This window comes from Dermacoccus sp. BD5, from assembly GCF_044878485.1.
Taxonomy (GTDB): Bacteria; Actinomycetota; Actinomycetes; order Actinomycetales; family Dermatophilaceae; genus Dermacoccus; species Dermacoccus nishinomiyaensis.
Genome location: NZ_JANJER010000011.1, coordinates 1 through 56,158, shown reverse-complemented (window position 1 = coordinate 56,158; position 56,158 = coordinate 1). Strand labels below are relative to the sequence as shown.

Here is a 56,158-nt window from a genome sequence, read left to right as displayed (position 1 = left end):
CCCGGGGCGCCGGTGACGGCGACCCCGGCGGTCACGCCCGCGCCCGGCCCGTCGCCGTGTTCGCCCGCGCCGGCTGCCTGCCCGCGGTTCTGCAGGCGCTTCTCGACGAGGACGGCGATCTTCGAGATCGTGTAGTTGAGCGCGATGTAGATGAGCGCCACGACGAAGATCATCGGCACGATGTTCGCCGACGAGACCGCGGCGTTCTTGGCCTTGTAGAGCATCTCGCCGTAGAGCACGTTGTACCCCAGCGCGGTGTCCTTGAGCACGACGACGAGCTGGCTGATGAGCGTCGGCATCATCGCGGTGATCGCCTGCGGCAGCAGGATCGAGCGCAGGGTCTGCGTCTGTGTCAGACCGACGGACAGACCCCCCTCACGCTGCCCGTTCGGCAGCTGGTCGACGCCGGAGCGGATGACCTCGGCGACGACCGCACCGTTGTAGATGACGAGGGCGACGACCGTCGCGATGAACGGGTTGTTGTCGTTGTCACCGCGGGTCGAGAGCCAGCCGTAGACGAACAGCATCATGAGCAACACGGGCACGGCGCGGCCCAGCTCGACGATGACGCCGGCGACCCACCGCAGGGGCCGCACATGCGACATGCGGGCCATCGCGAAGACGATGCCGAAGACGGCGGCGCCGATCATGGCGGTGCCGGCGGCCTTCAACGTGCCGAGCAGGCCCGGCAGGATGTAGTCCTGCCACGTCGAGGCCTCGAGGAACGGCTTCCACATGGCCGAGGTGAGCTGGCCCTTGTCGTCGAGACGGCGGTAGACGAGCCACAGCAGGCCGAGAAGGACGAGGGCGCCGAGCACCGTCAGGACGGCGTGTCGCCGGCGGGCCTTCGGGCCCGGGGCGTCGAAGAGAACTCCGCTACTCATCGCTTCACCGCCAGTTTCTTGCCGAGGTAGCCGACGAGCAGACCCGTCGGCAGGGTCAGTGCCACGAAGGCGAGGGCCGAGGCGGAGAACGCCTGGTTGAGCAGGCCCGGGTCGTCCTCGGTCACCTTCGCCAGCATCGCGGCCATCTCCATGACGCCGATGACGACGGCGACCGTGGTGTTCTTCGTCAGCGCGATGAGCGCGTTGCCGAGGGGGACGATCGCGCCGCGGAACGCCTGCGGCAGGATGACCTCACGCAGTGACTGGCTGAACGTGAGCCCGATCGAACGCGCGGCCTCGGCCTGCCCGAGCGGGATCGTGTTGACGCCGGAACGCAGCGCCTCGCAGACGTAGGCGGCGTGGTACACCGTCAGGCCGAGCACCGCCAGGCGGAAGTTGTTCGTCGTGAAGAAGTCGGGGCTCTTGCTGTCCGCGAGCTCGACGCCGAGCTTGGCCCACAGCACGAGGTTGCACGACAGGATGATGAGCGTCAGAGGAGTGTTGCGGAAGATGTTGATGTAGGACGTGCCGAGGAAGCGCAGCATCGGCACCGGCGACATGCGCAGGACGGCGACGAGCGTGCCGAGGACGAGGGAGCCCACGGCGGCCACGAGGGTCAGCTTGATCGTCATCCACAACGCGTCGAGCAGATGATAATCGCTGAAAAGCGTTGACATGCAAGGCCTTTCAATGGGTGACGGTGACGGGCGCGGCGGGTGCCGCGCCCGTCACCGCGCATGGATCAGGAGCAGGCTGCCGGCTTCGGCGGGTTGAGCTTCGTGTCGTAGCGGAAGTCGGCGCCGAGGTTCGACTCGACGGCCTTCTTCCACTCACCGGAGTCGACCATCTTCGTGATGGCCTTGTTGACCTTCTCGCAGGTGTCCTTGTCGCCCTTCTTAAGGCCGACGCCGTACTTCTCCTCGGTGAAGGCATCGCCGACGAGCTTGAACTTGCCCTTGTAGGCATCCTGGTTGGCGTAGCCGGCGAGGATCGTGTTGTCCGTCGTCATCGCGTCGATGGCGCCGGAGGCGAGCGCGTCCGCGCACTCGGAGTACTTGTCGTACTGCTGGGGGACGATGTTCGGCTGCTGCTTCTTCAGGTTGTCGACCGACGTCGAGCCGGTGACGGAGCAGACCTTCTTGCCCGCGAGGTCCTTGACGCTCTTGATGTCGGTGTCCGCCTTCGTCAGGACCGACTGGCCGGCGACGAAGTAGGGGCCGCCGAAGGAGACCTGCTGCTTGCGCTTGTCGGTGATCGAGTACGTGGCGAAGATCATCTTGACGGTGCCCGCCTCGAGCATCTTCTCACGCTGCTTGGAGGGCGACTCGACGAAGTCGATCTTGTCCTCGCCGTAGCCCATCTCCTTCGCGACGTACTTGGCGACGTCGACGTCGAGGCCCTTGTAGTCCGAGCCGGCCTTGAGTCCGAGGCCGGGCTGGTCGTACTTGATGCCGATCTTGATCTTGTCGCCCGAGCCGGACGAGCTCTTGTCGTCGCTGCCGCCACAGGCCGTCAGGCCGAGGGCGAGGGCGGCGACACCTGCGGTGGCGATGGCACGCTTCATGTCTGTTTCCTCCTGGGTTTGCTGACGGCCTGCGTCAGTGGGTGAGAATCTTGCCGAGGAAGTCCCGGGCACGATCGGTCGTCGGGTTGCTGAAGAACTGTTCGGGGGCCGCCTGCTCGAGGATGGCGCCGTCCGCCATGAAGATCACGCGGTCGGCGGCGCGGCGGGCGAAGCCCATCTCGTGGGTGACGCAGATCATCGTCATGCCGTCGGCGGCGAGCTGCGCCATGACGTCGAGGACCTCGTTGATCATCTCGGGGTCGAGCGCTGACGTCGGCTCGTCGAAGAGCATCACCTTCGGTTCCATCGCGAGGGAGCGGGCGATGGCGACGCGTTGCTGCTGGCCGCCGGAGAGCTGGGCCGGGAACTTCTTCGCCTGGTGGGCGACACCGACGCGTTCGAGCAGCTCCATCGCCTTCGCCTCCGCGTCGGCCTTGCTCTGCTTGCGGACCTTGATGGGGCCGAGGGTGACATTGTCGAGAATCGTCTTGTGGGCGAACAGGTTGAACGACTGGAACACCATGCCGACGTCGGCGCGCAGCTTCGCCAGCGCCGCGCCCTCCTCGGGCAGCGCCTTGCCGTCGATCGTGATCGTTCCGGACTCGATCGTCTCGAGCCGGTTGATCGTGCGGCACAGCGTCGACTTGCCGGATCCCGAGGGGCCGAGCACGACGACGACCTCACCGCGATTGACGCTCAGGTCGATGTCCTTGAGGACGTGCAGGTCGCCGAAGTGCTTGTTCACTCCGTCGAGCACGACGAGGGGTTCGCCTCGCTGGGCGGTGATGTCACTGTGCGCTGGGGCAGTGGTGGCTCCGGTCATGGCAGTGATCGTAGTCACGCCCACAGGCCGCTACGGCGCCGCCGCGCTCATTCGTGACCTAATTGCTACACATGAGCGTGGATAGGTTGTCGATATCTACTGACCCGTCAGATCCCGCAGCACCCGCGCTCGTCTCACGCTGTTGACGACTCACGACCCCGGCTCCACCTGGTGGCCGGGGTCGCAAGCGAATCTGTGGGTGTCTCAGGCGGCGAGGACGCGTTGTGACGCTGCCGCGCGCTGCGCCGACTGGATCAGGGCGCGCGACGAACCCGACGCGAGCGTACCGGTGAGCGACATCGTCAGCACCGGGGAACCGTCGACGCTCGTGAGCTGGAGGCCGACGCGCACACCGTCAGCGTCGAGGTGGGCGCGCAGCTGCCCGACCGTCTCGGTCGGGGTGCCGTCGATGACGAGCCGCCCCTGGACGTGCCTGCCGTCGGCGCCGGTGACGAACATGCCGAGGCGCTCGCCGTCGTGGACGATCTCGGCGATGTGCGCGACGGGGGTGTCGTCCTCGTCGAGGACCCAGTAGATACGGGGCGCGACGGCGTCGCGGGCCGGCTGCGCGAGCATGAGGACGCGACCGTCCGTGCGGCCACAGGCGGTGAGAACGTCACGCTTACGCGCGGCGAACTCATCCGCGGTGAACGCGCCGAGGTCGTACGAGCGGAAGCCATGCGCCCACCGGGAGAGGCGTACGGGCAGGTCGAGGTCGGCGAGCCACAGTTCAGCTGCCTGGGTAGAGCTGACAGGCAGCGGCGCCGTCCAGGTCTGGTGCAGCCGGAGGCGGGCCAGTGCGGGCAGGCTCAGGCCAAGGTCACTGAAAGATGTGTCGGTCTCGAGTGCCATGCTCATGGTCGGCCCCTTCTGGTCGGCAGCTGCGGCGGGCGCCGACGAATGGGAACTCGCTGTGTGCGGCGTTCCTTTGAACGTAAGGCGGGGTGACAGGCGACGACAAACCTTTGTCTAACGTTCTCAAGGTCGCTAATCTCTGCGTATGTCAACGCATGTCGAGGGGCTGCAGATCGGCGAACTTGCCGAACGCGTCGGGGTGTCGACTCACACCCTTCGCGCGTGGGAGCGCCGTTACGGCATCCTCAAACCGTCGCGCACGACGGGCGGCTACCGCGTCTACAGCGAACTCGACGTCCGTCGCGTCTCTGCGGTGCTGGGCCTACGCGAGCAAGGTGTGTCCATCGCGGAGGCCGCGCGCCGCGTCAACGCGAACGTCGTCGCCCAGATCCCGGCCGGCCGACGTATCGACGCCGCAGCCATCGTCTACGAGATGCACCGCGCTGTCGACCGGTTCGACGAGTTCGCCCTGAGTGCCGCGCTGGATCGGCTGCTGTCATCGCATCGGCTCGAGGAAGCCTTGCGTGACGGCCTCATGCCGTTCCTCGTGCAGTTGGGCGGGCGTTGGGAACGGGGTGAGGTGTCCGTCGCGCACGAGCACTTCGCGACGCAACTCATCCGCCGTCGCCTCGACAGCTACAGCCTCATGTGGGCCGACGGTGACGGGCCCCTCGTCGTCCTCGCCTGCCCGCCGGGGGAGCAGCACGACATTCCACTGCTCGTGCTCGGGGTGCTTCTCGCGCGCTCGGGGTGGCGCATTCGCTACATCGGCCAGGAGACGCCTGTCGCTGATCTTGCGCAGGCGTGCTCCATCCTGCAGCCCGATCTCGTCGTCATGGCTGCGACGCGTGACACGACGTTCCGTCGCTCGCTCGACGAGCTGCGTGACCTCGCGCGCTCCTACCGCCTCCTCATCGGCGGGCGCGGCGCCACCGACACCATCTGCGCCGACCTCGGCGTCGAGGCGATGTCGCAGGACGTCGTCGCCGCAGCTTCCGCACTCATCGACGAATCGGGGCGCACCGGACGATCCGACTCGGACGCCGCCGCACAGTTGGTCGGCTGACGCCACGTGGGTAACCCCACGTCACGGGGGTTAAACTCTCTTGCGGCCCGCGACGAGCGGGCGAGGGGCGGTAGCTCAGCTGGTCAGAGCAGGGGACTCATAATCCCTGGGTCGCGGGTTCAAGCCCCGCCCGCCCTACTCGGACGTCGTCACGCCGTCACGCCGAGGACGTCGTCATCTCGAGGCGAGCCGCCTTCTCGCAGGGCGTATGTCGGCGGCCGTCGGTGCGCGAGGGCGCGCCTCGCTACGATGGGCGCATGAGCAACGCGCCGTGGGTGAGCACCGGCCCGGCATCATCCGGTGAAGGCGCGCGGGAGAAGTGGCAGGAGACGACGCGCGTCCCTCTCGGCATCCTGGCGCTCGTCTTCATCGCCTCGTATGCCGCACCCATTCTCCGGCCGAGCCTGCCGACCGATGTCATCCTGACGTTCCATGCACTCAACGTCATCACCTACCTCGCGTTCGTCGGTGACTACTTCGCGCGCCTCCACCTCTCCCGCGACCGTCGCGGCTTCCTGCGCCACTCCGGGCTTGACGTGCTCGTCCTCGTCCTGCCCGCGCTGCAACCGCTGCGCACGATGCAGCTCATCGCCCTGCTGCGGCTGCTCGACAAGCGCCTCGGACGCACCCTGCGCGGCCGCATCGTCGCCTACCTCGGGTTCGCGACGCTGACGGTGCTGTTGCTCGGCGCACTCGCCGTCCTCGACGCCGAACGCAAGGCGCCGGGCGCCAACATCCACACCTTCGGCGACGCCCTGTGGTGGGCGACGACGACGATCACGACGGTCGGCTACGGCGAGCACCACCCCGTGACACCGAGCGGACGTGTCGTCGCCGCCTGCCTCATGTTCAGCGGCATCGCGCTGTTCAGTGTCGTCACGGGTTCGGTGGCGTCATGGATCCTCGATCGCGTCCGCGAGGAGGACGGCGAGGTCGCCGCCGACGACCGCATGCGCGACGAGGTCGAAGCACTCACCCATGAGATCCGAGCCCTGCGCGCCGACGTCGCGGAACTACGGGGCCGGACGGCGTCGCACCGGGCCGCAGCGCCCGAGAGCGACGACATCCTCTGAGCGGGCACTGCGAGACAGCTCGCCAGGACACGCGGGCGTGTCGCTCCCACGGGGTGAGCACCGCATGCGCCAGAGTGACAGGTTGATTCTTCGCCACGCCGCACGGGTGCTGGCCTGCAGCGTCGCCATCGTGCAGAATGGCGGCACACATCATCGGATTCCTGGGTGTGGCTGAGGTCGTTGGGGAAGACGTCCCTCGCGAACACCAGGAGGTTCGGATGTCGATGACTCGCGTCATGACGCGCGGGGTGGTTTTCGTGCACTCCACCCCCGCTGCGCTGTGCCCTCACATCGAGTGGGCGCTCGAGAGCGTCCTCGGCGCCGACGTCAACCTCGAGTGGACGCAGCAGCCCGTCGCGCCGGGCCTCGTGCGCAGCGAGTTCAGCTGGAGCGGCGAACCAGGCAGCGGCGCAAAGCTCGCGAGCGCGCTGCGCGGCTGGGATCACGTGCGCTACGAAGTCACCGAAGAACCCTCACCCGGCAACGACGGCTCACGCTGGTCGCACACCCCGAACCTCGGCATCCACCACACGTGGACGTCGGCGAGCGGCGACGCCGTCGTCAGCGAGGACCGCCTGCGCAGCGCCCTCGTCGCGAGCCAGGGCGACCCTGAGGAGTTCCGGGCCGAGATGGCCGAGCTGCTCGGCACCGCCTGGGACCAGGAGCTCGAGCCCTTCCGCTACGCCGGCGACGGCGCTCCCGTGCGCTGGCTGCACCGCGTCGGCTGACGCACCACACACGTCGAAGGCCGCTTGCTCTCTGGGGGAGCAAGCGGCCTTCGTCATGCCGGGTGGGCGTCAGATCACAGTGGGATGTTGCCGTGCTGCCCGCGACGCGCGGGTGCGGCGGCCAGTGCCGAAGCGAGCGCTCCGCGCGTCTCGGCCGGCTCGACGACCTCGTCGACGACACCGATCTCCTGGGCGCGTTCCAGTCCACCCGCGAGCACGGCATGCTCGGCGGCTAGTTCCTCCTCGACCCGGGGACGCGCGGCCTCGTCGACCTCCGCGAGCCGGCGACGGTGCAGGATGCGCACGGCAGCGACGTGACCCATGACGGCGACCTCCGCGCTCGGCCACGCGAACACGCGCGTCGCGCCGAGGGAGCGGCTGTTCATCGCGATGTACGCGCCGCCGTACGTCTTGCGCGTCACGAGCGTCACGCGCGGCACGACCGCCTCGGCGAACGCGTGCAGCAGCTTCGCGCCGCGGCGCACCACGCCGTCCCACTCCTGACCGACGCCAGGCAGGTAGCCGGGGACGTCGACGAGCACGACGAGGGGGATGCCGAACGCGTCGCACATGCGCACGAAACGGGACGTCTTCTCCGCGGCGGGGGAGTCGAGGCACCCGCCGAGACGCATCGGGTTGTTCGCGATGACGCCGACGGTGCGCCCGCCGAGGCGCCCGAGCGAGGTGACGATGTTGGGCGCCCACTTCGCGTGCAGCTCGACCTGCTCACCCGCATCGTCGAACAGGTCGTCGACGAGGGGGTGCACGTCGTAGGCGCGCTTCGGGTTCTCGGGGAACGTGGCGCCGAGGTCGCGCTCTTCGAGCGATCCGAGGTCGAACTCGCCCTGATTCGCCATGAGCGAGGCGAGCAGACGGCCTCGCTCGAAGGCCTCATCCTCTGTGGCCGTGACGACGTGGACCACGCCCGAGCGTCGACCGTGCGGTTCGGGCCCGCCGAGGCGTGCGGCGTCGACGTTCTCGCCCGTCACCGAGCGCACGACGTCGGGGCCCGTCACGAAGATGCGGCCCTGATCGGCCATGATGACCACGTCCGTCAGCGCCGGCCCGTAGGCGGCACCACCGGCGGCGGCGCCGATGACCACGGAGATCTGCGGGATCTTGCCCGACGCCCGCGTCATGATGGCGAACACCTCGCCGACGGCATGCAGGCTGACGACGCCCTCGGCCAGTCGCGCACCGCCGGAGTGCCACAGCCCGATGACGGGCAGGTTCTCGGCGAGGGCGATCTCGTAGGCCTCGACGATCGCCTTGCACCCCTCGACACCCATCGCGCCGCCCTGCACCCGCGCGTCGGAGCAGAACACGACGACGGGCGTGCCGTCGGCGGTGCCGCGAGCGGAGACGAAGCCGGAGCGCTCGACCTCGGCGATGACGTCGACGCTGCCGGCGTCGAGGAAGTTCTCGAGGCGGCGATACGGGTCGCGCGGGTCGACGTCGGCCTCGGCCGGCGCGGTGGCGGTGAGGGCGTTCATGAGGCGCTCCGAATCGTGAGGGCGACGTTGTGGCCGCCGAAGCCGAACGAGTTGTTGAGGGCCGCGATGTCGCCCTCGGGCAGCGTGCGGGCCTCGCTGCGCACGACGTCGAGGTCGATGGCGGGGTCGAGGTCGTCGATGTTGATGGCCGCCGGAACGAGGCGGTGGTGCACCGACAGCACCGTGATGACGGCCTCCAGCGCGCCCGCAGCGCCGAGCAGGTGACCCGTCATCGACTTCGTCGCGGCCACCGCCATGTGGTCGGCGTCGGCGCCGAACGCGGCGCGGATCGCGTTCGCCTCGGCGACGTCACCGACGGGCGTCGAGGTTGCGTGGGCGTTGATGTGGCAGATGTCGGCGGGCGTCAGACCGGCGGCATCGACGGCCTGACGCATCGCCCGCTTGGCACCGGCACCCTCGGGTTCGGGCGCGGTGATGTGGTGGGCGTCGGCGGACATGCCGATGCTCGCGAGCTCGGCGTAGATCCGCGTGCCGCGCGCCTTCGCGTGCTCCTCGGACTCGAGCACGACGACCGCAGCACCCTCGCCCATGACGAAGCCGTCACGGCCAGTGTCGTACGGGCGGGAGGCGGCCTGCGGGTCGTCGTTGCGCGTCGAGAGGGCCTTCATCGCCGCGAACCCGGCGAACGGCAGCGGGTGCATCGGCGCCTCGGTGCCGCCGGCGATGACGACGTCGGCGCGGCCCGAGCGGATGATGTCGATCGCGAGACCCATCGCCTCGGCGCCGGAGGCGCACGCGGAGACGGTCGTGTGGGCGCCTGCGCGCGCACCGAACTCGAGCGACAGGTTGCCCGCAGAGGTGTTGGGCATGAGCATCGGCACCGTCAGCGGGTACACGCGACGCGGGCCCTTCTCGCGCATGACATCCCACTGGTCGAGCAGCGTCGTCACCCCGCCGATGCCGGTGCCGAACGCGACTGCGAGTCGCTCCGGCTCCACCTCGGGGCTGCCCGCGTCTGCCCACGCCTCGCGCCCTGCGATGAGCGCGTACTGGGCGCTGCGGTCCATGCGGCGCGTCTCGACCTTCGTCAGCACCTCGGCCGGGTCCTGGGCGATGGACGCGGCGAACGTCACGGGCAGCTCGAACTGCTCCAGCCATTCGGCGGGCAGCGCGCGAGCACCGGAACGACCGGCGAGCAGGGCGTCCCACGTCTCGGGTGCGGTGCCGCCGAGCGGGGTCGTCGCACCGATGCCGGTGACGACGATGCGGGCGTCGCGGTTCGGGGTCATGCTGGCTCCTTGGTGGGGCACGAAAGAATGGGGTGCGACGCGCCGCCCGCGCGGGCGAGGTGCCGGGGCGGCGCGTCGACGGGGGCCGTTCAGGCCTGGGCGTTCTTGATGTAGCTGACGGCGTCGCCGACGGTGACGAGGTTCTTGACCTCTTCGTCGGGGATGCGGACGCCGAACTTCTCCTCGGCGTTGACGACGATCGTCATCATCGACAGCGAGTCGATGTCGAGGTCGTCGGTGAACGACTTGTCGCTCTGCACGGAGGCGGCGTCGATGCCGGTCTCCTCGTTGACGATCTCGGCGAGGCCGGCGAGGATCTCCTGCTCGGAAGCAGCCATGGTGTTTCTCCTTGTCGTGACGTCGACCGTTCGTCGATCGACTCCGTCTGCGGTTCTTTCCTTGCCCCGGATGGCCCGCCGAGGCGCGGGAGCTGAATGCTGAGTCGCGGTGCGGCTCAGGGGATCTCGACGACCTGCGCCGCGTAGGCGAGGCCCGCGCCGAAACCGATCTGCAGCGCGAGATCGCCGCTCTTGGCCTGCCCCTCGCGCACGAGTCGTTCGGCGGCCAGCGGCACCGACGCGGCGGACGTGTTGGCCGTGTCGACGATGTCGCGCGCGATGACGACGCGTTCGGGCAGCTTCATCTGCTTGGCCATGGCGTCGATGATGCGGACGTTCGCCTGATGCGGAATGAACACGTCGATGTCGTCGACGCTCAGGCCCGCGGCGTCGATGGCGCGCAGCGCGACGGGAGCCATGCTCCACACCGCCCAGCGGAAGACGCTCTGACCTTGCATCGTGATGGTCGGGCCGGGCGAGCCGTCCTCGAGCACGTTGGGGCGGATTGCCTCCCACGCCGCGCCGTCACTGCCCCAGATCGTCGGGCCGATGCCGACGTGGTCGCTCGCGCCGACGATCGCCGCGCCCGCGCCGTCACCGAAGATGAAGGCGGTGCCGCGGTCGCTCGGATCGAGCACGGACGTCAGGCGCTCGGCGCCGAGGACGAGGACAGTGCTCGCGCTACCGGCCCGCACGAGCTCGGAGGCGACACCGATGCCGTGACAGTACCCGGCGCAGGCGGCGGACAGGTCGAACGCGACGGGGGAGTCCAGCCCCAGTCGATCCGCGAGCATCGGCGCGGCGGCGGGCGTGAACATGTCGTGCGTGACCGAGCCGAGGATGACGCCGTCGATCGTCGCCGGGTCGACACCGGAGCGTGCGATCGCGTCGCGCGCCGCCGACTCGGCCATGTCGAGCATCGTCTCGTCGTCGCGCGCGAAATGACGCGTGCGGACACCGGAGCGCTCCTGGATCCACTCGTCGGAGGAGTCGATGGCCTCGACGATCTCGCTGTTCGGCACGAGCCGCTGCGGGCGGTAACCGCCGAAACCGAGGATGCGGGTGTACTGCGCGCCGGTGCGCTGCGCGAGGGCCTTCACTGCGCCTCCTTCGGGTGAAGACGCACGAGGGGCTGGCCGGGAGAGACAGGGTCGCCCTCACTGACCAGCCACTCGATGATGCGCCCGCCGTGCGGCGCGACGACGTTGTACGCGTCGCGCGCCGTGACGACCTGTCCGATCGTCTCGCCGGGGGTGATGGTGTCGCCCTCGTCGAGGGGCGCGCGCTCGATCGTCCCCTTGGCCGGCGCGATGACGAGTCGCCACGCGGGTTCGAGATCGGTGTCGACCTGGCCGTGCTCGCGCACCATGCGGTGCGCCGCGTCGAGGTCGTCGGGGGTCTTGAGCGCCAGGGTCTCGACACCAGGCAGGGCACGCTTGGCGAGGCCCGTCAGGGTGCCGGCCGGCGGCACCTCGATGAGGCCCGTCACGCCCATCGCCTTGAACGTCTCCATCGTCAGATCCCAGCGCACCGGGTTGCTCACCTGGCTGACGAGGCGGCGCAGCACCCGCGTGCCGTCGTGGACGACGAGCCCGTCCTTGTTCGACACGAGGGGGATGCGAGGGTCGTGCGTCGAGATGGCCCGCGCGAAGACACTGAGCCGCTCCACGGCCGGCGTCATGTGCTCGGTGTGGAAGGCACCCGCGACCTGGAGCGGGATCACGCGTGCCTTCGCCGGCGGCTCGGCCTTGAGCCGCTCGATCTGCTCGAGGGTGCCGGCCGCGACGATCTGACCGGAACCGTTCATGTTGGCCGGCGTGAGGCCGAGGGCTTCGAGGTGGCTGACGACGTCCTTCGCCTCGCCGCCGACGACGGCGGCCATGCCGGTCGGCGTGACGGCCGAGGCCTGCGCCATGCCCGCACCGCGCTCGCGGACGAAGACCATGGCCTGCTCGGCGCTCAGGACGCCGGCCGAGGCCGCGGCAGTGATCTCACCGACGCTGTGGCCGGCGCCGACACCGACGGAACGGAATCCCTCGACGGGGTGGGCGAACAGCGCGAGCATCGAGACGAGGCCGCTCCCGACGATGAGGGGCTGTGCGACGGCGGTGTCCTTGATGGTCTCCGCGTCACCCTCGGTGCCGAGGTGGACGAGATCCATCCCGGCGCAGGCCGACAGCCACGCCATGCGGGAGTGAAACTCTGGCAGCTCGAGCCAAGGGCGGAGGAAACCGGGGGTCTGAGAGCCCTGTCCGGGGCACACGATCGCTAGCACCCCTCAACCTTGCCCTGGAGGTGGTGGGCGAGGCGACGAGCGGGCCGACGAACTTCGCCGGTGTGATTTGTAGGAAACCTCCAATCACACCTGGCTGGGTTGCTCCCGTGCGGCGCGGGAGGCGTCCGGCCGGGTGCGCGGGCGGGACCGGGCTGCGTCGAGGTCGGCGTACATGAGGCCCAGTCGGATGGCGAAGGCGTCCTCGGGGCAGGTGAGGTCGTAACCGGTGAGGTCGTGGGTGCGCCCCAGGCGGTAGCGCACGGTGTTCGCATGGACGAACAACTCGCGCGCCGTGGCCTCCAGCGAGCCGAGACGGATGTAGGCGCGCGCCGTCTCGCGCATGACGGAATCGGGCTGGAGCGCGGCCGTCACCCGTGCGGCGAGCGCGCGGCGTGCCTTGTCGTCACCGGAGACGGCGCGTGCGGCGAGCAGGTCGTCGCTGTGCACCGGGCGGGGGCAGGAGGTGGCCGCCGGCGCGGCGTCGTAGCCGCGCAGCGCGTCCCGTGCTGAGCGGCCCGCCGCATAGAGGTGCGGCACGCGGGGCCCGCACACGAGGGGGCCGTCGCCGAAGTGGTCGGCGAGCAGTCGCGCCGCGGCGAGCGGGTCGGCGTGCGGGGCGGCCTGAGACGACGTGCTTGCTGCATTGCCTGACGATGTGCCGCTGCGTGGCGTCGCGAGGGTGGCCGCGTCGAGCCCGCCAACGACGGCGATCATCCGCCGTCCTTCGACGGAGACGAGGATCTCGAGCCCGGCATGACGCGCGGCGCGTCGTAGTGGGTCGACGACGCTCGTCTGGCTGCCGAGGGGGCTCCCGCCGACGACGACGGTGACGCCGCGCACCTCGGCCCAGCCGAGGGCATTGACGCGGGAGCCGAGCGTCTCGTCGGGTTCGCCGCGCACGACGGCGTCGACGACGAGCGACTCGAGGCGTGCATCCCACGCGCCGCGCGATTCTGCGGCGCGCGCGTAGACGTGGGCGGCGCCGAACGCGACCTCACGGGAGTAGCGCAGGACGGCTTCGCGCACGGCCGCGCGTTCGTCGGCCCGCGCGAGGGCGGGTGCTTCGTCCTCGACGATCTCGATGACGGTGCGCAGCAGGTCGAGGGTCTGTTCGAGGCTGATGCTGCGCGTCAGTTCGCGTGGTGCGTCGGCGAACACGTCGATGGCGCCGGCGCCTTCGACGTGCGGGTTCTCGAGCCACGACAGGAACGACGTGATGCCGCCGTGCGCGATGACGCCGATCCAGCTGCGATCCTCGGCGCTGAGCGCGGCGAACCAGGCGTGGTCGGCTTCGACGCGCGCCGCCGCCGACGTCGACATCGCCCCGACGCCGCGCCGCATCGCCGTCAGAGATTCACGCGAGGGCACCCTGGGTTCCGCCATGCCCGTCACCGTAACCGAGCCTTGTGGGAACCCACGAGTAGCAACGACACCGGCCGGCCGACCGACCCCGGAAAGCACGAAGCCGTGCGCACTCACGGACGGTGAGTGCGCACGGCTTCCGTGCGTGCAGGGGACGTGGACGCGCCCCCGTGGCGCTGTGGCACCTCGGGCCGGGGAGCTTGCGACTCCGGACCGATGGAAGACGCCGCGAGGGAATCGTCAGGCTTCTCCGCGCACCTTTTGGCGCAGAAGCCCGACGGGCAGAACCGTCGCCCAGTTCTGCCCGTCGCTGTTCGCATTGCCCGTCAGGCTTCTCCGCCGGCGTTGCCGGAGGTGCCGGCCTTGACGTTGAGCAGCTCGTACTTCTCGGCTGCCTGACGCGGGATCGACGGGTCGAGTTCGCCGCGGTCGGCGAGCGACTGCAGGGCGCGCACCGCCATCGACGGGCCGTCGATGTGGAGGAAGCGTCGTGCTGCAGCTCGCGTGTCGGAGAAGCCGAATCCGTCTGCGCCCAGCGAGTGGAATTCGCCGGGCACGTACTGGCGGATCTGGTCGTGCACCTGACGCATCGAGTCGCTCGTCGCGATGACGGGACCGGGTGCGTCCTTGAGGCGCAACGTGATGAACGGCTCGCGGCGCTCTTCCTCGGGGTGGAGGAAGTTGTGCTCGTCGGCCTCGAGGCCGTCGCGGCGCAATTCGTTCCACGACGTCACGGACCAGACATCGGCGACGACGCCCCAGTCCTCCTTGAGCAGTTCCTGTGCCTCGAGGGCCCAGGCGACTCCGACGCCGGAGGCGAGCAGCTGCACGCGGCGCGCGTCGTCGCCGAGGCCGTCGAACGAGCCGTCCTTGAGCTTGTAGATGCCGCGCTTGATGCCTTCGACGTCGACGTTCTCGGGCTCGGCCGGCTGCACGATCGGCTCGTTGTAGACGGTCAGGTAGTAGATGACGTTCTCGGCGTTCTCGCCGTACATCTTCTCCAGGCCGTCCTGCACGATGTGCGCGATCTCGTAGCCGTAGGCCGGGTCGTAGGAGCGGATGGCGGGGTTCGTCGCGGCGAGCACGTGGCTGTGACCGTCGGCGTGCTGCAGACCCTCACCCGTCAGCGTCGTACGGCCCGCGGTGGCGCCGATGAGGAAACCCTTGGCCATCTGGTCGGCGGCCGCCCAGATCGAGTCACCGGTGCGCTGGAAGCCGAACATCGAGTAGAAGACGTAGACCGGCACCATCGGGATGTCGTTCGTCTCGTACGCGGCGCCGACGGCGGTGAACGCCGCGACGGAGCCGGCCTCGTTGATGCCGAGGTGCAACAGCTGGCCCTGCGGGCTCTCCTTGTACGCGAGCATGAGCTCTGCGTCGACGGAGCGGTAGTGCTGCCCGTGCGGGTTGTAGATCTTCGCCGTCGGGAAGAACGCGTCCATGCCGAACGTGCGCGCCTCGTCGGGGATGATCGGCACGATGTGCTTGCCGAACTCCTTGTCGCGCATCAGCTCCTTGAGGATGCGGACGAACGCCATCGTCGTCGCGACCTCCTGCTTGCCGGAGCCCTTCTTCGCGATCTTGTACGCCTCGTCACCGGGCAACGGCAGCTGCGAGCTGCGGCCCTTGCGCGACGGCAGCCCACCGCCGAGCTTCGCGCGACGCTCGAGCAGGTACTTGATCGCCGGGTCGTCGTTGCCGGGGTGGTAGTACGGCGGACGGTACGGGTCCTTCTCGAGCTGCTCGTCGCTGATCGGGATGTCGAGCGAGTCGCGGAACTGCTTGAGGTCCTCGAGCGTCATCTTCTTCATCTGGTGCGTCGCGTTGCGGCCCGCGAAGTGCGTGCCGAGGCTGTAGCCCTTGATGGTGTGCGCGAGGATGACCGTCGGCTGGCCCGTGTGCTCCATCGCAGCCTTGTAGGCGGCGTACACCTTGCGGTAGTCGTGGCCACCTCGCTTGAGCTTCCACCACAGGTCGTCGTCGGACCAGTTCTCGACCATCTTCGCCGTGCGCGGGTCCTGGCCGAAGAAGTACTCGCGGACGTAGGCACCGTCATTGGCGCGGATCGTCTGGTAGTCGCCGTCACGCGTCTTGTTCATGATGTTGACGAGCGCACCGTCACGATCCTGGGCGAGCAGCGGATCCCAGCCGCGGCCCCACAGCACCTTGATGACGTTCCAGCCGGCGCCGCGGAAGAACGCCTCGAGCTCCTGCACGATCTTGCCGTTGCCGCGCACGGGGCCGTCGAGACGCTGCAGGTTGCAGTTGACGACGAACGTCAGGTTGTCGAGGCCCTCGTTGGCGGCCCACTGCAGGGCGCCACGCGACTCGACCTCGTCCATCTCGCCGTCACCGAGGAAGGCCCAGACGTGCTGGTCGGATGTGTCCTTGAGGCCGCGGTCGTTGAGGTAGCGGTTGACCATCGCCTGGTAGATGGCGTTCATCGGGCCGATGCCCATGGAGACGGTCGGGAACTCCCAGAACTCCGGCATGTTGCGCGGGTGCGGGTAGCTCGGCAGGCCGGCGGCCTCACCGTCGATGAAGTGGCTCTTCTCCTGACGGAAGCCGTCGAGCTGCTCCTCGGTCAGGCGGCCCTCGAGGTAGGCGCGCGAGTAGATGCCGGGGGAGGCGTGGCCCTGGATGAAGACCTGGTCACCGCCGCCCGGGTGGTCCTTGCCGCGGAAGAAGTGGTTGAAGCCGACCTCGTAGAGCGTCGCGGCGGAGGCGTACGTCGAGATGTGGCCGCCGACGCCGATGTCGGGGCGCTGCGCGCGGTGCACCATGACGGCGGCGTTCCAGCGGATCCAGGCGCGGTACTTGCGCTCCATCTCCTCATCGCCGGGGAACCACGGCTCGGCCTCGGGGCCGATCGTGTTGATGTAGTCGGTCGCCGTCAGCGACGGCACGCCGATCTGCTGCTCGCGGGCGCGCTCCAGCAGCTTGAGCATGACGTAGCGGGCACGGTTGCGTCCGGCTTCGTCGACGAGGCCGTCGAGCGAGTCGAGCCACTCCTGCGTCTCGTCGGGATCGATGTCCGGCAACTGACTGGGAATGCCATTCAGGATCGGGCCGGCTTCCTCAAGCGACACTTAGGTCACGTCCTCTCGTCCACTGCGTCGGCGCTACCTGGCACGCGCCACATGCTCCCATCCTGCCCCCCGTGAGCACCCGGAGCGAAACCGGGACGGGGTTACTCGTGGGTACTCAGGTCGGCAGGTGGGACGCGGGGTTTCGACGCTCATCCGGCCGGGGCGATCGGGCCCACGAGACGGTCGTCATGAGGGCGCCTTCTTGCAATGCGCGAGACAACCTTGTGGACTACCCTTCGAACAAGGCTGCATCCACCCGGCGTGGGCGCAGCGTCCAGAACAGAAAGTGAGCACAGCACGTGAACCAGACCGCAGGGGCACATCCGGCGGCCAAGATCGGCTTCTCCGCGGACGACATCGTCATGGAGATCGGTTGGGACGATGACGTCGACGAGTCGTGGCGCGAAGCCATCGAGGAGATCGTCGGCTCCGAGATCGAGGACGAGACGTACGACGGCGTCGTCGACTCCGTCCTCGTGTGGTTCCGTGACGGCGACGGCGACCTCACCGACGACGTCGTCGACGCGCTCGCGACGCTGGAGGACAAGGGGTTCGTCCTCCTCATGACGCCGAAGGCCGGCTCGGATCTTGCGATCGACGCCGCGGACGTGCAGGAAGCTGCGACGACCGCCGGTCTCAAGGCCAGCTCGACCTTCAAGGTCGGCGACGACTGGATCGGCACGAAGCTCGTCCAGGGTGGCGCGGCGAAGCAGCGCTGAGCGCGGCCGCCGCACGAGACGAAGAGGGAGTGACATGAGCGGTCTCGAGGTGGGTGCTGCGGCGCCCGATTTCACGCTCAGGAACCAGTTCGGTGAGGACGTGACACTGTCCGGCCTCGTCGCCGAGCGCCCGACGCTGCTCGTCTTCTACCCCTTCGCGTTCTCCGGCATCTGCACGGGGGAGCTGTGCCACATCCGCGACAACCTGCCCCGCTACGACGGTGACGCGATGCAGGTCGTCGGCATCAGCTGCGATGCGATGTTCACGCAGCGCGCGTGGGCGGACGCCGAGGGCTTCGACTTCCCACTGCTCAGCGACTTCTGGCCGCACGGCGCGATCGCGCGCGCCTACGGCGTCTTCGACGACGAGCGCGGGTTCGCCGTGCGCGGCACCTTCCTCATCGACGCGTCGATGACGGTGCTCTGGTCGCTCATCAACGGCCCCGGCGAGGCGCGCGACTTCTCGCCCGCCCTCGAGGTGGCCGAGAACCTGTGACGCGGCGCGGCGTCGTGGCGCCGCCCCTCGATGACGCCGAACTCGACGTGGCCACGCGGCGGGTAGGATTCAGCTGCATCCGCGCCGTCTCGGCGCGCGCTCAGGGCCTCTAGCTCAGCTGGTAGAGCAACGCGTTTACACCGCGTCGGTCGTCGGTTCGATCCCGGCGGGGCCCACATGAACAACTCCACCACGACCCTCGCGGACGTCACGCGAATCCTCGACGGCTTCTACCCGCCGTCGACGGCTCAGTCGTGGGATGCCGTCGGCCTCGTCACCGGCGACCCGGAGCAGCCGATCGAACGTGTCCTGTTCGCCGTCGACCCGGCGATGAGCGTCATCGACGAAGCCGTCACCGGCGGTTACGACCTGCTCGTCACGCATCACCCGCTGCTCATGCGTGGGGTCAAGTCGGTCGCGACGACGTCAGGCAAGGGGCGCGCGGTGACAGCGCTCGTCGTCGGCGACGTCGCCCTGTACGCGGCGCACACGAACGCCGACGTGGCCACACCCGGCGTCAACGACGCGCTCGCGGCCGCATGCGGCCTGCAGGACGTCGAACCCCTGGTCGAGAGCGAGGGGCAGCCGCTGGGCCGCGTCGGTGAGCTGCCTCAGAGCATGACGCTGCGCGCCTTCTGCGAACGCCTCGCCGCGGCGCTACCACCCGCCCCCGTCGGCCTGCGCGTCAGCGGAGAGGCCGAGGCGAGCGTCCAGCGCGTCGCGGTGCTCGGCGGCGCCGGTGACGGCGAGTTCGGCGCGGCACGACGCGCGGGGGCGGACGTCTACGTCACCGCCGACCTGCGTCATCATCCCGCCATCGAGGCGCGCGAGGAGGACGACCCGGCGGCGCCGATGTTCCTCGTCGACGCCGGACACTGGGCTACCGAATGGTTGTGGCTGCAGCACGCCTGCGAGCGTCTCGTGAAGGCCGTGCGCGAGAGCGGCGGCGACATCGAGGTGCACGTCTCGACGACGTGCACCGACCCCTGGAATTTCCTCGTGCCCACCAATGAAGGAGAGATGCAGTGAAGGCAGAACTTCAGCAGCAGTGGAGGCTGCTCGACCTGCAGAAGCTCGACACCCGCCTCGACCAGATCGATCACCGTCTCGCGAACCTGCCGCAGGCGAAGGAGCTCGCGGAGCTGACGAAGAAGGCTGACACCGCGACGGAGGAGATGATTCTCGCGCAGACGGCCGTCATGGACGTCGAGCGTGAGATCGCGCGCAGCGAGGCCGACGTGCAGCAGGTGCGCGACCGCATGGCCCGCAACGAGAAGCGCCTCGCCTCGGGTGAGGGCAGCGCGAAGGATCTGCAGGCGCTGCAGCACGAGACGGACACGCTCGCTCGCCGTCAAGTCGTCCTCGAGGACGCCGAGCTCGAGATCATGGAGCGCGCCGAGGGCCTGCGCGAGCGGCTGACGGCGTTCACGACGGTCGCTGACGAGGCCGAGGCCAAGGTCAAGCAGCTCAAGGCGGAGATGGGCGAGGCAGCCAAGGAGCTCGAGACCGAGCGCGCCGAGGTGCAGCGCAAGCGCGACGACATGGCCCCGTCGTTCGCCGCCGACCTGCTCGCGGAATACGACGGCATCCGGGCCCGCAGCGGTGTCGCCGCGGCGGCGCTGCACGGTCGTCGCTGCCTCGGTTGCGGCCTCGAACTCAACCACTCGGATCTGCAGCGCATTCGCTCGAGCGCCGCCGACCAGGTCGTCTACTGCGACGAGTGCGGACGCATCCTCGTGCGCACGGCCGAATCCGACCTCTGACCGGGCAGAGAGTACAGCGCTCGGCGCGTCGCCTCGCGGTGACGGCGCCGGGCGCTGTTCGTCGTCCGAAATGCCTGTGGGCGAAGGAGATTCATCATGACGCGACGTCTCATCGTCGAAGCTGACGGCGGTTCGCGCGGCAACCCCGGCGTCGCCGGGTACGGCAGCCTCGTGCGCGACGCGGACACCGGTGCGCTGCTCGCCGAACGCGCCGCGCCGCTCGGCAAGGAGTCGAACAACGTCGCCGAGTACACCGGCCTCATCGAGGGGCTGCGGGCCGTCGTCGATCATGCCCCGGGCGCTGCCGTGACGGTGCGGATGGACTCGAAGCTCGTCGTCGAGCAGATGTCGGGCCGCTGGAAGATCAAGCATGAGGACATGAAACGCCTCGCCGCCGAGGCCCAGGCGCTCGCGGCGGAGATCTCGAGCGCGGGCGGCGCCGTCACGTACGAGTGGATCCCGCGTGCCAAGAACAAGGACGCCGACAAGCTGTCCAACGACGGCATGGACGGCGTCACCGTGCGACGCGACACATGGGGTGACGACGTCGAGCGCGCGTCGCAGGGTGGTGGTGTCCAGCGCACTGACGGTGCTGGTGCTGACGTGGACGGCGCCAGTAGCGCGGGCGTGGGTGCGGGCGACCCGAACGGTGGGGGCGAAGTGGGCGGCGAGGCCGTCGTTGAGCCCGACGAGAAGCCGAGGGGGCCGGCGGATCTCGGGCGGCCGACGCGCATCGTCCTCGTGCGCCACGGCGTCACCGACTTCACGACGAGGGGGCTGCTCGACGGTCGCGGTGGCGCGGACCCGTCGCTCAGCGCCGAGGGTCGCGATCAGGCACGCCGCGTCGCGGGCGCGCTCGACGGGCTCGTCGGTGACAGCGACGTGCACGTCGTGACGTCGTCGCTCGCCCGTGGGGTCGAGACGGGCACGCTGATCGCCGAACGTCTCGGGGTGACGCCGCGGGTCGACGCCGACTGGGACGAGCAGGCCTTCGGCGAGTGGGACGGGTTGTCGTTCAAGGAGATCCGCGCCAAGGACGCGGCGGGACTGTCGAAGCTGCGTCACGAACCGACTCACCGCGCGCCGGGCGGCGAGACGCGCGACGAGCTCGACGAGCGCGTCGCTGCAGCCCTCGGGCGGGCGGTGGAACGCGGCGGTGTCGTCATCATCGTGACGCACCGCATCGTCATCATGTCGGTGCTCGCCAAGGTGCTCGATCTGAGCATGGACGGCGCGTGGCGCGTTGCGGCGGCCCCGGCGTCGCTGACCGGCATCGAGGTGTGGCGCGACGGCAACGCGCAGGTCGCGTTCACGAACGACACGCATCACCTGCGGGGCTGACAGAGCCTCAGAGCCTCCGATGCAGGCGTCAAGGGGCGTGGGCCGGCGTCCAAGGCGGGTCGTCCGGTGCGCGGACGATCATCCATCCTGTGTGGCGAGCGGCGCCGAAGATCCATAAGTTGCAGTTATGGATATTCAGCGCGGGCAAGAAGACTGGCGACCCGACACCCTCGCGGTGCGCAGCGGCCTCGCGCGCAGCGGTTTCGAGGAGACGGCGGAGGCGCTGTACCTGACGTCGGGGTTCGTCTACGACTCCGCCGAGGCCGCCGAGGCCGCGTTCTCGGGTGAGAGCGACCGGTTCGTCTACAGCCGATACGGCAACCCGACAACGGCGATGCTGCAGGAGCGGCTCGCCGCTCTCGAGGGAGCCGAGGCGTGCACGGCGACGGCGTCCGGCATGTCGGCGGTGTTCACGGCCCTGGCCGCGCTGCTGGGGGCGGGCGACCGCGTCGTCGCCTCACGCGGGTTGTTCGGCTCGTGCTTCGTCATCCTCGACGAGATCCTGCCGCGCTGGGGCGTCGAGACGGTCTTCGTCGACGGGCCTGACCTCGAGCAGTGGCGCCAGGCGCTGTCGCAGCCGACGACGGCGGTGTTCTTCGAGTCGCCGAGCAACCCGATGCAGGAACTCGTCGACATGCGCGCCGTCAGCGACCTCGCCCATGCGGCCGGGGCGCAGGTCGTCGTCGACAACGTCTTCGGCACGCCCGTGTTCAGCCGGCCGTTCGACCACGGCGCCGACGTCGTCGTCTACTCCGCGACCAAGCACATCGACGGGCAGGGTCGCGTGCTCGGTGGCGCCATCCTCGGCAGGCGCGAGTTCATCGACGGGCCGGTGCAGAACCTCGTGCGCCACACCGGCCCGACGATGTCGGCGTTCAACGCGTGGGTGCTGCTCAAGGGCCTGGAGACGCTGCGGCTACGCGTCGAGGCGCAGGCGGCGACAGCGCTGAAGCTGGCCGAGGTGCTCGAGGCGCATCCGAAGGTGTCACGTGTCGTGCATCCGTTCCTCGTCTCGCACCCGCAGCACGAGCTCGCGAAACGGCAGATGAGCGGTGGCGGCTCGGTCGTGACGTTCCAGATCGACGGTGACAAGGCGGAGGCATTTGCCCTGATGAACGCGCTGCGCATCGTCGACATCTCCAACAATCTCGGCGATTCCAAGTCGATGATCACCCACCCCGCGACGACGACGCATCGTCGGATGGGCGCCGACGCGCGGGCCGCGATCGGCATCACGGACGGCACACTGCGCCTGTCGGTCGGGCTCGAGGATGCGGGTGATCTGGTCGACGACGTCCGTCAGGCGCTGCAGGTCGCTCTCGGCTGACGGGGGTCGCCGGCGCCATGCGTCATGCTTTTGGGGCCAGCAGGTCAAGCAGCTACGGGCCAGTAGCTCATCGCGTCAGGGCGAGGACGGCAAGAGCCGCGGCGGTCGTGATGAACGTCGTCGATCCGGTGAGCAGCAGGTGACGGCGCCAGGACACGGTGACGCCCTCGCGGCGCAGGCGCTCGCGCCACAGCAGCGTCGCCACCGACCCCCACCACGTCAGCCCACTTGCGACATTGACGCCGATGAGCAGGGCGAGCACACGCGTCGCGTCGTGGGCGGCGGGTTCGAGGGCGAGGTAGGCGGGCAGGTTGTTCGTCGCGTTGGCGAGGCCCGCGCCACTGAGCGTGAGGGCCCAGGCGGGCGCGTCGTCGAGCGTCCGGACGAGCGGGTCGAGCGCGCCGGACCCATGCAGCACCGCGACGGCGACGAACAGGGCCGTCGTGATGAGCAGGCTGCGCCACGGCAGGGTGATCACGCGGAGACGCTCAGGGGTGAGCAGTGCGAGAGCGAGGAAGCAGCACAGCGCGGCGACGCCGGCCGTCATCCACGGTTCGACGACGAGGATCGCCGCGCACATGAGCAGGGTGATGACGGCGACGCTTCGACGCGCGGATCTTTGCTGCGGCAGTGGTGCTGACGCCGATGTGTCATCGGGCGCCGTGGTGCACGGTGACCGCCGCCCAGGGCGATCGTGCCCGTCGAATGACCGGAATGCGGGGCGCCAGATGACGGCGGCGCACAGGAGCGGCACGAGCGTCGTCGTCAGTGCGACGGGCCACGCCAGCGCGAGGAAGCCGAGGCTGCTCGTGGTGTCCAGGTGCCCGCGCGCCAGCAGGTTGGTGAGATTGGAGACGGGCAGCCACAGCGAGGCCATGTTCGCGAGCCACAGCGTCGGGAAGGCGAACATCGCGACCGGCGCCCGCAGTCGACGCGCGACGACGACGGCCGCGCTCGTCATGAGCACGGCAGTCGTGTCGAGGCCGAGCAGGGCGGTGACGACGCCGGTGGTGAGCAGGAACAGCAGCCACGTCGCGGGCACGTGACCGCGCCCCACAGTGACGAGACGCCGGGCCAGGTCGTCGAAGACGCCTGCGGCGGAGCAGCATTCGGCGACGATCGTCAGCGCCAGAAGAAACGCGAGAACGCCCGGCACCCGGGCGAGCAAGTCGAGCGCTTCATGCATGAGAACACCGCGTCGTGCACCTGGTGTGGGCAGTCGTCATCGGGCCGTGGCGTCGAGGATCCACGGTTTCGTCGCGCTCTTGGGCGCGGTGAGGGCGACGTCGAACGTCTCGGCGAGCTGCTCGGCGAGGGCTGCCGGCGTGCGCGGGTCACGCGGGTCGGTGACGAGGGCGCGCGTGACGAGGCCACGCGTGTGCTTCGCCATGTGAGTCGCCCCGGGCACCCGGATGTGCACCCAGCGTTTCGCAAGGTCGCCGGATGGCGCCCACGACGCGGCGTACGTCGATGATCGACAGTCGATGACGAGGCCGCGCCCGGCGGCCTCGGTCAAGGGCGCGTCGAGCAGTGGCTTCCAGAAGCTCGCGAGCGGGCCGATGCCCGGCAGGTTGACGGCCATCGACAGCCGGTAGGGAGCGACCGCGTCGCGCAGACGCACGGCTCCGTAGAGGGCGGAGGAGATGACGACGCGCCGCCCGGCACGTGTCTTGTCCGCCCCGGTGAGCGAGGCGAGATCGAGCGCGTCGTAGAGCACGCCGGTGTAGAGCGACGACGCGGGCAGGGCGGGTGCCGTCGTCAGGCGCGTGTTGCGGGCGATGTCGTCGGTGAGGTTGGGGGAGACGTTGAGGGCGGACGCAGCGTCGGGGCGAGCGCTCACCGCCGTCAGGGCGTTGATGACATTGCGGCGCGCGTCGTTCAGTTCGGGGTTGCTCAGCGAGTCGAGGTTCATGGCGCGACCGCGGGCACGCGTCGCTTTGGTCTCCGACGGCGGCAGAAGGATGATCACCGGCACAGGGTAGTGGGCGAGGCGCTCGGTCACCCGCCGGCGCTGAGTCGCTCGCCTTCGCGCGCGGTGGGGGCAGCCGCGTCGCGTGCCGGTGTGGAACGGGCCATGCCGAGGCGCTCGCCGCGTAGGCTCGGGCCATGCCGAGCACACGCATCCTGCTGCAGAACACCGACGCCTCCGGCGAGCTCGCGCGCTCGTTCGAGGCCCTGCGCGCCGAGAACGAGCTGGCCACCGACTACCCGGCCGACGCCGTGGCCGACGCTCTCGACGCGCTCGCGCACGTCGAGAAACCGGAGCGCGACGAGACGTCCGTGCCGTTCTTCACGATCGACCCGGCCGGTTCGATGGACCTAGATCAGGCCATGCACCTGGAGCGTGACGGCGAGGGTTTCCACGTGCGCTACGCCATCGCCGATGTGCCGCTGTACGTGCGTCCCGGCGGCGCTCTCGACGCCGAGACGCGCCGTCGCGGGCAGACGATCTACATGCCCGACATGCGGATTCCGTTGCACCCCGAGGAACTCAGTGAAGGTGCGGCGAGCCTGCTCGAGGGGCAGATCTGCTCGGCGTTCGTGTGGGACATGCATCTCGACGCGCGCGGCGAGGTGACGTCGGCGAGTTTGTACCGCGCGCAGGTCCGCAGCGTCGAACGGCTCGACTACACGCAGGTGCAGGGGAATGTCGACGGCGGGGGCGCGATGGGCGGCGCCGTCGACGAGCGCTTCGCGCTGCTGCGTCAGATCGGTGAGTTACGCGCGCAGCTGGAGATCGAGCGTGGTGGCGCGTCGCTGCCGATGCCCGAGCAGGAGGTGAGCGAGCCGAGCCCCGGCGACTACGAGGTGCACTTCCGCCCACCCGTACCGAGCGAGGACTGGAACGCGCAGATTTCCCTCATGACCGGCATGGTGGCGGCGCGGATGATGCTCGACGCCGGCATCGGCATCCTGCGCACGATGCCGAAGGCCGACGAGCGCGACGTCGCGCGGTTCCGCCTGCAGGCGAAAGCGCTCGGCGTGGCATGGGCCGAGGACCAGACGTACGGCGCGTTCCTGCGCTCCCTCGATCGTGATGACCCGCACCATCTCGCGCTCGTCCACGAGGCCGTCGGGCTGTTCCGCGGTGCCGCGTACACGCCGTTCGACCGCGACAACCCGGCCATCGCGACGCCCGAGATCACCGAGCAGGCCGCCGTCGCGGCGCCGTACGCGCACGTCACCGCGCCGCTGCGGCGGCTCGTCGACCGCTTCGGGCTCGTCGTCTGCGAGGCCGTCTCCAACGGGCGCGAGGTACCGGCTTGGGCGCGCGAGGCGCTCGTCGAGCTGCCCGAGATCATGAAGCGCACCGACTCGCTGGCGCGCAAGATCGACCGCGCGTGCGTCGACCGCGTCGAGGCGGCCGCGCTGTCGTCCGACGTCGGGGAGACGTTCGCGGCGTTCGTCGTCGAGGACGGAGACCACGGCCACGGCAAGGGCGAGCCGACGATCCAGCTCGTCGACCACGCCGTTGTCGCGACGGTGAAGGTCGGTGACGCTGCGGCCCCTGCGCTCGGTGAGGCGTGTGAGGTGACGTTGACGGGCGCCGACATCGCGACGGGGAAGCTGACGTTCGCCCTCGCGTGAGGTACTGACGCCTCGCTGCGTCACATCGTGCTGGGTGCGTCAGGCGTGACCGACTCGGGCGGCATCATGTGACGCAGCTGGGTCGTCGCCCGTCATGGGCCGGTCGGATGCGTCGGCACCCGCAGGCAAAGGTAAGCTTGCGCGCGGATGAGTCGGCCGGGCGGTCGCGTCGAGAGTTCGCTCTCGCCGAGGAAAGTCCGGGCTCCACAGGGCAGGGTGATGGCTAACAGCCACCCGGGGCGACCCGCGGGAAAGTGCCACAGAGAACAGACCGCCACGCTCATGAGCGCGGCAAGGGTGAAACGGTGGTGCAAGAGACCACCAGCGCCCCAGGCGACTGGGGCGGCTCGGTAAACCCCACCCGGAGCAAGATCAGACAGCATGCGTCGAAGCGGCCCGCTGAGCATGTGGGTAGATCGCTCGAGCCCTGCAGCAATGCAGGGCCTAGATGGATGATCGCCGAAGCGATGCCAGCAATGGCGCGCGGAACACAACCCGGCTTATAGGCCGACTCATCCCCCGAACATCGCGGGCGCCAGCCCGCAACAGCAGGCGGGAAGGCGCCATCCGGCAGGAGTGGCGCCTTCCTGCCTGTCGCGATCGTGGGGCCGTCAGTGCGTCGCCGCGCTGCTGCACATGTTGAGCAGCAGCGTGAGCACGATCGAGGCGATGACCGAGAACAGGATCATGCCGAGACACCCGGGCAGGCCCCCGACGGGACGGATCTGGACGCGAGGACGTTCGTTCATGGCCTGAAAAGTACACGGTGAGCGCACGGGGCGCTCCCACCCCCAGGGGTGCCCCGTTTGCTTCACCGCCCGTCCCACATCGACGATACTGGCGCGATGACGACACGCATGACGGCCGTGCTCACCGGGCAGGTGCTCAGCTGGCTGGGTGATGCCTTCCAGGTGGTGGCATTGCCCGTGGCGATCGTCGTGGCGGGCGGTAGCGCCGGGCAGATGGCCGCGGCCATCACCGCGACGACGGTGGCACGCCTCGTGTTCACGTTGTTCGGTGGGGTCTGGGCGGATCGGGTGCAGCCACGCATCGTCATGGCCGCCTCGGACGCGGTGCGCGCAGCGTGCGGGCTCGTCCTCGCCTGCTGCTTCTGGGCCGGCGCATGGTCGACGCCGGTCATCGTCGGATGCGCCTTCGTCACCGCGGCTGCCGGTGCGTTCTACGGGCCTGCGTTCATGACGTGGCGGCGCGCCGTGGTGCCGGCGGGGGCGCGTCGGCGCACGAACGGGACCATCACGAGCCTGCGTCAGCTCATGCTCATGTTGGGCCCGGTGCTCGGGGGAGCCGTCGTCGGGTTCGCCGGCGCGGGAGTCGGCTTCGCCGTCAACGCGGCGACGTTCGTCGTCTCCCTGGGGGCGGTGCTCGTCTGGGCGGGTCAGGTCGACACGACGGCGAGCGAGCTCACGGAAGCGGGCGAGGGCACCGAAGTGGATGAGAGCTTCGGCGAGCAACTCGTCGCCGGGTGGCGCGCGGTGCGCTCGCGCTCGTGGCTGCTCTTCGGCTTGCTCGCGGCCGGTTTCTACCACATCGGCAACGGCGCGATCCTCGTGCTGGCACCCTTGCTCGTCGCCAGAGAGGCGGGTGGCGCCCACGCCGTCGGCATCGTCGCCGCCGCCGAGGGGCTCGGTGGGTTTGTCGGCGCAGCTCTCGGGTCGCGCATCCACCTGCGACGTCCGCTCTTCAGCGGGTGGGCGCCGCTGCTGCTCATGCCGTTGTGGGCCTTCAGCTTCGCGGTCTTTCACTCGGTGTGGCCGATCGCGGTGCTCGCCGCCGTCGGATACGCGGGTCTGCTCTTCTACGACGTGCATTGGGAGACGGCCATTCAGCAGGCTGTGCCCGGCGAGCTGCAGGGCCGCGTGCATTCCTGGGACATCCTCATGTCCTTCGTCGCGCTACCGCTCGGTTCGGTGCTCGCCGCACCCCTTGCCCAGACGTTCGGCGCCCGCCAGGTCATTGCCGTCGCCGCGTGCTTCCTTCTCATCGCGAGTGTCGTGCCCTTGTTCATCCGCAGCATGCGCGAGTTCACCCTCGAACCGTCGCAGACGGACCAGCCCGCCCCATCCCGGTGACGCATCGTGTGCTCGATGCGGCCCGGGTGAGGCCGGCCTGCGCAGGCTCCGCCGTCACCAACTCGTGTGGCGCGGGCGCCCTTCGTCGTAGCCCGAGGCGCTCTGCACACCCACGCGGGCACGTTCGTGGAACTCGTCGATCGTCTTTGCGCCCGCGTAGGTGAACGAGCTGCGCACGCCGGCGATGATCGAGTCCATGAGGTCTTCGACACCCGGCCGCTGCGGGTCGAGGTACATGCGCGAGGACGAGATGCCCTCCTCGAACAGCGCCGAACGTGCACGCTCGAACGCACCCTGCGATGACGTGCGGCCACGCACGGCACGAGCCGACGCCATGCCGAACGACTCCTTGTAGAGGCGCCCGTCGGCGTCGCGGTTGAGGTCGCCGGGCGACTCCCAGGTGCCAGCGAACCACGACCCGATCATGACGCTCGCGCCCCCGGCCGCGAGGGCGAGCGCGACGTCACGCGGATACTTGACGCCGCCGTCAGCCCAGACGTGAGCGCCGAGTTCGCGCGCCGCGGCTGCGCATTCGAGCACCGCGCTGAACTGCGGGCGCCCGACACCCGTCATCATGCGGGTCGTGCACATCGCTCCCGGCCCGACGCCGACCTTCACGATATCGGCGCCCGCTTCGACGAGGTCACGGGCACCGTCGGCAGTGACGACGTTGCCCGCCGCGATGGGGATGCGGCGCCCCGAGGACGTCTCGTGAGCGTCACGGGCTGCCCGCACGACGCCGAGCGCGTCGATCATCTTCTCCTGATGCCCGTGGGCGGTGTCGACGACGAGGACGTCGGCACCCGATTCGAGCATCGTCGTCGCCTTGCCCTCGACGTCACCGTTGATGCCGATGGCGACGCCGATCGACAGCTTGCCGTCGGGGTCGAGCGCGGGGGAGTAGATCGTGGAGCGCAGGATGCCGCGTTTCGTCAGGACACCGACGAGGGCGCCGCCCGCCTCGACGACGACGGCGATGTCGCGGTGCGTACGCTCGAGCAGGTCGAACGTGTCGTGCAGGTCGGCTCCGGATTCCACGGTCGTGATGTCGCGCGTCATGACGTCGGCGATGACGCTGAAGCGGTCGACCTCGAGGCAGTGCGCCTCGCTCACGAGGCCGAGGGGGCGGCGGTCGTCGCCGATGACGACGGCGACGCGGTGTGCGCGTTTGCCGAGCAGCGCGAGCACGTCGCTGACGGGGGCGTCCGGCGCGATCGTCACCGGCGTCTCGTAGGTCGGGTGGCTCGCCTTCACTTGCCGGATGGTCTCCTGAACGGCTGCGATCGGAATGTCCTGCGGCAGGACGGCGACCGCGCCGCGCCGGGCGACCGTCTCGGCCATGCGGCGACCCGAGATCGCCGTCATGTTTGCGACGACGAGCGGGATCGTCGTGCCGACCCCGTCGTTCGTCGTGAGGTCGACATCGAGACGGCTCGTGACGCGCGAGCGCGACGGCACCATGAAGACGTCGTTGTACGTGAGGTCGTAGGCCGTTTTTCCGGTGATGAGTTCCACGTCACTCACCCTAGGCTGACGCGCCGACAACCGCGGAATTGCGGGGTCTTTCTTGTTCGAGGCGGCCTTCGCCCGAATGCCCGAACGGATGCCTGCCCGGCGTCGTGTGGGGCCGGCAGCTGGCCACACGGCCCGCCGCGACCGTCCCGAGCAGACGCGGGGGCGGCGGCGGGCCTACGGTTGAGGCATGAAGCTCACGCATCACGGTCACTCCTGTATCGAACTCGACGCCGGCGGCGTTCGCGTGCTGTTCGACCCCGGCACGTTCAGCTCGTTCGACGACGTCAAGGGCGTCGACGCGATCGTCGTCACGCACCAGCACGCCGACCATCTCGACCCCGACGCCATCGACAGCCTGCGGGCCGAGAACCCTGATGCGGTGTGGTTCGCCGAGCCGCAGACGGCACAGTTGCTCGCGGACAAGGGCGTCGAGGCCACCGCGACGAAGGCCGGCGAGACGTACGACGTCGCGGGCGTCACGCTCGAGGGCGTCGGTTCGACGCACGCCGAGATCCACCCCTACATCCCGCGCGTCGGCAACGTAGGCATCGTCGTGAGCGCGCCGGGTGAGCCGCGCGTCTTCCATCCCGGTGACTCGCTCGAGGGGCGCCCCGAGAACATCGATCTTCTGTGCGTGCCGCTCGCCGCGCCGTGGTCGGCCGTCAAGGAGACCATTGCCTTCGTCCGCGCCGTCGCGCCGCAGCACGTCGTGCCGATCCACGACCAGATCATCGCCCCCGCCGCGCGCGGCATCTTCCTCAACCACGTCGCCGACTTCGGCCGCGACGGCGGCGTCGACGTCATCGACGTGCCCGTCGGCGACAGCGTCGAATTGTCCGCTTGACCCGCCCGGGATGACGCGGGTGGTGCGATCGGCGGCAGGCCGCTTCAGTGCTGCCAATGACGCCGTGTGCGGACACGTGCTGAATGAATGGGAGCGGCTAGCTGGTCTCCCGGCAGCGCTGGGCGGGGGGATCAGGCTGTCGTCGCACAAGAGTGCAGCCGACGGCGCCCGCTCGGTGGGATAGTCCCCGGCGAGTGCCCGACAGGCGTGGCCGCCGACGCGACGTGTCGCGGCCGGGGCGTCGGGCTTTGTGGGGTGTTGGCGCCTGCCGATAACCTGGGCGCATGACGCTCTCGGTGACTTCGTGCCACGACCGCGACGAGTGGAATGCCCTCGTCAACTCCTCCGGCGGCCACCCGCTGCAGTTGTGGGGTTGGGGCGAGCTGAAGTCGCAGTACGAGTGGTCGGCCGACCGCGTCGTCGTGCGTGACGGTGACGACGTCGTCGGCTCGGCGCAGGTGTTGCTGCGCCGCCTGCCGGCCCCGTTCAAGTCGCTCGCCTACGTGCCGCGTGGCCCGCAGGCCGCCGAGGCAGACCGCGCGCGCGTCGTCGCGGCGCTCGCGCAGTACGTCAAGAACACGCACGGCCCGATCGGCCTGACGATCGAGCCCGACTGGGAGGCGCCGTTCGCGCCGCTCGAGAAGGGCGCGTCCGACGACGAGATCGCGTCCCTCGTCGCCCGGCCGACGTCCGGGTGGCTCGCCGAAGTCGAGGCTGCGGGGTACGTGCGCAGTGACAACACGGGGCTCATCCCGCACACGCTGATCGTCGACGTCACTCGTGACGAGGACACGATCATGAAGGAGCTGAGCAGCTCCACCCGTCAGAACGTGCGCAAGTCGTTCAAGGCCGAGAACGCCCGGTTCGGTCTTGTCACCGAGCAGGCCGATCTAGATCAGGTGCTCGCGATCAACAAGGAGACGGCGAAGCGCGCGAACTTCGCCGTGCACTCCGACCTCTACCACGAGCAGATCCGCGACTTCATGGGCCCCGCCTCGCAGCTCATCGCGGCGTGGGAGGGCGACGAGGTCGTCGCGTTCGTGTGGCTCGTGGTCTCCGGCAAGACCGCGTTCGAGCTGTACGGCGGCGTCAGCCCGCGTGGCATGAAGCTGCGCCTCAACTACGGCCTCAAGTTCTGGGCGATGACGCACGTCAAGGCGCAGGGCGTCGAACGCTATGACTTCAACGGGCTCCTCAATGACGGCATCAGCGACTTCAAGCGCCAGTTCGCCAAGCACGAGGACATGCTCGTCGGCACGTACGACAAGTCGCTCTCGCCGATGTTCCCCGTTTTCGCGACGGCCCTGCCCGTGGTGCGCTCGACGCTCAAGCGCGGCGTGCCCGCGGCGAAGAAGACGGCTGTGTCGCTCAAGAACGACCCGAAGGGGACGCTCGTCGGCGCCGCAGCGGGCGCCCGCTCCAAGGCATCTGACGTTCGCGCCAAGCGCGCTGACGCAGCGTGGCACCGCCTCGACTGACGCCGACCTGACCCGCGACGACCCGCCTGATGTCCCATCGGGCGGGTCGTCGGTTATTCGACGTGTGGCGAGCCGGAGTTTGCGCGGCGGTCGACTGCCTGTTCTGCGCATGCCTTGTCCTGCGCGGCCGAACGCCGCCGCTCCTTGCCGGTCGTCGGGGCTGGCCGCGGCGGGGGCCAGCTGGCTGACCCTCGCGTCGGACGGCGAGGAGCGCTCGTTCGGCTCAGTTCACTGATTCGGCGCCTGCCGGCGATCGTCATCACGGCAACCGGCATTGGCTGACTGACTTCCTCGGCGCGTACGACGGCGGTTGCCACCGAGCGACTTGTCGACTCGTGTGCCCTGCCACGTCGCTTCCGCTCGACCCACCTCGAGGCCGAACGGCGACGTCGCCATCGGCTGCCCAGAAGCCTCAAGATCGCCTGCCGGGCGTTGCCGCTGATTTCGCGAGGCCGTCCGCCACGATGCGGGAAGCGGCGAAGCCTCGCGCGCGTGATTTCCGCGGCCCACTATGCCGCGTGGAAGCGCGGCGCGGCCTTTTCGATGTGACAGCCCGGGTAGGTGAGCCACAGGTGGAGTGTCGTGCTGACGCGGCTGTTCTCCAGTGCGAGGTCGAGAAGCGCCTTGACGCGCAGCGATCCGGCCGGGGGAGCCGCTCCGGGCGGGCTGTTCTCGCGCAACGACCGCGCGCGTTCCTCGATGACGGCGTCGAGCGCCACCGCGTCGCCCGTGTCGAGGGTGACGTGCAGTTGCGTCAACGCGTCGAAATCGAGGTGCGGAGTGAACCAGACGGCGTGTTCACGGGCGGTCTCATCAGGGTCGCGCGGTTTCGCGAGACCCTGCCGGTGGAGCAGGGTGAGCGCCCGCGCATGTGCCGCGTCGGCTCCGAGGCGGTGGGCGCCGGCCTTCGTCAGGTCGGCCTCGATGCCGGACGCGACCTCGGGCTCGAGGTGCTGCAGCTCGTGCAGGATGGCGCGCACCGCAGGCATGCGCGCGTCAGCGTGTGCAGCTGCTCGAGCGACCGCGGGTGCGGCTGCGTAGTGCGGCGACGTCATCGGACATCGCCGCGACCGTACCGGGTTGCATCCCGGGCACCGCAGCGAGGTGGGCGGGGGCGAACTCGCCTGGCCCGAGCGGGTACGACTCGTCAGCACGTGCGAAGCGTTCGAACTCAAGATGATCCTGAGCCCGCACCGTGTCGTGATGAGCATGCGCGGTGAGGTCGACGACGGTCTGCGCCAACCGGGTGACCTTGCGCGCCGCCTCTGTCGCTCGCTCGAGGTCGCGGCGGGTCGCCGCGAGGGTTGCGCACTGGTCGTCGAGGGTCACGCCGTCGTCCGCATCGGACGTCAGCGCGGAACCGCTTGCGAGCGCCCGGTCTGCTACCACGCGCGTCAGTGCCTGCCATGTCTCGACGAGTTCGTCGCCGGGCAGGCAGGTGAGCGCCCCGAGGCTCTCCCGCACGATGCTGCCCATGCCGCATTATCGCACATATGTTCGAATGGTGGAGATTGTTGCACGCCGGGTTGACCGGTCGAAGCCGGGCTGGTCCGTACCTTTGCGAGAAACCCCCAGCGGATCGGCTGCCCCTCGCCAGCTATGGTGCCGTGCAGCGACCCCAGCGATGCCGAGCGCAGCGGGCCTGTGACTGAGTCAACGTCCGCTGTCGCGCACCGTCGGTCACGGGATGGCCCGTCCCGCCGCCGACCCCATTGCGCCGAGGAAACGCCACGCGTCATCGCACGGTGAGGCCCACCGGAGGTTCACGAAATGCGCCCGGTCGCCAGCACGGCGCGAGCATCGAAGGTCAGCGTCCCCTCGGCACTCATCGTGCGGGCCGTCTCGAAGAAGAGCTCCCGCATCCGGGCCCTCACCTCGGGTGATTGAGCAAGGTACGTCATGCCCGGCGTCGCCACGCCGGCCGTGATGCCCGCCCACAGGTCCTCGGGCGTCACCGTCCACGTCCAGTTGATGTCGGTGGATCGGACATCGTCGAGCCCCGCCGCGGCGAAGAGGGAACCGAGGCCCTGGCGGGTTCGCTCGAAGTCCTGATCGGCAGGTAGGGACTGGTCAGGCAGCGGCGTCAGATCGGGGCAGGAGAGCACCTCGCGGAGCAAGGGGCCGAACCCTGCGCCACCGGCGGGCCAGATCGTCGCCGCCACGATCCCGTCACGACGGCAGACGCGGGACAGCTCGCGCATCGACGCGCACGGTGCCTCGACGTGATTGATGACGAAATTGGCCGTCACGATGTCGAAGCTGCCGGAGCAGAAAGGGAGTTCAGGCAGCGCTGCTTTCAGAGTGGCCACGTGGGGTGCCGAAGAGCGGGTGAGTTCGCACATCGTCGCGTCCGCGTCGCACGCGACGACCGCACGACCGGTCTCTGACGCGGCAGCGGCCAAGCGACCGTCGCCGCACCCGACGTCGAGATGGCGCACGACGTCGTCGCTGTGGCCGCGCTGGTCATTCGTTGCGGCGAGGAGCGGCCCGGTGGCGCCCGCGCAAGCCCGTGCAAACGATCGGCGGTAGCCCTCCGCGACGTCGGCCCAGTCCCTCATCGCCCGGCGGGCGTGCAGATGCAGTGACGGTTGCCGTCAGCGTCCTCGACGACCCAGAACGACGGGGCGTGGGCGTCGCTGACGAGGCGGCCGCCGGCATCGAGAACGGCTGCCAGCCGCTGCTCGGCGGCCTCCGCCGCCACCCAGACGTCGAAGTGCCAACGCTGCTCGTGATCCGTCGGCGGGAGCTGGGAATCGTCGGCCGCATCGCCATCGGGGGAGTCCGCATCATCCGGGGCCTGCCACCACACCGTCGGCGTCTGGCCGCTCGGGTCGACGGGCTCACCGTCACGCAGCGGCGCAGCGAAGAGCGCCGAGTAGAAGGGAGCGACCTCGTCCGCGTGTGCAGTGTCGAGCCCCGGATCGATCTGGGTGAGACCGGCCACGTCCGGTTCGAGGCCCAGGTGCGCCGCGTGCTCGGCGCTCAACCTCGCCATCCGTAGATCGCGGCTCGTGATGCCGCGGACGTCATGGCTGACGAGGCTGACGATGACGTCCCCGTACGTCAGGGTGACGTCGGGATGGTGATCCCACCGTTCCGCCGACTCGCCGATGAGGTTCACGAGCCGCAACCCCGTCGCGAAGTCGCCCGTGCGGTAGCGCGCCCGCAGTGACCCCATGATCTGCGCCCACCCGGCCGGGGCCTGCGCGGCCACCTCCGCTGCCGTCAGGGTGCGCATCGGATCGGGCCGCCCACCGGGACGCTGCGTCATGTCGTCGCTCATGGCTCCAGTCGACCACACCCGCGCCCGCGCTGGGAGCGTGTCGGTCGCCTCGGTTCCGCGGTGCCCAGCACCGCGGGCGACTGCGTGAGGTGCAGCGTCGGCTCCCACGCTTGACCGCCGGAACTGCCAGCAGCTCCTCGAGCACGTGGCTCGGTTCCACCCCGCGATGCGCCTCGCGCACCCACGTCGTCGTCCGCCCCGTCGCCCCGTCCCGCCGCCTCACCCCCGCCGGTCGCGCGCAGACGTCGGTTCGTCGATGCCTTCGCGCAACAGCGGGTCGATACGGTAGGGGATGACGCGGCGCAGGTAGACGCTCGTGCGGGTTCGGGTGACGCCGGGGCACAGGCGGATCTCCTCGCTGACGCGATAGAGGTCGTCAGGGTCGCGCGCGACGACGCGCACGAGAAGGTCCGTCTCGCCGGCCGGCGCGAAGCACTCGAGCACCTCGGGGATTTGCGCCAACCCGTCGATCGCGCCCGAGATGTCGTGCTGATCCAGCTCGACCGCCACCATCGCGCTCATGGGCCGTCCGAGCGTCGCCGGGTCGACGCGCGCACTGTTGAGTCGCAGGATGCCGCGCTCGCGAAACCGCTCCAGGCGCGCGTGCACCGTGCCGCGGGCCAGGCCGCAACGCTGCGCGAGCGCCATCGTCGTCATCCGCGGGTCCTCGTCGAGAGCGAGCAGGAGCAGCCGATCCGTCTCGTCGAGCTGCGGCGGTGAGGTCGGGCGCGGCGACCCAGATGACGTCGCGGTCGCGGACGTCGTCGCCGTGCCTGGCGCCGTGTCTGTTTGTCGAGCTGCGCCGCGTCGGGCGGGGGAGCGTCGATCCATGATCATCCTCGTTCCAGTCGTGACGCGTGCTCAGCGCACCGCATCCATGGCCTGAAGCACAGTCCAGTGCGCTGCACCGCGCAGGTCGCACGGGCAGTTCACGCCCACCCGAGCCTGACGCCGGAAGGGCCCGGTGCGTGCTCACCTGGGCGTCGTGGCCAAGCAACGACGTATGACACCCCGCCACCTTGATCATAATGACCAATCAAGGCCGTGGGTGTTGCGCAGCATGATCGACATTGCAAGAGTTGAGGCATCGCGTTCGACGCGCCCACCACCCCGAGTGCGCGAACCGGCAGGTGACTCGGAGCCCCACCACGGCCCGAACAGCCGCGCACCACCACCCTGGGTGAGCACGCCACGAAGCGACCGAGGCCGGCTCCCGCACACTGCGGGAAGCCGGCCTCGTCGTCATCGGGCGAGTTCTCGGGCGCACCTGGTCGCAGGTGGCGGCCGAGCAGTGGCCGCTACTTCACGTGCCGATCGTGCGCGAGGCGCGCTGCGCCGACGATGCCGGCGGCGTTCTCGAGCTTGGCGGGCACGATGGGCGTGCGGATGTCGAGCAGTGGCAGGAACTTCTCGGCCTTCTTCGACACGCCACCGCCGACGACGAACAGGTCGGGCCACAGCAGGTTCTCCAGCGAGGTGTAGTACTTCGTGAGTCGCTTGGCCCACTTGCCGTACGACAGTTCCTCGCGCTCCTTCGCCGAGTGAGCGGCCCGCGTCTCGGCGTCGTGGCCCTCGACCTCGATGTGGCCGAGCTCCGAGTTCGGTACGAGCACACCGTCGTTGATGACGGCGGTGCCGATGCCGGTGCCGAGCGTCGTGACGAGCACGAGCCCGTCCGTGTCCTTCGCCGCGCCGTAGAAGTTCTCTGCAATGCCGGCCGCGTCGGCGTCGTTGACCACGAGCACGTCGCGCCCGATATGCGCTGAGATGAGCTCTTCGGCGTTCGTCCCGATCCAAGCCTTGTCGATGTTCGCGGCCGTACGCACGACGCCGTGCTGCACGACGCCGGGAATCGTCACGCCGATCGGTTCGTCGCCGATCATGTCGGCGAAGTGCTCGACGATCTGGGCGATGACGTCCGCGACAGCGTCAGGCGAGGCACCCGCGGGCGTCTCGAAACGGATGCGCTCCGAAGCGAACGCGCCCTTGTCGAGGTCGACGGGGGCACCCTTGATGCCGGTTCCGCCGACGTCGATGCCGAGGGGATAGGACGTGCGGGTCATGCTCGGGCTCCTTGATCAACTGCAGGGGAATCGCACTGCACGGGACGGGGCCACCGACATCTCGCGTGCGGCGACGAACTCGTCGACAGCCTAACCGCGCCGCCCGTCAGCCCTCGTGCGCAGGCGCTGGGCCTGCGGCAACGTCAGTCGACGCTGGTGAGGATCTGCGGGCCCGTCTCGGTGATGACGAGGGTGTTCTCGAACTGCGCCGAACGCGAGCCGTCGGCCGTCACGACCGTCCAGCCGTCGTCCCATGTCGGGGCCGACTCGCCCGAACCCAGGTTGAGCATGGGCTCGACCGTGAAGACCATGCCCACCTCGATGACGTCGTCGTAGTGGGGCGCCGCGTCGTAATGCGGGATGATGAGGCCGTTGTGGAACTCGGTGCCGATGCCGTGGCCCGTGTAGTCACGCACGACGCCGTAGCCGAACCGCTTCGCGTACTGCTCGATGACACGGCCGATGACGTTGACCTGCCGCCCCGGCTTCGCGGCGCGGATGCCGCGCATCATCGCCTCCTTCGTGCGTTCGACGAGCAGGCGCGACTCGTCGTCGACGTCGCCGCACAGGTACGTCGCGCAGTTGTCGCCGTGCACGCCGTCCTTGTAGGCCGTGACGTCGAGCTTCACGATGTCGCCGTCCTCGAGCACCGTCGAGTCGGGGATGCCGTGGCAGATGACCTCGTTGACGCTCGTGCACAGCGACTTCGGGAAGCCGAGGTAGTCGAGCGTCGAGGGGTAGGCGCCGTGGTCGAGCATGTACTCGTGAGCGATGCGGTCGAGCTCGTCGGTCGTGACACCGGGGGCGACGGCCTTGCCCGCCTCCTCCATCGCGCCCGCGGCGATGCGCCCGGCGACGCGCAGGCGTTCGATCGTCTCCGCGTCCTTGACGTACGACTCGAAGCCCTCGCGCGCCTCGTCGCGCCCGACGTACTCGGGGCGGGCGATCTTCTGAGGCACGCTGCGGCGCGGGCTGATCGTGCCCGCGGTGATCGTGCGGCCGGACGTGGTCGTGGAGCGCGTCGTCGTCATAGGGTTGAGTCTAGAGGCCGGGTCCGACAGGGCTCGGCGCCCGCACAAGACGCGCCCGCAGGCGCGAGGAGGTGAGTCGTCATGGCCTACTGGTACAACGTCAACACCGGTGCCGTGGAGCAGGGGGAGGAGACCAACGCCAAGAGCGACATGCTCGGCCCCTACGCCACCGAGGCCGCGGCGCGCGACGCCATCGAATCCGCGCACAAGCGCAGCGAGGAGTGGGACGCTGAAGAGCGTCGTTTCAACGGCGACGACTGACGCACCCATCCACGCGCGACGGGCCGCATCCCACGAGGGATGCGGCCCGTCGTCATGATCTGGCGCGGCGTGATGCGGCTGATCCGACGCGCGCATCTGGCCAGGAATGTCACCGTTGCCTGCCGGGTAGGGCCGCCCATGAGCCCCACGTGAGACGCTGACGCGCCCCACGCCATCGACGCATAGCATCGCAATGCAACGACGGGTGCGAAGAAGGGGAGCACAGGTGAGCGAGCTCGGGTTCGATCTGCGGCGGCTCGCGATCCCCGCCTATGGCCCGACGCTGCTGTTCGGTGCCGCTGAGGGCGCCATCCTGCCCGTCATCCCCTCGACGGCCGTGGCGCGCGGCGCGTCGGTGGCGCTCGCGGCTTTCGTCGCGATGCTCATCGGGCTCGGCTCGCTCGTGTCGAACATCCCCGCCTCACTCATCACGCAGCGCCTCGGCGAACGTCGCGCGCTCGTGCTCGCGGGCGTCGTCACGGCCGCGGGATGCCTGCTGTGCCTCGCGCCGAGCCTCGTCGCGCTCATGCTCGGTGTCGTCATCATCGGCATGGCGTCGTCGGTCTACATGCTCGCGCGCCAGAAGTACCTGACGGAGGCCGTGCCGCCCACGCACCGGGCGCGCGCGTTGTCGCTGCTCGGCGGCGTGGGTCGCATCGGCATGTTCGTCGGCCCCCTCGTCGGCGCCGCCCTCATCGGAGTGTTCGGCGGGCGTTCCGTCTTCGTCCTCGCCATCGTCTTCCTCGCGCTCGCGACGTGGTGCGCGCTGCTCATGGAGGATGTCGAGCGGGCCGGAACCGGGCCCGTCGAACGGGTCTCCACCCGCACCGTCGCACGCTCGTTCGCGCGCGTACTGCTGACGGTCGGGCTCGGCGTCCTGCTCGTGTCGGCCGTGCGCGCGACACGGCAGGTCGTCATCCCGCTGTGGTGCACGCACATCGGCCTCGACGAGCAGTCGACGAGCGCCATCTACGGGATCGCGGGCGGCATCGACATGCTCGTGTTCTACCCGGCCGGCAAGGTCATGGACGTGCGGGGGCGCGCCGCCGTCGCCGTACCGTCGATGCTCATCATGGCCGCAGCCCTCGTCGCGCTGCCGTTCGCCCACACCTTCGCCGCGGTGCTCGCCGCGAGCTGCGCGCTCGGGTTCGGCAACGGCATCGGCTCTGGCATGGTGATGACGCTCGGCGCCGACTTCTCGCCCGACGTCGGACGCGCGCCGTTCCTCGGCCTGTGGCGCCAGCTCAGTGACACCGGTTCGACGATCGGGCCGTTCGCCCTGTCCGGCATGACGGCGCTCGCCGGCCTGAGCGCCGCCGTCGTCGTGAACGCGATCTTCGGCGTCCTCGCCGCCGCGATGCTCGCCTACTGGCCCGCCAAGCTCATGCGCGCCGGATGGGGTGCCGCCCGGCCCGAACGTGACGCCGCCGACTCAGCACCCTCACACCAGCGCTGACATACCCGATCCTCTCGCGTCCCGCGCGAACAACGAGCGCGGGCGTCAGCTCTCGAAGCTGTGCTCGGGCGCCGGGAACGTGCCGGAGGCGACGTCTTCGCGGTAGGTGCGCGCCGCGTCGAGCAGCACGCTGCGCACGTCGGCGAACTTCTTGGCGAAGCGCGGATAGCGGCCGTCACGCAGGCCGGCGAAGTCGGTCCACACGAGCACCTGACCGTCGCATCCGGCGCCGGCGCCGATGCCGATCGTCGGCACGCGCAGCGCGTCCGTCACCTGCTGCGCGACGGGCGCCGGCACCATCTCCATGAGCACGCAGAAAGCCCCCGCGTCCTGCAGCGCCCGCGCCTCGGCGACCATGCGCTCGGCGTCGTCGCCGCGGCCCTGGACTCGGTACCCGCCGAGCGTGTGCTCACTCTGCGGCGTGAACCCGATGTGTGCGATGACGGGGATGCCGCCGCGCACGAGATGCTCGACGGTGGGCGCCATGTGCGCCCCGCCCTCGAGCTTGACCGCGTGCGCGCGTCCCTCTTTCATGAGTCGCGCGGCGCTCGCGAACGCCTGCTGCGGCGATTCCTGGTAGCTGCCGAACGGCAGATCCGCGACGACGAGGGCGTGCTGGGCAGCGCCGCTGACGGCACGCACGAGGGGGATGAGTTCGTCGAGGGTGACGGGCAGCGTCGTGTCGTAACCGAGCACGTTGTTGCCCGCCGAGTCGCCGACGAGGAGCGTCTCGATGCCGGCCTCGTCGAAGATCTCGGCCGTGTACATGTCGTAGGAGGTGAGCATCGAGAAACGCTCACCGCGCTCCTTCAACTGCTGCAGCGTGACGGTGCGGATGCGCTTGCGTTCGGCGGTGCGGTACGGGGCGGCCTCTTCACTCATGGCTCCAGCGTAATCAGCAGCCGTTGGAGCCGTTCCCATCCGCTGGCGGGGGCGGATCGTGATAGCACCCTTCGTTACGCAAATGTTGTAAGCGACATCACCGTTCGCTGAGGGGAGGCTGGGTATCTTCACAGTGTTCACGTGCTGGACGTGGGCGCCCTTCTGCTCCTGGAGTACTCATGACACATCGTCGTTCGAACACGCCGCGCATGGCCGCGGCTCTCGTCGGCACGGTGACGGCCTTCGGTCTCATCGCAGCCCCGGTCGCCTCCGCCAACAACGCCCCGCCCGCAGGCGAGGGCCAGACCCGCGTCGGCAAGTCCGACGACCGTCCGAACCCGCTCGCGGAGAAGAAGGCCGACCTGCGTGACGCCGCCGTCAGCGCTCTCGTCACGGGCAAGGCCGCCACGAAGAAGGTCAACGGCAAGCGCGTCATCGAGGTCAAGGGCAAGGACAAGAAGGGCAAGACGAAGCCGCGTTACGTCCAGTACGACGTCAACCAGAAGGCGAACATCCTGAGCTTCCTCGTCGAGTTCGGTGACCAGACGAAGCCCGCCGCCGGTGGCGCGCCCGGCCCGCTGCACAACAAGATTGCCCAGCCCGACCGCAAGATGGACGGCGGCGCGACCGACAACAACAGCACGATCTGGAAGGCCGACTTCAACCGTCAGCACTACTTCGACATGATGTTCGGCAGCTCGGAGTCGTTCAAGGACTTCTACTCCAAGCAGTCGAACGGCCGCTTCGACGTCGAGGGCGACGTGAGCGACTGGGTCAAGGTGCCCTTCAACGAGGCGCGCTACGGCCACAACCCCGTCTCGGGTGATGGCACGAGCGAGGCCGAGGGCTCCTGGTCCTTCATCGCCGACAGCGCCACGGCGTGGGTCAACGCGCAGAAGGCAGCGGGCAAGAGCGACGCCCAGATCAAGGCGTACCTGCAGAGCTTCGACAAGTGGGACCGTTACGACTACGACGGCGACGGCAACTTCGACGAGCCCGACGGCTACATCGACCACTTCCAGGCCATCCACGCTGGCGAGGGCGAAGAGGCCGGCGGTGGCGCCCAGGGTGATGACGCCATCTGGAGCCACCGCTGGTACGCGTACCAGAACCTCGCGGGCAAGGCCGGCCCGTCGCAGAACAAGCTCGGTGGTGTGCCGCTCGGCGACACGGGCCTGTGGATCGGTGACTACACGACCGAGCCGGAGAACGGTGGTCTCGGTGTCTTCACGCACGAGTTCGGTCACGACCTCGGCCTGCCGGACCTGTACGACACGACGAACAAGGCTCAGAACGACGTCTCGTACTGGTCGCTCATGAGCGCCGGTTCGTGGCTCGGCGACGGCAAGACCGACATCGGTTCGCGCCCGGGCTACATGGGTCCGTGGGAGAAGCTGCAGCTCGGCTGGCTCGACGCCACGAAGGTGAGCTACGGCAAGAGCAAGAAGGTCCAGATCGGTCCGAGCGACCGTGACTCGGCGACGCTCGGCCAGGCGGCCCTGATCAACCTGCCAGACAAGACGATCACGACGACGTACAACAAGCCCCAGTCGGGGGCCAACGAGTGGTGGGGCGGCAGCGCCGACAACCTCAACTCGACGTTGACGCGTTCGATCGACCTCACGGGCAAGAAGTCCGCGAGCGTGACGACGGCCGCCTGGTACGACACCGAGGAGGGCTACGACTTCTTCTACGGCGAGGTCAGCACCGACGGTGGCGCCACCTGGGCGCAGGTCGGCAAGGAGGTCTCCGGTGAGAAGAAGAACTGGAGCGACCTCACGTACGACCTGAGCGCTTACGCGGGCAAGAAGGTCGACTTCCGCTTCCGCTACGCGAGTGACGGCGGCGTCCACGGGGCGGGCCCGTTCCTCGACGACATCCGCATCGTCGCCGACGGCGCGACACTGCTGTCGGACGACGTCGAGAAGGGCACGAACGGCTGGGTCGCGAAGGGCTTCACCCTCTCATCGGGCACGACGAGCGAGAAGAAGACGCACTACTACCTCGCAGAGAACCGTCAGTACAACGGCTACGACCGCTACCTCAAGACGGGTCCGTACAACTTCGGTTATCTCAAGCAGCAGGCAGAGCGTGTCGAGCACTTCGCCTTCCAGCCCGGTGTTCTCATGTGGTACGTCGACAACGAGTACGCGAACAACAACGTCTCCGAGCACCCCGGCCACGGCCAGGTGTTGCCCATCGACTCGCACGCGCAGGCGATGAAGTGGAAGGACGGCACGCTCGTGTCGAACAAGCTGCAGCCCTGGGACGCGGTGTTCGGCTCGTCCTCGATGCCGTCGCTGACGCTGCACCGCAACGGTGACGCCACGACGTTCCCGAAGAGCAAGGGCGTGTCGACGTTCGACGACACGAAGGCGACGAACTACTACGACGCCTCCAACCCGACGGGTTCGACGCTGACGGCAGGCAGCGGCGTCCAGGTCACCGTCAGGGGTGTGAGCAAGGACAAGGCGCACCTCGACGTGCTTTTCCGCCGCTGACGCGCTGAGGCGAGCGGCTGAGTCCGACATGTGAGCGGCCCCGGGGATCATCCCCGGGGCCGCTCGTCGTCGGGTGACGCGGTGAGGCAGGATGGCGTCATGAACCGTCAGCAAGAGTTCGTGCTCCGCACGATCGAGGAACGTGACATCCGATTCGTGCGTCTGTGGTTCACGGACGTGCTCGGAACCCTCAAGTCGGTCGCCGTGGCGCCGGCGGAACTCGAGGGGGCGTTCGCCGAGGGCATCGGCTTCGACGGTTCGTCGATCGACGGTCTCGCGCGGGTCTACGAGGCCGACATGCTGCTGCGCCCGGACGCCTCGACGTTCCAGGTGCTGCCGTGGCGCGGCGAGAACCCCGGCACTGCGCGCATGTTCGCCGACATCCTGCTGCCCGACGGCACCCCGAGCCTCGCCGACCCGCGTGACGTGCTGCGCCGCTCGCTGACGAAGGCCGCCGACCTGGGGTTCACCTTCTACACCCATCCCGAGATCGAGTTCTACCTGTTCGAGCAGGACCTTGACCACGGCCGTCCCGTGCCGGTCGACTCGGCCGGGTTCTTCGACCACGTGCCGCACGGCACGGGCCACCACTTCCGGCGCGCCGCCATCACGATGCTGGAGAACATGGGGATCTCCGTGGAGTTCAGTCACCACGAGGGCGGGCCGGGGCAGAACGAGATCGACCTGCGCTACGCCGACGCGTTGTCGATGGCCGACAACATCCAGACGTTCAAGGCCGTCATCAAGGAGGTCGCGCTCGAGCAGGGCATCTTCGCGAGCTTCATGCCGAAGCCGATGGCAGGCCAGCCCGGCAGCGGCATGCACACGCACCTGTCGCTGTTCGAGGGTGACACGAACGCGTTCCACGAGCCGGGTTCGCCGTATCAGCTCTCGCGCACGGGCCGCCAGTTCGTCGCCGGCCTGCTCCACCACGCGCCGGAGTTCACGGCGATCACGAACCAGTTCGTCAACAGCTACAAGCGCATCTGGGGCGGTTCCGAGGCGCCGGCGCACATCTGCTGGGGGCACAACAACCGCAGCGCGATGATCCGCATCCCCATGTACAAGCCCGACAAGGGCCAGAGCACGCGCATCGAGGTGCGCACCCTCGACGCAGCGTGCAACCCCTACCTCGCGTACGCCGTCATGCTGGGCGCAGGCCTCAAGGGCATCGAGCAGGGCATGGAGCTGCCGCCCGAGGCCGAGGACGACGTGTGGACGCTCACCGAGCGCGAGCGTCGCGCCATGGGCATCCGACCGTTGCCGGCCTCGCTCGACGAGGCGATCCGCACGATGGAGGAGAGCGATTTCGTCGCCGAGGTGCTCGGCGAGCACGTCTTCGACTTCGTGCTGCGCAACAAGCACAACGAGTGGGCCGCCTACCGCGACCAGGTGACCGAGTTCGAGATCAAGCAGGATCTGCGCCGGTTGTGAGTCGTACGCAGCAGACCAAGAGTTCCGCGGCCTGGCGCAAGGCGGGCTACACCGACACCGAACGCGCCGGCTCGATGGCCCAGGAGGTCGCCGACCTCGTCCCGACCGACGTCCTGCTCGACGTCACGGGCGCGGTCGCCGACCCCGACCAGGCGCTGCTCGCGTTCGTTCGGTTGCGCGAGGCGCTCGATGCTCCCGGCCGGCGCGCGCTGACGGAGGCGCTGACGCAGCCGCTCGCACGAGCGCGCTTGTTCGGCGTGCTCGGCGCCTCGAGCGCCCTCGGTGATCACCTCGTCGCCAAGCCCGAGCAGTGGCGCGACGTGGTCGCCGCGGAGCGTCGCGACCAGGCGGCGTTCGCTCAGGCGCTCATCGCCGAGATCGACGGGCGGGACGACGACGTCAGCGCCTACGACGCGCTGCGCGTGGCCTACCGTCGTCAGCTCGTGCAGATCGCGGCGCTCGACGTCACCGACGTCCCCGCCAATGTCCTGCCCGCGACGGCAGCGTCACTCGCCGACCTCGCGGGTGCCGCGCTCGAGGCGGGGCTGCACATCGCGACGCAGAGCGTCGAGGGCGCCGAGCAGGCTCGACTCGCCGTCATCGGCATGGGCAAGACGGGCGGGCGCGAGCTCAACTACATCTCCGACGTCGACGTCATCTTCGTCGCGCAGCCCGCGGACGGGGTCGACGAGGACGTCGCCCTGCGCTTCGCTACGGAGCTCGCGACCGAGCTGATGCGCGCTTGCTCGGCGAGCACGGGGGAGGGTTCGCTGTGGCAGGTCGACGCCGCGCTGCGCCCGGAGGGCAAGCAGGGCCCCCTCGTGCGCACCGTCGCGAGCCACCGCAACTACTACGAGCGCTGGGCGAAGGGCTGGGAGTTCCAGGCGCTCCTCAAGGCGCGCCCCATCGCGGGCGACCGTGAGGTCGGCGAGGCCTACATCGCCGCGATGCGGCCGATGGTGTGGCAGGCCAGCAAGCGCGAGAACTTCGTGGAGGACGCGCAGGCGATGCGCCGTCGCGTCGAGTCGCACGTGCCCGTCAGCGAGCAGGCACGCCAGATCAAGCTCGGCCCGGGCGGTCTGCGCGACATCGAGTTCTCCGTGCAACTGCTGCAGCTCGTCCACGGACGCACCGACGAGCGGGTGCGCGCCCGCTCGACGCTCGACGCCCTCGAGGCGCTCAGTTCGTGGGGTTACGTCGGGCGCACGGATGCCTCGGCGCTCGACCGCTCCTACCGTCAGCTGCGCGTGCTCGAGCACCGCATCCAGCTGAGCAAGATGCGTCGCACCCACCTCATGCCGACGTCGAGCGCAGACCTGCGCCGCCTCGGACGCGGCGTCGGGTTGATGCGCGACCCCGACGAGGCCGTCACCGCCCACTGGCAGGAGCTCGCGCGCTCGGTGCGCCGCCTGCACGAGAAGCTGTTCTACCGGCCGCTGCTGTCGGCCGTCGCGCGTCTCGACGACGATGAGGCGAAGTTGTCGGACGAGGGCGCGCGCGATCGTCTCGCCGCGCTCGGTTACGCCGACCCGAGCGGCGCGCTGCGCCACCTGCAGGCGCTGACGTCGGGGCTGTCGCGACGCGCCCAGATCCAGCGCACGCTCATGCCCGTCATCCTGCAGTGGCTCGCCGACGGCCCGACCCCCGACGCCGGGCTGCTCGCCTACCGCCGCATCAGTGACGAGCTCGGCACCTCGCACTGGTACCTCAACACACTGCGCGAGGGCAGCACCGCGGAACTGTTCGCCGAAGTGCTGTCGAAGTCGCGCTACGTCTCGGAACTGCTCGAACGCGCGCCCGAGAGCGTCAAGCTGTTCGCCGACCCTGCGCTGCGCGTGCCGCGTGACGAGAAGGCGATCAGCGCGACGATGACGTCCGTCGCCGGTCGCCACGACGACGTCGACAAGGCGATGCTCGCGGCGCGCACCGTCCGCCGCACCGAGCTGACGCGCATCGCCATCGCCGACGTGCTCGGCGAACTCGACCTCGAGGGCGTCGAGAAGGCCCTCACCGACGTCATGGCCGCGACGCTGCAGACCGGGCTCGACCTCGCATGGCGCGCCGTCTGCGATGACGCGGACGCACGCCTCACCGACGTCACGATCATCGGCATGGGACGCTTCGGTGGGCGCGAGCTCGGCTACAGCTCCGACGCCGACGTCATGTACGTCCACCGCCCGCGCGACGGCGCCGACGCCGGTGCTGCGCAGGACCAGGCGCTCGCCGTCGTCACCGAGTTGCGACGCCTCGCGGGGCTCGCCGGGCCGGACCCGAAGCTCGAGATCGACGCCGCGCTGCGTCCCGAGGGCAAGCAGGGCCCCCTGGTGCGGTCCCTCGACTCCTACGCCTCGTACTACGAGCGCTGGTCGGAGGGCTGGGAGGCCCAGGCGTTGCTGCGCGCCTACCCGCTCGCCGGCGACGCCGACCTGGGCCGCGCCTTCGTCGACCTCGTCGATCCGCTGCGCTGGCCCGAGGGCGGCATCAGTGACGCCGCGGTGCGTCGCATCCGCACGCTCAAGGCGCGGATGGAGGCCGAGCGCATTCCCCGCGGGGCCGATCCGCGCACCCACTTCAAGCTGGGGCGCGGCGGGTTGTCCGACGTCGAGTGGTGCGTGCAACTGCACCAGTTGCAGCACGCCCACGCCCACCCACAGTTGCGTCGGACCGGCACGATCTCGACGCTGCGGCTGCTCGCCGAGCTCGAGCTCATGGACGCCCACGACGCCGAGGTGCTCGCCGACGCGTGGACCTTCGCCTCCCGGGTGCGCAACGCCTCGGTGCTGTGGCGCGGCCGCCCCGTCGAGTCGCTGCCGAGCGATCTACGCGACGCGGAGGGCATCGCGACGCTGCTCGGACTGCCCGCCGGTGACGGTCGTCAGCTCGGCGAGGAGTACCGCAAGGTCTCGCGGCGCGCCCGGCTCGTCGTCGACCGCGTGTTCTACGGTGAGGATCCTCACAACAGCACCGGACCGAGCTTCCGACGCTGAGACGGGCGGGCAGGCGCTCGATGCCGCCGCCTAGAATGGAGCGGTGATTTCGCGTCGTGACCTTCGTGGTTCAGCCCTGACCTCCCTCGATGCACGCGGCCTGCGCGATGCGCTGCCGCGTGCGCAGTTCGACATCGAGGCGGCCCTCGACGTCGTGCGCCCGCTGTGCGAGCAGGTGCGCCATGACGGGGCCGACGCGCTGCGCGAGCTGGGGGAGCGATTCGACAAGGTGCGTCCGACGCACCTGCGGGTGCCCGCGGAGGTGCTCGCCGCCGCCGAAGCGCAGCTCGACCCCGCGATCAAGGACGCGCTCGTCGAAGCCATCCGCCGCGTGCGCATCGTCCACGCCGCGCAGGCCCGCGAGGACGTCACGACGCAGGTGAGCGACGGCGGCAGCGTCACCGAACGCTGGATCCCCGTCGAGCGCGTCGGGCTCTACGTGCCCGGCGGCCTCGCCGTCTACCCGAGCTCGGTCGTCATGAACGTCGTGCCCGCGCAGGTCGCGGGCGTCGACTCGGTCGCCGTCGCGAGCCCGCCGCAGGCGCAGAACACCGGTGAGTTCGCCGGTTACCCGCACCCGACGATCCTCGCCGCGTGTTCCCTGCTCGGTGTCGACGAGGTGTACGCCGTCGGCGGCGCGCAGGCCGTCGCGATGTTCGCGTACGGCGCACGGGAGAAGGACGGCACGAGCGTGTGCGAGCCCGTCGACCTCGTCACCGGCCCGGGCAACATCTACGTCGCAGCCGCGAAGCGCCTGCTCAAGGGCCTCATCGGCATCGACGCCGAGGCGGGCCCTACGGAGATCGGCATCCTCGCCGACGACACCGCGGACGCCGAGCACGTCGCCGCCGACCTCATCAGCCAGGCCGAGCACGACAACCTCGCGGCCTCCGTCCTCGTCACCGACTCGACGCGCCTCGCCGACGACGTCGAGGCAGCCCTCGAGCGCCGCGCCCGCGCGACGAAGCACAGCGAGCGCGTGCTCACGGCCCTCGGCGGTCCGCAGTCGGCCATCGTCCTCGTCGACGACGTCACGGCCGGGCTGCGCGTCGTCGACGCCTACGGCGCCGAGCACCTCGAGATCCACACCGCCAACTCGCGCGAGGACGCGCTGCGCGTGCGCAACGCGGGTGCCATCTTCGTCGGCACCTACTCGCCCGTCAGCCTCGGCGACTACGCCGCCGGGTCGAACCACGTCCTGCCGACCGGCGGGTGCGCCTGCCACTCGAGCGGGCTGTCGGTGCAGTCGTTCCTCAAGGGCGTCCACATCGTCGACTATTCGCGCGACGCCCTCGCGGAGGTCGCGGATGTCGTCGTCACGCTCGCGAACGCGGAGGACCTGCCGGCGCACGGCGAGGCCGTGACGGCGCGCTTCGAGCGTCGGGACGAGGCAGAGGCCGGGACGGAGAACGCGCCCGCATGAGCGAACCCACGATCACGCAGCTGCTGCGCGAAGACCTGCGAGGCCAGAGCGCGTACGGCGCGCCGCAGCTCGACGTGCCCATCGCGCTCAACACGAACGAGTCGTCCTACGACGTGCCGGAGACGGTCGTGCGCAGCATCGTCGAGCGAGTCGAGAAGGCCGCGGGCGGGCTGAACCGCTACCCGGACCGCGAGTTCACCGAACTGCGTGCGGCCCTCGCCGACTACCTCGATCGCGTGACGGGCGTCCGGTTGCCCGTCGAGCAGATGTGGGCCGCCAACGGCAGCAACGAGGTGCTCAGCCACATCGTGCAGGCCTTCGGTGGCCCGGGCCGCGTCGCGCTCGGCTTCACGCCGAGCTACTCGATGCACCCGATCATCGCGCGCGGCGCGGGAACGACATGGGTCGACGGCCTGCGCGATCGTCGTGAGGGCGTCCACGACCTCGACGTCGACCTCGCAGTCGAGCAGGTGCGCGAGCACCGTCCGAACGTCGTGTTCGTCTGCACGCCGAACAACCCGACGGGCACCGCGGTGAGCAACGACGTCGTGCGCGCCATCTACGACGCGGCGCCGAACGCCGTCGTCATCGTCGACGAGGCGTACGTCGAGTTCGCGCGCCCGGGCACGCCGAGCGCCCTCGAACTGCTCGCCGATCACCCGCGCCTGATCGTCAGCCGCACGATGAGCAAGGCGTTCGCTTTCGCCGGCGCGCGCGTCGGTTATATGGCCGCCTCGCGCGAGATCTGCGACGCGATGCGTCTCGTGCGTCTGCCCTACCACCTGTCGTCGGTGACGCAGGCGACCGCGCTGGCGGCCCTCGACCACGCCGACGAGATGCTCGCCATGGTCGATGCGATCAAGGCCCAGCGCGACCGCATCGTCGAGGCCGCGCGAGTGGCAGGGCTTACGCCGACGCCGAGCGATGCGAACTTCGTCCTCATCGGTGGTCTCACCGACGCGCACGCCACGTGGCAGGCCCTGCTCGATCGCGGCATCCTCGTGCGCGACGTCGGCATCGCGCACCACCTGCGCATCACGGCCGGCACGCCCGCCGAGACGGACGCCGTCATCGCGGCCCTCACCGACCTCGCCCCCACGCACGCCCTCCAGGAGGAGAAAGCATGAGCGACGCGACCGACTTCGTCATCCCCGACGTGCCCGCCGACCACCGGACGGCGCTCATCGAGCGCACGACGAAGGAAGCCTCGATCAGGCTGTGGCTCGACCTCGACGGTACGGGCACGTCCGACATCCGCACCGGGGTGCGCTTCTACGACCACATGCTCGACTCGCTGAGCAAGCACAGCCTCATCGACCTGCGCATCCGCGCCAGCGGCGACCTCGACGTGGACGCTCACCACACGGTCGAGGACACCGCGATCGTGCTCGGCCAGGCCCTGCGCGAAGCGCTCGGCGACAAGTCGGGCATCTCGCGTTTCGGGGACGCGAAGGTGCCGCTCGACGAGGCGCTCGTCGAGGCGGTCGTCGACGTCGCGGGCCGCCCGTACGTCGTCCACACCGGTGAACCGGACGGCCAGATCTACGCGGTCATCGGGGGCAACTACATCGGCTCCCTGACGCAGCACGTCATCGAATCGCTCGGCTACAACGCGGGCATCGCGCTGCATGTCAACGTCATCTCCGGGCGCGACCCGCACCACATCGTCGAGGCCCAGTTCAAGGCGATCGCCCGCGCGCTGCGCGCCGCGATGGCGAAGGACCCGCGCGTGCAGGGAATCCCGAGCGCGAAGGGTGCTCTCTGAGTCATGCCGAGACTAGGTCGGCAGTCGAACTTCACCGGCGCGCTCGACGCCGTCGTCGTCGTACGCGGGGACGCCGAACGTGTCGCCCGCTGGGTCGAGCAGGGCACCGTACCCGCGTACGTCGTCGACCTCGACGGGCCGTGGTGCGCCGTCGTCGCGGCGGGCCCTGGGCATGCGGCCGCGCCCTTTGACGACGCCGCGACGGTGCTCGTCGCCCGCCCCGTTCCGCAGATGATGCGCCCGGCCGCCGGGTTCTTCGTCCACGGCGACGACGCCGTCGTCCTCGTTCAGCCACGACGGTGGCGCTCCCTGCCGCGTTGGTTCGTCGTGCGACGCGGTTTCGGGGTCGTGCGCGCGGCGCTGCCGCAGGCGAGCCTCGCGGATCTGCTCGCGGTGGGGGAGAAATCGCACCCCGAGACGCTCGAACGCGTCCTCGCGCAGCGCGGCGCCGAGCCGATCGAGGTGCTGCGTGGCGTCATGGTCGCCCTCGGCATCCCCGCCGGTCATCTGCTCGCGCTGCATCCGCGCGCGGCGATCGAGGCCGATCTCGTCGAACCTGATGCGAAGGCCGTACGACGCTTCGACAAGCACACCCGCGAGGAACGCGAAGAACGGCGAGAGATCGAAGGGCACGCCCTGATGGAGGACAAGCGATGAAGAAGGTCGTCGTGCTCGACTACGGCAGCGGCAACATCCACTCCGCCGTGCGCATGCTCGAACGCATCGGCGCCGACGTCGAACTCACCGCCGATCCCACGTCCGTGGCGCGCGCAGACGGGCTGTTCGTGCCCGGCGTCGGCAACTTCCACGCGTGCGCCGCGGGGCTCGTCGCCGCGGGCGGGCGTGAGCTCATCGCAGAGCGACTGACACGTCAGGCCCCCGTGCTCGGTATCTGCGTCGGCATGCAGGTCATGTTCGACGGCTCGAGCGAGCCGTCGCCGTCACCGGTCGACGGGCTGGGGCTGTGGCATGGTCGAGTCGAGCGTCTCGACGCCCCGGTCGTACCGCACATGGGCTGGTCGCAGCTCGAACCGGCGCCCGGCAGTCGACTGTTCGCCGGTGTCGAGGACGAACGGTTCTACTTCGTCCACTCGTTCGCGGCCCCCGCGACCGTCGCCGACCTCAACTCGGGCGCCCGCGTCACGCTCGCGACGCACGGCGCCCCCTTCGCCGCGGCCATGGAGCAGGGTGCGCTGAGCGCCACCCAGTTCCACCCCGAGAAGTCGGGTGACGCCGGCGCCGCGCTGCTGACCAACTGGCTCGACACCCTCTGATGCCATGCCCAGCCACCCCGATCCGACGGCTCGAAGGAGCACCATGACCACCGAACCCCGCCTCGAACTGCTGCCGGCCGTCGACGTCGCCGGAGGTGAGGCCGTCCAACTCGTCCAGGGCATCGCCGGGACGGGCGGCCAGTTCGGCGACCCCGTCGCCGCTGCACTCGCGTGGCAGGAAGCGGGCGCCGAGTGGCTGCACCTCGTCGACCTCGATGCCGCGTTCGGACGCGGCGAGAACCGCGGCCTGCTCGCCAAGATCGTCGGCACGCTCGACATCAAGGTCGAGATGAGCGGCGGCATCCGTGACGCCGAGTCACTCGAGGCTGCGCTCGCCACGGGCTGCCGTCGCGTCAACCTCGGCACCGCAGCCCTGGAGAACCCCGAGTGGACCGCTGCCGCCATCGCCGAGCACGGCGACCGCATCGCCGTTGGCCTCGACGTGCGCGGCACCACCCTCGCCGCCCGCGGCTGGACGAAGGAGGGCGGCGACCTGTGGGAGACCCTCGCCCGCCTCGACCGTGAGGGCTGCGCGCGCTACGTCGTCACCGACGTCGCGAAAGACGGGATGCTCGCCGGCCCCAACACCGCGCTGCTGCAGCAGGTGTGCGAGCGCACCGACCGCCCCGTCGTCGCCTCCGGCGGCGTGACGACGCTCGACGACCTGCGCGCGCTGCGCGAGCTCGTGCCGTGCGGGGTCGAAGGCGCCATCATCGGCTCGGCCCTCTACAAGGGCACGATGACGCTCGCCGACGCCCTCGACGTCGCGGGGCGCCCCGAGTGAGCGGCCCGGGGTCGAGCGACACGGGGCCGAGCGACACGGCCGGCATCCCGTTCAGCGGCCGCGAGGTGACGAGCACCGGTTTCGACGACGACCGCGGCCAGGCCGATGCGGCTCTCATGGCGGCGCTGGCGAGTGGTGACGAGGAGGCGTGGGTCGCAGCGTTGGCCGAGAGCAGGTTGCTCGTGCCGATCGTCGCCGCCCCCACCGAGGTCGACACGAGCGGGGAGCACGCCGTCGAGAAGTCGACCGACATGGCTGTCGTGACGCTGACCGCGCCGGACGGTACAAAGGGCCTGCCCGTCTTCACGAGCCTCGAAGCGCTCGCCGCCTGGGATCCGGCGGCCCGGCCGTCACCCGTCAAGGCCGCGTTCGCGGCGCAGGCGGCCATCTCAGAGGAATGCGACGTCCTGCTGCTCGACATGGCCAGCGAGCACCGCGTCGTCGTGCGCGCGAGCATGGTCTGGGCGCTCGCGCAGCAGCAGGCCTGGGTGCCCGCCTACCGTGACACGCACGTGCGCTCCGCCATCGGGCAGGCTGTGCGCGTCGAGGAGGCCGTGCTCGCCCAGGAATGCGTCGACGGGGGGGAGGGCGTGCTGCGGCTACGTCTCACACTCGCACCGGGGCTGAGCCAGGACGAGGTCCGCGCGCTCGCCACACGCGTCGGCGAGCGGCTGGCCGCCGACGGTGAGACTCGCGCCCGCATCGAAGCTCTCGCCTTCGAGTTCGTCGCGGCGTGAGGCGCGGGTGGCACTGAAAACCCCGGAAGAGCCGGGGGCAAATGACCCAGGGGCCGGACGGTGAGATCTCACCGTCCGGCCCCCTGCGTCATGCGTCGGCGCGTCGACACCTGGCGTGCGGTCTGACGTCGTGCTCAGTCGAACTCGTCGTGCAGCGGGAACCCGCACTCGTGCAGGTGGTCGAGCACCCGGTCCATCTCCTGTGGGCTGGGCAGCTCCTGGGTCACCTTCGTGATGCCGACACCCACATCGACCCGGTCAGCGGGCACGAGCCCGTCGGCGACGAGGTGGTTGCCCAGTTCGTGCATCTCCTCAGGAGAGAGCCGGCGCCGCATGAGCGCGAGCAACGGCTGGTAGTCGCGCTCCGGTACCCCCGTGGGGTAGCTGACGCGCAGCCAGTTGACGATGCGCTCGAGGGCTGGGTTCATCGCCTCACTTCTTCTCGGCGAAGGTCGGGAACACGTGCTCGAACGACACCTTGTAGCCGAAGCCCGACGCGATGATGATGGCGAGGCCCAGCGCCACCGCGACGGCGACGAGCGTGAAGCAGAGCAGGCCGACGCGCTTGCCCCAGGACTTGGCGCTCTCGCCGGTCGTGAGAGCGCCTTCACCGGCGGCGAAGCCACGCACGCCGAAGGCGAACAGGGCAGGCACGCCTGCACCGAGGACGATGGCGACGAGAAGCACCTTCCAGGCGCTCTCGAACGCGAGGGAGAGAGTGTTCATCGGGAACCAACCTTGGTCGCGGGGTGGACGGTGTTGCGGTCGGACTCGGCCACGACGTCGGGGATGTGCGTCGCCGCGAGGTCCTGCGGGTCCCACTCCTCGTTGACGTTGGTGTGGTCGACCGGCGTCTTGCGCGAGTGGTAGAACATGTAGGCCGCGAACGCGCACAGGATGGCGAAGACGACGATGCCGCCGGCGCCACCACCGATGACGTCACCGAGGTACCACATGAGCGCACCGACGACCGCGGCGGCGGGCAGGGTGATGAACCAGGCGAGCACCATGCGTCCGGCGACACCCCAGCGGACCTCCGCGCCCTTCTTGCCCAGGCCGGTACCGAGGATCGAACCCGTCGCGACGTGCGTCGTCGACAGCGCGAAGCCGAGGTGGCTCGAGACGAGGATGACGGCGGAGCTGGCCGACTCGGCAGCCATGCCCTGCGGCGACTCGATCTCGACGAGGCCCTTGCCGAGCGTGCGGATGATGCGCCAGCCGCCGAGGTAGGTGCCGGCCGCAATGGCGAGCGCACAGGCGAACTTCACCCACAGCGGGACGCTGTGCGTGTCGGTCCAGGAGCCGTAGCCGATGAGGGCGAGGGTGATGACACCCATCGTCTTCTGCGCGTCGTTGGTGCCGTGAGCGAGCGAGACGAGCGAGGCGCTGCAGATCTGACCCCAGCGGAAACCACGCTCGGACTCGGCGTGACTGACCTTCTTCGTGATGGCGTAGATGAGCTTCGTGCCCAGCGCCGCGACGACCGCCGCGATGAAGGGCGACAAGAACGCGGGGATGATGACCTTGCCGACGACACCGTCGAGCTTCGAACCGTCACCCGTCCACTTGACGCCCGCCATGCCGATCGCGGCGATGGCCGAACCGATGAGACCACCGAACAGTGCGTGGCTCGAACTGCTCGGGATGCCGAGCAGCCACGTGAGCAGGTTCCACACGATGCCACCGACGAGGCCGGCGAGCACGATGAGCAGCAGGGCCTGGCCGTGGTCGGCGAGGAACTCCGGTTTCGGAGCGCCGTCCTTGGCCTGGATCTTGATGACTGCGTTGGTGACGGTGAGGGCGACCTCGACCGACAGGAAGGCACCGATCAGGTTGAGGATGCCGGACAGGGCGACTGCCACCTTGGGCTTGAGGGCACCGGTGGCGATGGACGTCGCCATCGCGTTGCCGGTGTCGTGGAAGCCGTTGGTGAAGTCGAACGCCAGTGCCGTGACGATGACGAGCACGAGGAGAATGAACGAGAAATCCACACGGCAAGTGTGCAACCGCGCAGTGGCCGCCGAGTGCGCTGTACGCAAACGGGTGTTGGCACTGCGGGAAATTCGCGGGAGCGCCCGATATCTGTTCACCGGAAGTTCACCTCCCGTGCGGCGATTCTTTGCCGGACGGGCACGCGCAAGGGCGCCCCGGGGTCTCGCCCGGTTGACGCGGGCGGCCGGCTCGACCACGTGACGCAACGAGACCGCCGGGGGGGGGGGGGGGGGGGCCGGCCCCGCGGGGGGGGGGCGGCGGCCGGGGGGGGGGCCGCGGGGCCGGGGGGGGGGGGGGGCCAGGGGGGGTAATTGCGCGGCCGGG

The 56,158-nt window shown here is 69.6% G+C and carries 52 protein-coding genes, 2 tRNA genes and 1 other RNA gene (1 of these 55 cut by a window edge); 28 read left to right on the top strand and 27 right to left on the bottom strand.

Features of this window, described 5'->3' with window-relative positions:
- The 5 genes from NQ706_RS09705 to NQ706_RS09685 all read right to left on the bottom strand — a co-directional run.
- On the bottom strand, positions 1-884 hold the 5' portion of the coding sequence (locus tag NQ706_RS09705) for an amino acid ABC transporter permease (protein WP_038568648.1). Its footprint begins 31 nt before the window's first position; the window shows 884 of its 915 coding nt (coding positions 1-884); the start codon lies at positions 882-884; the stop codon falls past the left edge of the window.
- Positions 881-1,561, bottom strand: coding sequence for an amino acid ABC transporter permease (locus tag NQ706_RS09700; RefSeq protein ID WP_038568646.1), 681 nt, complete (start codon positions 1,559-1,561; stop codon positions 881-883). Before NQ706_RS09700 ends, NQ706_RS09705 begins: the two co-directional genes overlap by 4 nt.
- A gap of 65 nt (positions 1,562-1,626) precedes the next feature.
- Entirely contained in the window at positions 1,627-2,448 is an 822-nt protein-coding gene (locus tag NQ706_RS09695; RefSeq protein ID WP_404360823.1) for a glutamate ABC transporter substrate-binding protein, read from the bottom strand.
- Between the two features lie 34 nt (positions 2,449-2,482).
- The gene (locus NQ706_RS09690) at positions 2,483-3,271 is read right to left on the bottom strand and encodes an amino acid ABC transporter ATP-binding protein (protein WP_006944163.1); all 789 of its coding nucleotides are present in this window, start codon (positions 3,269-3,271) and stop codon (positions 2,483-2,485) included.
- Between the two features lie 204 nt (positions 3,272-3,475).
- Positions 3,476-4,129: a hypothetical protein gene (locus NQ706_RS09685; protein WP_038568642.1), complete on the bottom strand. Its 654-nt coding sequence runs from the start codon at positions 4,127-4,129 to the stop codon at positions 3,476-3,478.
- Positions 4,130-4,271: 142 nt separating this feature from the next.
- On the opposite strand from NQ706_RS09685, the gene NQ706_RS09680 reads away from it, so the two are divergent.
- The 4 genes from NQ706_RS09680 (at position 4,272) to NQ706_RS09665 (ending at position 6,993) form a co-directional block, all read left to right on the top strand.
- Entirely contained in the window at positions 4,272-5,192 is a 921-nt protein-coding gene (locus tag NQ706_RS09680; RefSeq protein WP_006944166.1) for a MerR family transcriptional regulator, read from the top strand.
- A gap of 64 nt (positions 5,193-5,256) precedes the next feature.
- A tRNA-Ile gene (locus tag NQ706_RS09675) sits at positions 5,257-5,330 on the top strand.
- A 119-nt stretch (positions 5,331-5,449) separates the two neighbouring features.
- Positions 5,450-6,265 carry a potassium channel family protein gene (locus tag NQ706_RS09670; protein ID WP_051805963.1) on the top strand — a complete coding sequence of 272 codons (816 nt, stop codon included), beginning with the start codon at positions 5,450-5,452 and terminating at the stop codon, positions 6,263-6,265.
- 218 nt (positions 6,266-6,483) lie between these two features.
- Positions 6,484-6,993 carry a DUF3145 domain-containing protein gene (locus NQ706_RS09665; RefSeq protein WP_006944212.1) on the top strand — a complete coding sequence of 170 codons (510 nt, stop codon included), beginning with the start codon at positions 6,484-6,486 and terminating at the stop codon, positions 6,991-6,993.
- Positions 6,994-7,067: 74 nt separating this feature from the next.
- On the opposite strand, the gene NQ706_RS09660 is transcribed toward NQ706_RS09665, so the two are convergent.
- The 7 genes from NQ706_RS09660 to aceE all read right to left on the bottom strand — a co-directional run bounded on the left by NQ706_RS09660 (position 7,068) and on the right by aceE (position 16,800).
- Positions 7,068-8,486, bottom strand: coding sequence for an acyl-CoA carboxylase subunit beta (locus tag NQ706_RS09660; protein ID WP_006944206.1), 1,419 nt, complete (start codon positions 8,484-8,486; stop codon positions 7,068-7,070).
- A complete protein-coding gene (fabF, locus tag NQ706_RS09655) occupies positions 8,483-9,736 on the bottom strand; it encodes a beta-ketoacyl-ACP synthase II (RefSeq protein WP_006944307.1) in 1,254 nt (417 codons plus the stop codon). Before fabF ends, NQ706_RS09660 begins: the two co-directional genes overlap by 4 nt.
- Before the next feature lie 89 nt (positions 9,737-9,825).
- Positions 9,826-10,074 (bottom strand): acyl carrier protein, encoded by a 249-nt coding sequence (locus NQ706_RS09650; RefSeq protein ID WP_006944284.1) that lies wholly within the window; start codon positions 10,072-10,074, stop codon positions 9,826-9,828.
- Positions 10,075-10,190: 116 nt separating this feature from the next.
- Positions 10,191-11,174 carry a beta-ketoacyl-ACP synthase III gene (locus tag NQ706_RS09645; protein WP_038568640.1) on the bottom strand — a complete coding sequence of 328 codons (984 nt, stop codon included), beginning with the start codon at positions 11,172-11,174 and terminating at the stop codon, positions 10,191-10,193.
- A complete protein-coding gene (locus tag NQ706_RS09640; protein ID WP_276525042.1) occupies positions 11,171-12,337 on the bottom strand; it encodes an acyltransferase domain-containing protein in 1,167 nt (388 codons plus the stop codon). Before NQ706_RS09640 ends, NQ706_RS09645 begins: the two co-directional genes overlap by 4 nt.
- Positions 12,338-12,433: 96 nt before the next feature.
- Positions 12,434-13,732, bottom strand: a complete 1,299-nt coding sequence (locus NQ706_RS09635; protein WP_081873678.1) for a CdaR family transcriptional regulator — start codon at positions 13,730-13,732, stop codon at positions 12,434-12,436.
- Between the two features lie 305 nt (positions 13,733-14,037).
- Positions 14,038-16,800: a pyruvate dehydrogenase (acetyl-transferring), homodimeric type gene (gene aceE, locus NQ706_RS09630; protein WP_038568637.1), complete on the bottom strand. Its 2,763-nt coding sequence runs from the start codon at positions 16,798-16,800 to the stop codon at positions 14,038-14,040.
- A 299-nt stretch (positions 16,801-17,099) separates the two neighbouring features.
- Here aceE and NQ706_RS09625 point away from each other — a divergent pair, with 299 nt between their 5' ends.
- The 7 genes from NQ706_RS09625 (at position 17,100) to NQ706_RS09595 (ending at position 22,446) form a co-directional block, all read left to right on the top strand.
- Positions 17,100-17,519: a DUF3052 domain-containing protein gene (locus NQ706_RS09625; protein ID WP_006944308.1), complete on the top strand. Its 420-nt coding sequence runs from the start codon at positions 17,100-17,102 to the stop codon at positions 17,517-17,519.
- 34 nt (positions 17,520-17,553) lie between these two features.
- Positions 17,554-18,015 carry a peroxiredoxin gene (locus NQ706_RS09620; protein WP_038568635.1) on the top strand — a complete coding sequence of 154 codons (462 nt, stop codon included), beginning with the start codon at positions 17,554-17,556 and terminating at the stop codon, positions 18,013-18,015.
- A 103-nt stretch (positions 18,016-18,118) separates the two neighbouring features.
- Positions 18,119-18,191, top strand: a tRNA-Val gene (locus NQ706_RS09615).
- Position 18,192: 1 nt separating this feature from the next.
- A complete protein-coding gene (locus tag NQ706_RS09610) occupies positions 18,193-19,044 on the top strand; it encodes a Nif3-like dinuclear metal center hexameric protein (RefSeq protein WP_038571100.1) in 852 nt (283 codons plus the stop codon).
- The gene (locus NQ706_RS09605; protein ID WP_006944179.1) at positions 19,041-19,778 is read left to right on the top strand and encodes a zinc ribbon domain-containing protein; all 738 of its coding nucleotides are present in this window, start codon (positions 19,041-19,043) and stop codon (positions 19,776-19,778) included. Before NQ706_RS09610 ends, NQ706_RS09605 begins: the two co-directional genes overlap by 4 nt.
- A 96-nt stretch (positions 19,779-19,874) precedes the next feature.
- On the top strand, positions 19,875-21,119 hold the full coding sequence (locus NQ706_RS09600) for a bifunctional RNase H/acid phosphatase (RefSeq protein ID WP_038568633.1): 1,245 nt from the start codon (positions 19,875-19,877) through the stop codon (positions 21,117-21,119).
- A gap of 127 nt (positions 21,120-21,246) precedes the next feature.
- Positions 21,247-22,446, top strand: a complete 1,200-nt coding sequence (locus NQ706_RS09595) for an O-succinylhomoserine sulfhydrylase (protein ID WP_051805958.1) — start codon at positions 21,247-21,249, stop codon at positions 22,444-22,446.
- Positions 22,447-22,513: 67 nt separating this feature from the next.
- On the opposite strand, the gene NQ706_RS09590 is transcribed toward NQ706_RS09595, so the two are convergent.
- Positions 22,514-23,632, bottom strand: a complete 1,119-nt coding sequence (locus NQ706_RS09590; RefSeq protein WP_051805956.1) for an SLC13 family permease — start codon at positions 23,630-23,632, stop codon at positions 22,514-22,516.
- Positions 23,633-23,668: 36 nt separating this feature from the next.
- Entirely contained in the window at positions 23,669-24,415 is a 747-nt protein-coding gene (locus NQ706_RS09585) for a YaaA family protein (protein ID WP_038571090.1), read from the bottom strand.
- A gap of 137 nt (positions 24,416-24,552) precedes the next feature.
- Here NQ706_RS09585 and NQ706_RS09580 point away from each other — a divergent pair, with 137 nt between their 5' ends.
- A complete protein-coding gene (locus tag NQ706_RS09580) occupies positions 24,553-26,034 on the top strand; it encodes an RNB domain-containing ribonuclease (protein WP_404360816.1) in 1,482 nt (493 codons plus the stop codon).
- Positions 26,035-26,182: 148 nt separating this feature from the next.
- An RNA gene (gene rnpB, locus NQ706_RS09575) (RNase P RNA component class A) lies at positions 26,183-26,553 on the top strand.
- Positions 26,554-26,645: 92 nt separating this feature from the next.
- Here rnpB and NQ706_RS09570 read toward each other — a convergent pair.
- Complete coding sequence (locus NQ706_RS09570) at positions 26,646-26,783, bottom strand: hypothetical protein (protein ID WP_006944181.1); 138 nt, start codon at positions 26,781-26,783, stop codon at positions 26,646-26,648.
- Between the two features lie 96 nt (positions 26,784-26,879).
- Here NQ706_RS09570 and NQ706_RS09565 point away from each other — a divergent pair, with 96 nt between their 5' ends.
- Complete coding sequence (locus tag NQ706_RS09565; protein ID WP_038568610.1) at positions 26,880-28,124, top strand: MFS transporter; 1,245 nt, start codon at positions 26,880-26,882, stop codon at positions 28,122-28,124.
- A 54-nt stretch (positions 28,125-28,178) separates the two neighbouring features.
- On the opposite strand, the gene NQ706_RS09560 is transcribed toward NQ706_RS09565, so the two are convergent.
- The gene (locus NQ706_RS09560; protein ID WP_038568609.1) at positions 28,179-29,639 is read right to left on the bottom strand and encodes a GuaB1 family IMP dehydrogenase-related protein; all 1,461 of its coding nucleotides are present in this window, start codon (positions 29,637-29,639) and stop codon (positions 28,179-28,181) included.
- Between the two features lie 187 nt (positions 29,640-29,826).
- On the opposite strand from NQ706_RS09560, the gene NQ706_RS09555 reads away from it, so the two are divergent.
- On the top strand, positions 29,827-30,483 hold the full coding sequence (locus tag NQ706_RS09555) for an MBL fold metallo-hydrolase (protein WP_006944258.1): 657 nt from the start codon (positions 29,827-29,829) through the stop codon (positions 30,481-30,483).
- A 284-nt stretch (positions 30,484-30,767) separates the two neighbouring features.
- Positions 30,768-31,961, top strand: coding sequence for a peptidoglycan bridge formation glycyltransferase FemA/FemB family protein (locus NQ706_RS09550; protein WP_038568607.1), 1,194 nt, complete (start codon positions 30,768-30,770; stop codon positions 31,959-31,961).
- A 509-nt stretch (positions 31,962-32,470) separates the two neighbouring features.
- On the opposite strand, the gene NQ706_RS09545 is transcribed toward NQ706_RS09550, so the two are convergent.
- The 7 genes from NQ706_RS09545 to map form a co-directional block, all read right to left on the bottom strand.
- Complete coding sequence (locus NQ706_RS09545; protein WP_038568605.1) at positions 32,471-32,950, bottom strand: hypothetical protein; 480 nt, start codon at positions 32,948-32,950, stop codon at positions 32,471-32,473.
- Between the two features lie 7 nt (positions 32,951-32,957).
- Entirely contained in the window at positions 32,958-33,437 is a 480-nt protein-coding gene (locus tag NQ706_RS09540; RefSeq protein WP_038568604.1) for a hypothetical protein, read from the bottom strand.
- Positions 33,438-33,724: 287 nt separating this feature from the next.
- Positions 33,725-34,519, bottom strand: coding sequence for a class I SAM-dependent methyltransferase (locus NQ706_RS09535; RefSeq protein WP_051805949.1), 795 nt, complete (start codon positions 34,517-34,519; stop codon positions 33,725-33,727).
- Entirely contained in the window at positions 34,516-35,244 is a 729-nt protein-coding gene (locus NQ706_RS09530; protein WP_051805948.1) for a 4a-hydroxytetrahydrobiopterin dehydratase, read from the bottom strand. The genes NQ706_RS09535 and NQ706_RS09530 overlap by 4 nt, the downstream gene beginning before the upstream one ends.
- Positions 35,245-35,463: 219 nt before the next feature.
- Complete coding sequence (locus NQ706_RS09525; RefSeq protein ID WP_038571076.1) at positions 35,464-36,075, bottom strand: Lrp/AsnC family transcriptional regulator; 612 nt, start codon at positions 36,073-36,075, stop codon at positions 35,464-35,466.
- A gap of 467 nt (positions 36,076-36,542) precedes the next feature.
- Entirely contained in the window at positions 36,543-37,307 is a 765-nt protein-coding gene (gene ppgK / locus NQ706_RS09520; RefSeq protein ID WP_006944296.1) for a polyphosphate--glucose phosphotransferase, read from the bottom strand.
- Positions 37,308-37,450: 143 nt separating this feature from the next.
- Positions 37,451-38,338, bottom strand: coding sequence for a type I methionyl aminopeptidase (map, locus tag NQ706_RS09515; RefSeq protein ID WP_038568602.1), 888 nt, complete (start codon positions 38,336-38,338; stop codon positions 37,451-37,453).
- An 81-nt stretch (positions 38,339-38,419) separates the two neighbouring features.
- On the opposite strand from map, the gene NQ706_RS09510 reads away from it, so the two are divergent.
- Positions 38,420-38,599: a hypothetical protein gene (locus NQ706_RS09510; protein ID WP_006944217.1), complete on the top strand. Its 180-nt coding sequence runs from the start codon at positions 38,420-38,422 to the stop codon at positions 38,597-38,599.
- A 193-nt stretch (positions 38,600-38,792) separates the two neighbouring features.
- Entirely contained in the window at positions 38,793-40,055 is a 1,263-nt protein-coding gene (locus tag NQ706_RS09505; protein ID WP_051805946.1) for an MFS transporter, read from the top strand.
- Between the two features lie 45 nt (positions 40,056-40,100).
- Here the strand turns inward: NQ706_RS09505 and panB are convergent, their stop codons facing one another.
- Complete coding sequence (panB, locus tag NQ706_RS09500) at positions 40,101-40,937, bottom strand: 3-methyl-2-oxobutanoate hydroxymethyltransferase (protein WP_050786456.1); 837 nt, start codon at positions 40,935-40,937, stop codon at positions 40,101-40,103.
- 179 nt (positions 40,938-41,116) lie between these two features.
- Between panB and NQ706_RS09495 the strand changes: the two genes are divergently transcribed.
- The 10 genes from NQ706_RS09495 to NQ706_RS09450 all read left to right on the top strand — a co-directional run bounded on the left by NQ706_RS09495 (position 41,117) and on the right by NQ706_RS09450 (position 53,842).
- Positions 41,117-43,438 carry an immune inhibitor A domain-containing protein gene (locus NQ706_RS09495; RefSeq protein WP_006944302.1) on the top strand — a complete coding sequence of 774 codons (2,322 nt, stop codon included), beginning with the start codon at positions 41,117-41,119 and terminating at the stop codon, positions 43,436-43,438.
- Positions 43,439-43,537: 99 nt separating this feature from the next.
- Positions 43,538-44,872, top strand: a complete 1,335-nt coding sequence (locus NQ706_RS09490; protein ID WP_038568596.1) for a glutamine synthetase family protein — start codon at positions 43,538-43,540, stop codon at positions 44,870-44,872.
- On the top strand, positions 44,869-47,859 hold the full coding sequence (locus NQ706_RS09485; RefSeq protein WP_038568595.1) for a bifunctional [glutamine synthetase] adenylyltransferase/[glutamine synthetase]-adenylyl-L-tyrosine phosphorylase: 2,991 nt from the start codon (positions 44,869-44,871) through the stop codon (positions 47,857-47,859). Before NQ706_RS09490 ends, NQ706_RS09485 begins: the two co-directional genes overlap by 4 nt.
- A gap of 43 nt (positions 47,860-47,902) precedes the next feature.
- A complete protein-coding gene (gene hisD, locus NQ706_RS09480) occupies positions 47,903-49,282 on the top strand; it encodes a histidinol dehydrogenase (protein ID WP_038568593.1) in 1,380 nt (459 codons plus the stop codon).
- Complete coding sequence (locus NQ706_RS09475; protein ID WP_038568590.1) at positions 49,279-50,409, top strand: histidinol-phosphate transaminase; 1,131 nt, start codon at positions 49,279-49,281, stop codon at positions 50,407-50,409. The genes hisD and NQ706_RS09475 overlap by 4 nt, the downstream gene beginning before the upstream one ends.
- Positions 50,406-51,047, top strand: a complete 642-nt coding sequence (hisB, locus tag NQ706_RS09470) for an imidazoleglycerol-phosphate dehydratase HisB (RefSeq protein ID WP_051805944.1) — start codon at positions 50,406-50,408, stop codon at positions 51,045-51,047. Before NQ706_RS09475 ends, hisB begins: the two co-directional genes overlap by 4 nt.
- Before the next feature lie 3 nt (positions 51,048-51,050).
- Entirely contained in the window at positions 51,051-51,704 is a 654-nt protein-coding gene (locus tag NQ706_RS09465; RefSeq protein WP_051805941.1) for a hypothetical protein, read from the top strand.
- Positions 51,701-52,321, top strand: a complete 621-nt coding sequence (gene hisH / locus NQ706_RS09460; protein WP_038568589.1) for an imidazole glycerol phosphate synthase subunit HisH — start codon at positions 51,701-51,703, stop codon at positions 52,319-52,321. Before NQ706_RS09465 ends, hisH begins: the two co-directional genes overlap by 4 nt.
- A gap of 43 nt (positions 52,322-52,364) precedes the next feature.
- A complete protein-coding gene (gene priA, locus NQ706_RS09455) occupies positions 52,365-53,105 on the top strand; it encodes a bifunctional 1-(5-phosphoribosyl)-5-((5-phosphoribosylamino)methylideneamino)imidazole-4-carboxamide isomerase/phosphoribosylanthranilate isomerase PriA (RefSeq protein ID WP_038568587.1) in 741 nt (246 codons plus the stop codon).
- The gene (locus tag NQ706_RS09450) at positions 53,102-53,842 is read left to right on the top strand and encodes an SseB family protein (RefSeq protein ID WP_038568585.1); all 741 of its coding nucleotides are present in this window, start codon (positions 53,102-53,104) and stop codon (positions 53,840-53,842) included. The genes priA and NQ706_RS09450 overlap by 4 nt, the downstream gene beginning before the upstream one ends.
- A 134-nt stretch (positions 53,843-53,976) precedes the next feature.
- On the opposite strand, the gene NQ706_RS09445 is transcribed toward NQ706_RS09450, so the two are convergent.
- Genes NQ706_RS09445 through NQ706_RS09435 form a run of 3 tightly spaced genes read right to left on the bottom strand, consistent with a single transcriptional unit; the run spans position 53,977 to position 55,833 of the window.
- Complete coding sequence (locus NQ706_RS09445) at positions 53,977-54,270, bottom strand: DUF3349 domain-containing protein (protein WP_038568583.1); 294 nt, start codon at positions 54,268-54,270, stop codon at positions 53,977-53,979.
- A gap of 4 nt (positions 54,271-54,274) precedes the next feature.
- Positions 54,275-54,568 (bottom strand): hypothetical protein, encoded by a 294-nt coding sequence (locus NQ706_RS09440; protein ID WP_038568582.1) that lies wholly within the window; start codon positions 54,566-54,568, stop codon positions 54,275-54,277.
- Positions 54,565-55,833, bottom strand: a complete 1,269-nt coding sequence (locus NQ706_RS09435; RefSeq protein WP_038568580.1) for an inorganic phosphate transporter — start codon at positions 55,831-55,833, stop codon at positions 54,565-54,567. The genes NQ706_RS09440 and NQ706_RS09435 overlap by 4 nt, the downstream gene beginning before the upstream one ends.
- Between the last annotated feature and the right edge of the window lie 325 nt (positions 55,834-56,158).

Excerpts from the sequence above, each read along its gene's own strand:
- NQ706_RS09700 (WP_038568646.1), bottom strand. The coding sequence starts at position 1,561 with ATGTCAACGCTTTTCAGCGATTATCATCTGCTCGACGCGTTGTGGATG.
- NQ706_RS09695 (WP_404360823.1), bottom strand. The coding sequence starts at position 2,448 with ATGAAGCGTGCCATCGCCACCGCAGGTGTCGCCGCCCTCGCCCTCGGC.
- NQ706_RS09690 (WP_006944163.1), bottom strand. The coding sequence starts at position 3,271 with ATGACCGGAGCCACCACTGCCCCAGCGCACAGTGACATCACCGCCCAG.
- NQ706_RS09685 (WP_038568642.1), bottom strand. The coding sequence starts at position 4,129 with ATGAGCATGGCACTCGAGACCGACACATCTTTCAGTGACCTTGGCCTG.
- NQ706_RS09680 (WP_006944166.1), top strand. The coding sequence starts at position 4,272 with ATGTCAACGCATGTCGAGGGGCTGCAGATCGGCGAACTTGCCGAACGC.
- NQ706_RS09670 (WP_051805963.1), top strand. The coding sequence starts at position 5,450 with ATGAGCAACGCGCCGTGGGTGAGCACCGGCCCGGCATCATCCGGTGAA.
- NQ706_RS09665 (WP_006944212.1), top strand. The coding sequence starts at position 6,484 with ATGTCGATGACTCGCGTCATGACGCGCGGGGTGGTTTTCGTGCACTCC.
- NQ706_RS09660 (WP_006944206.1), bottom strand. The coding sequence starts at position 8,486 with ATGAACGCCCTCACCGCCACCGCGCCGGCCGAGGCCGACGTCGACCCG.
- fabF (WP_006944307.1), bottom strand. The coding sequence starts at position 9,736 with ATGACCCCGAACCGCGACGCCCGCATCGTCGTCACCGGCATCGGTGCG.
- NQ706_RS09650 (WP_006944284.1), bottom strand. The coding sequence starts at position 10,074 with ATGGCTGCTTCCGAGCAGGAGATCCTCGCCGGCCTCGCCGAGATCGTC.
- NQ706_RS09635 (WP_081873678.1), bottom strand. The coding sequence starts at position 13,732 with ATGGCGGAACCCAGGGTGCCCTCGCGTGAATCTCTGACGGCGATGCGG.
- NQ706_RS09620 (WP_038568635.1), top strand. The coding sequence starts at position 17,554 with ATGAGCGGTCTCGAGGTGGGTGCTGCGGCGCCCGATTTCACGCTCAGG.
- NQ706_RS09610 (WP_038571100.1), top strand. The coding sequence starts at position 18,193 with ATGAACAACTCCACCACGACCCTCGCGGACGTCACGCGAATCCTCGAC.
- NQ706_RS09600 (WP_038568633.1), top strand. The coding sequence starts at position 19,875 with ATGACGCGACGTCTCATCGTCGAAGCTGACGGCGGTTCGCGCGGCAAC.
- NQ706_RS09595 (WP_051805958.1), top strand. The coding sequence starts at position 21,247 with ATGGATATTCAGCGCGGGCAAGAAGACTGGCGACCCGACACCCTCGCG.
- NQ706_RS09590 (WP_051805956.1), bottom strand. The coding sequence starts at position 23,632 with ATGCATGAAGCGCTCGACTTGCTCGCCCGGGTGCCGGGCGTTCTCGCG.
- NQ706_RS09580 (WP_404360816.1), top strand. The coding sequence starts at position 24,553 with ATGCCGAGCACACGCATCCTGCTGCAGAACACCGACGCCTCCGGCGAG.
- NQ706_RS09570 (WP_006944181.1), bottom strand. The coding sequence starts at position 26,783 with ATGAACGAACGTCCTCGCGTCCAGATCCGTCCCGTCGGGGGCCTGCCC.
- NQ706_RS09565 (WP_038568610.1), top strand. The coding sequence starts at position 26,880 with ATGACGACACGCATGACGGCCGTGCTCACCGGGCAGGTGCTCAGCTGG.
- NQ706_RS09555 (WP_006944258.1), top strand. The coding sequence starts at position 29,827 with ATGAAGCTCACGCATCACGGTCACTCCTGTATCGAACTCGACGCCGGC.
- NQ706_RS09550 (WP_038568607.1), top strand. The coding sequence starts at position 30,768 with ATGACGCTCTCGGTGACTTCGTGCCACGACCGCGACGAGTGGAATGCC.
- NQ706_RS09545 (WP_038568605.1), bottom strand. The coding sequence starts at position 32,950 with ATGCCTGCGGTGCGCGCCATCCTGCACGAGCTGCAGCACCTCGAGCCC.
- NQ706_RS09540 (WP_038568604.1), bottom strand. The coding sequence starts at position 33,437 with ATGGGCAGCATCGTGCGGGAGAGCCTCGGGGCGCTCACCTGCCTGCCC.
- NQ706_RS09535 (WP_051805949.1), bottom strand. The coding sequence starts at position 34,519 with ATGAGGGACTGGGCCGACGTCGCGGAGGGCTACCGCCGATCGTTTGCA.
- NQ706_RS09530 (WP_051805948.1), bottom strand. The coding sequence starts at position 35,244 with ATGAGCGACGACATGACGCAGCGTCCCGGTGGGCGGCCCGATCCGATG.
- NQ706_RS09525 (WP_038571076.1), bottom strand. The coding sequence starts at position 36,075 with ATGGATCGACGCTCCCCCGCCCGACGCGGCGCAGCTCGACAAACAGAC.
- ppgK (WP_006944296.1), bottom strand. The coding sequence starts at position 37,307 with ATGACCCGCACGTCCTATCCCCTCGGCATCGACGTCGGCGGAACCGGC.
- map (WP_038568602.1), bottom strand. The coding sequence starts at position 38,338 with ATGACGACGACGCGCTCCACGACCACGTCCGGCCGCACGATCACCGCG.
- NQ706_RS09510 (WP_006944217.1), top strand. The coding sequence starts at position 38,420 with ATGGCCTACTGGTACAACGTCAACACCGGTGCCGTGGAGCAGGGGGAG.
- NQ706_RS09505 (WP_051805946.1), top strand. The coding sequence starts at position 38,793 with ATGCAACGACGGGTGCGAAGAAGGGGAGCACAGGTGAGCGAGCTCGGG.
- panB (WP_050786456.1), bottom strand. The coding sequence starts at position 40,937 with ATGAGTGAAGAGGCCGCCCCGTACCGCACCGCCGAACGCAAGCGCATC.
- NQ706_RS09495 (WP_006944302.1), top strand. The coding sequence starts at position 41,117 with ATGACACATCGTCGTTCGAACACGCCGCGCATGGCCGCGGCTCTCGTC.
- NQ706_RS09490 (WP_038568596.1), top strand. The coding sequence starts at position 43,538 with ATGAACCGTCAGCAAGAGTTCGTGCTCCGCACGATCGAGGAACGTGAC.
- NQ706_RS09475 (WP_038568590.1), top strand. The coding sequence starts at position 49,279 with ATGAGCGAACCCACGATCACGCAGCTGCTGCGCGAAGACCTGCGAGGC.
- hisB (WP_051805944.1), top strand. The coding sequence starts at position 50,406 with ATGAGCGACGCGACCGACTTCGTCATCCCCGACGTGCCCGCCGACCAC.
- NQ706_RS09465 (WP_051805941.1), top strand. The coding sequence starts at position 51,051 with ATGCCGAGACTAGGTCGGCAGTCGAACTTCACCGGCGCGCTCGACGCC.
- hisH (WP_038568589.1), top strand. The coding sequence starts at position 51,701 with ATGAAGAAGGTCGTCGTGCTCGACTACGGCAGCGGCAACATCCACTCC.
- priA (WP_038568587.1), top strand. The coding sequence starts at position 52,365 with ATGACCACCGAACCCCGCCTCGAACTGCTGCCGGCCGTCGACGTCGCC.
- NQ706_RS09445 (WP_038568583.1), bottom strand. The coding sequence starts at position 54,270 with ATGAACCCAGCCCTCGAGCGCATCGTCAACTGGCTGCGCGTCAGCTAC.
- NQ706_RS09440 (WP_038568582.1), bottom strand. The coding sequence starts at position 54,568 with ATGAACACTCTCTCCCTCGCGTTCGAGAGCGCCTGGAAGGTGCTTCTC.